We start from the raw sequence: 57,671 nt of genomic DNA, 5'->3' as shown, positions 1-57,671 counted from the left end.
CGTGCGCCACGCGCATCTCCGCATCGCCGGGGAACTCGCGGATCAGCGACCGGCTGATCTGCTCCGGCGACCAACGTAGCGTCAGCTTCCGTTGAACGTAACTGCGCAGCTGCGGATTGCGGACCAGCCTCGTGGCTTTCGGTCGCGGTCGGCGGCTGGCCGCTTTCCGATGCGCCACGTATGGATGGTAGCCGCCCTCTCCAGGAAGCTGATTCCGGCGAATCTCTCGACTGATCGTCGACACCGAGCGACCAAGCTTGGCCGCGACCCGACACAACGAAAGGCCGGCCCTGGTCAGGTCCCGGATCAGCTCACGCTCCTGCAGGGAGAGGAATCGTGGGTGGAGTGCGGCTTCGAGCGAACGCATCGACGCCCGCTGAACAGGATCAACAACGACAGGCACCCTGTCTTTGTAATCGACCACGCGACCATCTGGATAAATGCGTCGCCCGTTCGACTGTCCCAGAGGTATCCCGTGTTCGGGCTGATTCCGACTCGTCCCACCGCTTCGCGGCGCGAGAGCCCGCTGCTCCGCAGCTCCAGGTACTCGTCCTTGCATGGGTGCGCGCTCATGCCGCCGCCGGTGTAGCCGTGACTAGCCAGGCCCGCCTTGCGAACCCATTGCGCGCACGTCGCGGGGTTGAACCCTAGCTCCCTCGCCGCGATCGTCGTACTCCTGGACTCCTTGAAAATGACGAAGAAGGCTTCACGCTCCGCCTGGGTGTACTTCCTCTTCCCCGCACTGCGCCTTAAACGGGACACGGTCCTTGCAACTCCTAGAAACTCCAGATGTTGCAACAACCGCTAGAACCCAAGCTTGAGGATCGCCCCGTCGGTCGCCCAGACCAGGCCCTCCGCCTGGAAACCCGCCTGGCCCACCGTGAACCCGAGGTCCACGACCAGTTCGACATCCTCTGCCGCGGCCTCCCACTCGGCCGGAACCGTCCCGGCGACCCGGAACCACACCGTACCCCACGGACGGCCGACGGCGAACGGCGCGAACTCGGCCGCCGCAGCCTCCGCGAACGGCACCGGCTCATCCGGCGCCTCCCACGCCTCGACGGTCACCGGAACGGCCGCGCGCTCGAGAGCGGGCGTCAGACGCTCGCGCACGAATCGGTCGACCCGCAGCCTGTCTCTGCGAGCTGGTTGTGCTGGTACAAGGAAAACTCCTTCTCGGGGGAGCTCAGCCCTTCACCGCCCCCGCGAGCGCGGACGAGCCGCCGAGCGAGCGGGAGACGATGACATAGAGGGCGATGACGGGAACAGAGTAGATAAGCGAATATGCGGCGAGCTGGCCGTACGCCACCGCGCCGTACTGACCGAAGAAAGTGAAGATACTCACCGCGGCCGGTTGGTTCTCTGGGCTCAGCAGCAGCACGAAGGGCACGAAGAAGTTGCCCCACGCCGCCACGAACACGTAGATGAAGACGACGGCGATGCCGGGGCGCACCAAGGGGACAACGACTGTCCACAGCGTCTTCATACTGGACGCGCCATCCACCCAGGCCGCCTCCTCCAAGGAGATCGGCACCGAGTCGACGAAATTCTTCGTCATCCAGATCGCCATCGGAAGGGACGAGGCCGCCATGAAGAGAATGGTACCGCCCAGCGAGTCGATCAGGTTCAGCGACACGAACAGGCTGTAGACCGGCACCATCATCGCCGTGATCGGCAGACACATCCCGAACAGGATGGCGTAGAGGAACGGCCGGTTGAACCGGTTGCGGTAGCGCGACAGCGGATACGCCGCGAGGACGGCGACGACCACGGTGACGATCGCGCACCCCGCGGAGAGCAGGAGGCTGTTCCACAGCGGCAGGAAAGCCAGCTCGGGCGTGAGCACCTTGTGGAAGTTCTCTATCGTCCACTCTTTCGGCCAGGCGACCGAGAGCGTCGCAGCACCGTCGAAGGAGGCGAGCACGACCCAGACGAGGGGCAGCACGAATACGATGCCGATGAGCAGGAGCAGGACATTGGCCGTCCACTTCAGGGCGATGCCGTTGGGCGAGGACAGTTTCACGAGTCCGCCTCCGTCTTGAGCGCGCGCACGTAGACGATCGCGAAGACCGCGCCGACGAGCAGCAGGATGGTCGCGATCGCCGTGCCGTAGCCGAGTTCGGAGAACTTGAACGCCTCCTGGTAGGCGAGCACCGGCAGGGTCATGCTCTTGTTGCCGGGGCCGCCGCCGGTCATCACGTAGATGAGGGTGAAGACCGAGAGCGTCTGGAGCGTGATGATCATCAGGTTGGTCGAGACGCTGCGGCGGATCATCGGCAGCGTCACGAGGAAGAACCGCTTCGCGCCGTTCGCACCGTCGACCTCGGCCGCCTCGGTGATCTCCGGCGGCACCTCCTGCAACGCCGCCGAGTACACGAGCATCGAGAACGCGGTCCCGCGCCAGGTGTTCGCCAGGATGATCGAGAGCATCGGAAAGGCGAACAGCCACGACGGCCCGGTGATCCCGAACACAGCGAGGATGGCGTTGAGCGTGCCGTGCTGGCTGAAGAACGCGTAGGACGCGAACGCCGCCACGATCTCCGGCAGTACCCACGCTCCCACCACAAAGGTCGAGACGAGCGCGCCGACCCAGCGGCTGCCGGAGCGCATGAGCAGCGCCAGGGCCATCCCCACCACGTTCTGGCCGATGACGGCCGAGCCGAGGAGGAAGACGAGGGTCAGCCAGACCGAGACCGGGAAGTCCGGGCTCTCGAACAGGTCGATGTAGTTCCGCAGCCCCACCCACTCGCTCGACGCAGCCGCGGAGCCGGTGAGCGACATGTTCGTGAACGAACCATAGAAATGAAGAGAGGATGGGCCCGAGCAGGAAGACCACCAGCAGGCCGATGGCAGGCACCAGGGGGACAGTCCGGGCGAGGGAGCGGCGGGCCTGGGCACGCGAACGTTCCTTCGACCGCTCGCGCGGTGGCCGGACCGGACTGGTCCGGCCACGCGCGGCGGCGTCGAGGGTAGAAGCCACGGTTACTGAGCCGCTTTTTGCGTCTTGCCCTCACCGACGATCCCGACGACGGTGTCGTCGTAGACTTTCGCGGCCTCGGACGATGAGGACTGCCCGGTCATCACAGACTCCATCGCCACCTGGATGCCGTTCGAGATCTTCGGATAGTCCGGTGTCGCGGGTCGGAACTTCGTCACGGCGACCAGCGAGGAGAAGAACTCGGACGTCGGGTTGGACTCCTTGTACTTCTGGTCGTCGGCCACATCCTTCCGCACCGGGATGCCGGCCGTGTTGATGTTGTACTCGAGCGACCGTTCTTTGTCGGTAACGAAGGCGATGAACTTCCAGGCCGTGTCCTTCGCCGCGCTCTTCGCGCCCATCGAGAATGTCCAGCCGCCGGAGAGGCTGATCTTGCCCGGGTCCTGCCCGTCCATCGTCGGCATGGGCGTCGTGCCCATCACCTTTGACCAGTCCGCCCACGGCGTCGCGCCTGCCGGCAGCCAGGCGTTCGACGCCCACGAGCCGTCGAGGTTGATCGCCAGCTTGCCCTGCGGCATGAGCTGGTTGTTGATCGTGTTCTGGTAGTTCGTGTCGCTTGCGATCTCGGGGCCCGGGCCGAGACCGCCCTGATAGACCTCCTTGATCACGTCCAGCGCCGCCGTGAACGCCTTGGAGCCGGTGATCCACTTGCCCGATTTGTCGTCGTAGAGCCCCTTCTCGCTCGCACCGTACAGCAGCATCTCGAAGCCCTGCATCGAACTCGCCTCACCAGCGGCCTTGCCGGAGAAGATGTTGAGCGGGATGACGCCCGGGTCTGCCGCCTTGATCTTCTTCGCAGCGCTGAGAACGTCGTCCCAGCTCTTCGGCTCCAACGGCGTCGCGATGCCCGCCTTCTCGAAGATCTGCTTGTTGTACCAGAGCCCGCGGGTGTCGGTCCCGGTTGGGATTCCGTACACCTTGCCGTCGTCGCCCTTGCCGGCGGCCTTCGCGTTGTCGTAGAAGTTCGACCAGTCGGACCATGTGCCAACATAGGAGTCGAGCGGAGCCAGGTAGCCGGCCTGTGCGTCAGCGCGGATGAAAGGTGTCTTCCGACATGACATCCGGCGCTGTCGCAGCGGCGCGGTTCATCAGCGAGAGTTTGGTGTAATAGTCGTTCTCGGCCGCTTTGATCGGCACGAGGGTGACCTTGACACCGGGGTTGGCCTTCTCGAACTCCGTTTTGGCCTTGCCCATGAAGGTGGCCATGATGTCCGATCCAAAATCTTGGAACGCGACCTTGATGGTCTTCCCGTCACCCCCGCCGGAGGAAGGCGAACACCCGGCCAGCACGACAAGCGCTGCGGTGGCGACGACGGCCCCCAGAAAGCTATTCCGCTTCATCGATGCTCCTTTGCATACGGTCTCCCGGCCAGATGCCTCAGACACTCTGTAATTTATAAATCAATTTAATTTAAAGAGCAATGCCCACAATGAAATCGTGACCTCACCCCCAGGTGAGGGGGATGTAAAATTCAAAATTCCATTCTGCTTTCGCCTCACGGCGCGAAGTCGCATCCAGCACCAGGCAGGCTGCGCCGACGGCGGCGACATCGTCGCCCACAGCGCTCGCGACGATGGCCGTGGGATGGGTCAGGGTGTCGATGTGCAACTCGGCGAGCCGCTGCGGCAGCTGGTCGAGGTAGCGGCTCTCCACGCGAGTCCAGAAAGGTCCGCCGAAGACGACGCGGTCGAGGTCGAGCAGCGCGGTCAAGTTTGACAGGTAAAAAGCGGTGCTCCGGATGCTGCGGTCCACGATCTCCACGGCCCGCTCGTCGCCCGCGGCAGCCGCGGCAGCCAGGCATGTGAACAGCGCGTCGACGGTCTCGACATCCAAGGGCGCGTCCTCCCCGGCTACGATCTCCAGTCCGGGCGGAACGGGCAGGATGCCGGCCCACAGTCCCTGCATCACCAGCCGGTACGGCCGGACGGACTCGCCGTAGCAGCCGCGCCGGCCGCACGCGCAGAGCGCGCCGCCGGGGTCCACCAGCGCGTGTCCGACATCGACCGCGTTGTCGGTGAACCCCGTGTAGACCGAACCGCCGAGCACGAATCCAACCCCGACCCCGGTGCCGTAGTACACGAATGCGTAGTCGCCGCTCGCCCCAGCAGGGCCGTGCCAGCGCTCGGCGACAGCGGCGCTCGTGACGTCTTTCGCGAGCAGCACGGGCAGTCCCGTGGCGGCCGTCAGCTCGTCGCGGAGGTGGAAGTCGTTCCAGCCGGGGATGAGCGGCGGGCGAACGACCACACCCGTCTCGGTGTCGATCGGGCCAGGAGTGGCCACACCGACACCGATCGCGCGCCCCGAGTCCACACCCTGGGTCGTCAAGAGGACAGCGATCGCCTCCGCTGCGACCGCCAGCGTCGCGACAGCGTCCCCGTCCGGGGACGACAGGCAACGCAGGTGGTTCACCACCACGCCTTCCAGATCGAGCAGGACACAGGTGATCACGGTGGGATCGAGATGCACGCCGATCGCGTAGGCCCCGGCCGGGTCCAGACGCAGGATGGTGCGCGGCTTCCCGGGGCTGCCCTCGCTGTGCTTCCCGGCCTCGCGGATGACCCCCTGCGCGAGCAACCGGCGCGTCACATTCGTGACGGTCTGCGCGGAGAGGCCCGTCGCCGCTGCGACCTCGACCCGGCTCAGCCCGTCGGCCGAGCGGCGCACAGCGTCGAGCACAACGGTCTCGTTGAACGCGGCGATCGCCGGAAGATTGGCTCCTCTGGGCACCGCACCTCCTTCGTACCGGAGTTCGGGCCAGCCTGGGTATCCCTCGTAGAATACCTACACCGCGGATGGCCTTCGGGATCTCTGTGAGCGGATCAACTAGGGTTCTGGCATGAACCGCCGACTCCTCGCCGCCGTCACGGGAGCCGCCGCGCACGACTACCTGATCTCCACAACCCCGGCCGCCGATTCAACGGTCACCGAACCGATCGGCTCTGTGACGCTGACCTTCAACGCGCCGGCGCTCAACCTGACCGGCGCCGGCGCCCTGCTCACGGTCACCGGGCCGGACGGCGGCTCACAGCACTTCGAGACGGGATGCGCGGCCATCTCCGGCTCGACCATCAGCGCACCGGTCTCCCTCGGCATCGGCGGCCGGTACACCGTCACCTATCAGGCGGTCTCCTCCGATGGCCACACCGTGTCGAACTCCTACGCCTTCGCCTACCAGCCTCCCCCGGGCAGCGCCGCCGCCGCGGGCAGCGCGACGACCCTCTGCGGAGCAACGGCCGCTCTGGCGGGGCCCGAGCCGACTGCGCACGCCACCACCGAGCCCGCACCGGCCGCCACGGACACCGCCTCGACACTGCAGCCGGCGAAGGCGTCCGATGAGAACGCCCTGGGGCTGGTCATCGGGATCGCGATCGCGATCGTCGTGCTGGCGCTCGCGGCCGTCGTCGTTGTGCTGACCGCACACCGGAAAACACCGGCGAGCGACGGCGATGTGGAGGAGGCCGCGGAGGGGGACTCGGGCAGCGGCGAACGGCGCTGACCCACACCCGCACGGCTTCGGCGCCCCTGCAACGACCCAGCGCCACCCCAGCGCTCCCCCAGCCTGGTGGGGCAGGGTGAACCCGTGGAGATCGTGGTGGACGTCGTGCTGCTGGTGCTCGCTGTCCTCGCGATGATCGCCGGCCTGAGCAACGGCGCCATCAAAACGGCCGGGTCGCTGATCGGCCTCGCGTGCGGTCTCGCGCTCGGCCTGGCGCTCGCGCCGGCAGTCGTCGAGTGGATGGCCGCTTCGGGCCTCACCGGCGTCTCACAGCGGTCCATCGTGGCGGCCGTCGTCATCCTGGTGTGCGCCACGGTCATGTACGCGATCGCGACCGCTGCGGCAGCGCTCATCGGCAAGCTGCTCCGCCACGGTCCGGTCCGATGGCTGGACTCGCTGATCGGAGGTGCGCTGGGCGTTCTCACCTGGGCCGTCGCCGTCTGGCTGGTGGCCGGTTTCGCGATGGCGACGAGTCTCGCGACCGTCGTCCAGGCCGCCAGTTCATCGCGCGTGGTCGAGACCCTGAACGGCATCGCTCCGCTCCCGTCTTCGAGCGTGCTCGGCGCGGTGGACGACGCGCTCACCAGCGCCGGGCTGCCGAAGGTCTTCGAGGACGCCGAGCCGATCAAGAACGTGCAGGCCCCCGGCGATTCCGTGCCGGCCGCCGTCGCCAAGTCGCGGAACTCGGTCGTGACCGTCCTGGCCTCGAAACCCGCGTGCGGCATCGACTCGGAGGGCAGCGGCTGGGTCGTTCAGCCCGGCCGCGTCGTCACCAACGCGCATGTGGTCGCGGGCGCGGCCTCGGTGGTGATCCGAGACGGCGACACCATCGACCGCGCGACGCTGCTGGCCTTCGATCCCGAGCGCGACCTCGCAGTGCTGGGCGTCACCGGCCTCAGCGCACCGCCGCTCGACATCGGCCAGGACCTCGGCGCGGGCGAGGCGGCTTACGCCGCCGGTTACCCGGGCGCCGGACCGTTCGCCATCTCGCCGCAGCGCGTGCGCGACCAGCTCATCGCGCGCGGAACGGACATCTACCAGGGCGGCGTCGTCGAGCGTGAGATCTACTCGCTCCGCGGCTCGGTCCGTCCCGGAAACTCCGGCGGGCCCCTGCTCGATTCCGCCGGCGACGTGGTCGGGGTCGTGTTCGCCCGCTCGACCGTGGACCCGGAGACCGGGTACGCCCTCACGCTCGACGAGCTGAGGCCCGTCCTCAGCTCCGTCGGCTCCGTCGCTATCAGCTCAGGGGCCTGCTCGGCGGGCTGATCCCGTCACCGGCCGGCACCGCACTCGTGGCGGTGCTCACCTCGGGCGTCGTGTTCCCGGTGCCCGGCATTGCCCTCGGTCGCGTCGGGGCGATCGTGGCCCGTTCGGCGGTGCCGCTGCCGCGCGCCCTGCTCCTGGTCGTCTTTCCGGCCGCGGCCCTCAGCCAGCAGCGGCGACCGGCGGAGTGAGGAGGTGCTCGGCGTCGACGAGCAAGGACTCGATCGCGCGGACGGCCGCTGTGTCCCGCGAACACAGCGCCCGGGAGAAGCCGAGCACGCGCTCACGCGAGAGCAGCCCCTGCGCAGCCGGGTCGAGCGAGAGGTAGCGGATCAGGCGGAGATGAACGGTCTCGACGGTTTCGGCGAGCACCTGGTTGCGGAGGTAGAGAAGCACGACGCCCATCATCCGCTGGAAGGTCTCGACCGAGGAGACGGTGAGATCCCGTTCCAGCCGGCCCGCAAGCAGGCTCAGTTCCAGCTCGGCATCGTCGCCGGCGGTCTCCAGAGCTTCTGCCACCGCGTCCGGGTAGATCCGGCGGAGAACGGCGATGGCGCCGGCGATCTCGGCATCGACCATCGGCGCCACAACCGTGAAACGGTTGGGTGCGGTCTTGATGAGGCCGACGACGGCGAGACGGCTGAGCGCCTCGCGGACCGGCGTGCGGGAGACCCGTAGCCACGCGGTGAGCTCGGCGTCCTTGAGCCGCTCCCCCGGCGCGAACGAGCCGTTCATGATGCGCTCCAGCAGCATCTCGAAGACATCGTTGCGCAGCAAGCGGCGGTCGGTCGTCAGAGCAGGCATCGCCGCGGTGAGTGTCGGGTAGTCGTCGAGTGTCATGGGTATTTCTTTCGCACAGCCGAGAATCGTCACCAGATCGAGATCTGAACCAATCTGATCCTAGAAAGTTCGTGGTCTAATATATGTTTAGTTTACCAGGAGGGTCCTCTCCATCACAACCCGCATCGTTCCGAGGAGGAAACGAAATGCCGATGCCCACCGACCATGTCGCCCGGATCTCTCTCTCGGAGGAAGCGTACGTCCGCATCGAGGCAGCCATCATGGATGGCACGCTGGAGCCGGGCGAGCGTCTGCGCGAACCCGACCTCGTCGAGTGGCTCGGCATCTCCCGGACCCCCATCCGTCACGCACTCGACCGGCCCGCGGAACAGGGCCTCGTGGAGATGGAGCGCAACCGCTACACCAAGGTCGCACGGTTCGACATCGAGGGGGTCCTCGCGGCAGTCGAGGTCGCGGGCGATCTGTGGGCCGGCGCGGCGCTCCGCGGCGGCCCGGAGTGGGACGACGACGCTGACGCGCTCATCGCCGACATGGAGGCGAACCTGGTGGAGGCCGAGGAGACCGAGGACCTGCTCACCTTCGCCACTGTGTTCGAGCACCTGGTCGTCGCGTTCGCGCGCGTCGAGGGGAACGAGGTGCGGCTGCGCGCGCTCACGGTCGTCATCCCACAGGTGCGCCGCGTGGCCCGCAAGCTCCGGGGCAGCCTGGACCCGAACGCGCTGAGGGAGTTCACGTCGAAGCTGCGCGCGGCCACCACCGCCCGCGATGGCCGCGCCGCCAGGATGCTGATCGAAGACTATGTGACCCGGCTGAGCGGTATGCTGCACACCCTCTGACCGGACAGCCGGTAGGGGCTGTCACGGTGACTTAATCCGTGACAGCCCGGATGCCGGCCGACCGGGCGGTTCCCTACGCTGAAGGAAGACTCGGCCAGGGGGACCGATCCGGGGGATCACAAAGGGAGAGGGCCGGAGCGGGTGGGAACACCGCTCCGGCCCTCTCGACGCCCAGGCGCTCTCTCTGGGAGAACCGCGTTTCTTTCCGGGAGAGCATAAATGGTATGGTGTTTTTTGGGGTCTCAGAATGTTAGTGAATGGGCTTGATATCCGCGGATTTATGCGGAAGTGATGGTCTTTGAGGGGTGTAACTGCAAGGGTAGGGTTTGCGGTTTCATGTGGGGAGTTAGCGAGGATGGTGGGGAGCGATGCCGAAGAAGCGGTCGCCGGGTGAGGGCGGTCTCCACTATGACAGGGCGAAGGGCCTGTGGCGTGGAAGGTATGACGACGGCTTCCACCCTGATGGTCGCCGCCGGCAGCGTGAGGTGTCGGCGCGGACGCAAACTGTCGCGCGTGAGAGGCTGAAGCAGAAGCTTGCGGAGATCGCGGAGTACGGTACGACCTTGGGTCGCACGGTGACTGTTGCGGCATGGGCTGAGCATTATATCGAGACCGATTGTTGGATGAGGCTGAAGCCGAACTCACTCGCGACCACAGAGTCTCTGATGCGGAACTGGATCGTTCCCCTCCTCGGCCGCCGGCGCATCTCGGAGCTGAAACCCTCGGATGTTCGCCTGGTGCATAAGGCCGTCTTCGATGCTGGCCTCGCGACAGGCACCGCCCGCAAGGCACACGAGATTCTCAGCGGCATGCTCAGCGCCGCAAAGGCCGACGGGCTTGTGACACGCAACGTCGTGGACGACGTGAAGCCTCCGGAGGTCATCGCGAAGAACCCTCGCGGCAGCCTCAGCACCGAGCAGGCGCTCGCCGTGCTCGCCGCATCCGCGAACGTGGAGGGCACCCGCTGGTGGGTGGCGGTGCTCGACGGCATCCGTCAGTCCGAACGACTCGGAGCCCTGATCGAGGGCCTGGACCTTGATGCGGGGACTCTGCGCGTGGACTGGCAGCTTGAGGAGCTGCGCTCCGAGCACGGATGCGAGCCGCTCGCCGAGGGACAGTGGTCGTGCCTGACCAAGCGCGGCTCGTCATTCCCCCAACGCCGGTTCAAGGTGAAATCGTCCCTGGAGTACATCCACCTGTATGGGAGGCTGGCTCTGATCCGACCGAAGTTGGGAAAATCGCGCACTGTTCCTCTCATCCCGCCCGTGGTCGCGGTCCTACACGAATACCTTGAGGCGACGAAAGACCGCCCGAACCCCTACGGCCTGCTATGGCGGCACGAAGACGGCCGCCCCTACCTCCCGCACGAGGATCAGCAGCTGTGGCGCGACTTGCTGTTCCGAGCTGGTGTCATCAACCAGGAACAGACGAAACCACCGAAAGACCGAACACCCGGGACACCCGGTATCCCGACCACACACTGGGCGCGACACACCACCGCGACCGCGCTAATGGAACTCGGCGTTGACGCGAAAATCGTGGGAGAGATCGTCGGCCACGTCGACGAGAAAACCACCCGCCGCTACCAACACGTCTCCTCCCCCACCGCCCGCGACGCAATGGAACGCCTAAGCTCCCACTTCAAAGACGCACTCCACACGCCCACAGGTTGACGACCCGACCACCAAACAACACAAGCCAACCTGCTCAACATCGGGTGGTGATGGTCACAACGGTATCGATGTTGACGGTGTAGCAAGGCGATCGGCGACAGCTGCAGTGAGGACGTTTTTGCTTCCAGTATCCGCTTTGGTCGAACAGGCTAGTCTGACTGGTTGGAGTCCAGCTCAACCCAGTCCCTAAGTACCAACGGAAGCCAAGGTTTACCTTCGAGTCGCTCTGCTTATGCCTCCGTAAACCAGTTGGCTTCTGATATCTCGGTCTCGTCAAGAGTCAGGGCGGCCGCCGGGTCGGTCATAGAACATTCATAGACCAAGGCGAGTACATTCACGACGTCGCCAGACTCGTATGTTGTAGTCGTAAGCGGGCCGCAATGAGCGTTCAACAGCCGTCCCACTTCGACCTCAATCGAGAGCTCCTCAAATACCTCACGGGAGAGGCCCAAACGGGGATCTTCTTCTGTCTTCAGCGCGCCGCCGATCGTCCCCCAGAGCTGGTCTCTGGTGTGCCGACCAAGCAAGATTCGACCGGATGCGTCGGTGATGAGCGCGGTCACGTAGGGAATCTGCTGCATCGGCCTATCTGCCTACCACGTGGAGCTTCGCACCGAAACGTGACGGCCGTGGAGGTCCCGCGAAGTGCAAGAAGGTCAGCGCGGTCGCGATAAGGCATAGAGCCAAGTATTGAATAAATAGTTTACTAAGGCTAAAGAGCGAAAGTTCCACCTTGATCCCTTGGAGGATCGGCAGCAGAACGATCCCAATCAGCGCAATGAGAAGCATGATGAGCGCGGCATCAACTCCTAGTTGCTTCTGCGCCAGGAGGCCAGCAGAACTTGGCCCATTGCCCGAGGCGACGAGAAGAAACATCGTGAACAGCAGCGCAGTTGCAAGACCAAGCACGACCAATCCGACGGGGCCACGGATAGCCCAAGTTACTCCCGCGTTGCCGTACCCTCGACTCAGGGCTGTTCCGAGAAGATAGAACGCCGCGAAGATCAGCAACCGCAGGATAAAATTCTCCATATTTTTCCCACCGAGCATCTGATCGACCGCAGCGTAGAACATCGGGATTGCAAGTAGTACCGCGATTGCAATCCCGATCAGAAATCCGAGAATTTTCATATTTCGCTTATTGGGCGTCCAGATGCGAATGCCAATCGCGGCCAGCAAGACCGCCAATGTTGTCCACTGGAACACCGCAAACGCCATATCCATCACTACCCTCCCGTTATCCTATGGATGGACTGGAGCCATGCTAGGGCTTAGCCGAGGAACTCGGTTCGCCGTGCGGCGCGGCCCTCGGCCGATTCTGCCCACTCCTGCTGGGTAGCTCTCTTATGTAGCTCCTCGGCGAGTTCACTCATCGTGAAATCTCCCAATGAGGTTGACGTTGGGTTCTCCTCGGATTCCCCTAGGCCGACGATTGTTCGAAGAGCGTTTTCCTCGGCCTTGGAAAACCAGCGAGGGGTGATGCGGTACACGCCGCCACGTTGACGTCGGCCACTCGCGAGCCGGCGTGCAGGGGTCTCTATCGCCCCGAGTTCCTCGAGGTGCGTGAGGTGCGAAAGCACACCAGGGCTTGTGACACCCAACTCGGTAGCAATTTCCACGCTAGAACCACCATCACGATGGATAAGGAGATAGCGCAGCACGCCCATGCGCAATGGGGTCATCGCGAGAGCCTCAACCAGGCGTTCCGCTCGCGCCGGCAAGTCGCTCGCATCCGAGGGCTGACGCCGAGACACGTATACCAACCCATCCAAGGAAACCTATTTATTCGCCGACTTATGAGATAGAATGCTTTTACTCGGCGAGCGGACAGTCCCTCTTCCACGAAGGAGACTGTGAGCATTCCTGCTCTATAGCCAAGCTACACCGTCACCGATGCGTGAACTACTGGACGAGTGTCGATTCTGCTAATGGGTGGGGCTCTGATGGCGGAGTGGTGCTGGTGATGATTGTAGAAGTGGGGCCAGCCGGGGAGTGCTTCTCGTCGTTCGGCCTCTGAACCATAGAACCGGGCGTAGGCCCAGCCGTCGGCGAGTGTGCGGTGGAAGCGTTCGATCTTCCCGTTGGTCTGTGGTCGGTATGGTCGGGTCTTCTTCGCCCTGATCCCGAGCTCTGTGCAGGCGTCTCGCCAGGCGTAGGACTTGTAGGCGGAGCCGTTGTCCGAGAGGACGAGTTCGACGCTGACATCCCGGTCGGCGAACCAGGCGACAGCACGCCGCAGGACACCGATCGCGGTGTCCGCCTTCTCGTCGGAGCAGATCTCGGCGTAGGCGACGCGGGAGTGGTCGTCGATGATCGTGTAGACGAACACGGTGCCCAACCGTGGCTCGTAGCGGTGGTTCCTGCTCTTCGTGCGGGTGGCGGTCGCTTCCCGGTTGCGTTCGCCCTGGACGCGGCCGACGAATCGTCAGCCGCCGCCGTCGGGGATGTTGCCGAACTTCGTCACGTCGACATGGATCAGCGATCCAGGGTGGTCGTGCTCGTAGCGACGGATCGGCTCGCCCGTGACCCGATCAATGGTGCAGAGCCGGTTGATGCGGCAGCACACCAGGACGGCGTGGACGGTCGAGGCGGGAAGGCCAAGCTCGCCGGCGATCTGCACCGGCCCCAGGCGTCGTCGCCACCTCGCCCGCACGATCCGCTTGAGCACGGGCAACGGCGTCCGCGTTGGCATCGATCGTGGGCGGCTAGACCGGTCGGTCATCCCTCCCGTGCCTTCGGCGCGGAACCTCGCCGCCCATTTCCGCGCGGTAACGGGCGAGACCATAAACATCTTCGCTGCGACGGAGACCAGCCAATGGTCCTCGACGATGAGCCTGGCAAGGCGCAGACGAGCGCGCGGTGTGAGAGCAGCGTTAACGTGGGACACGAAGGCCTCCTGGATCGTGAAGCGGTTGAACTGAACAGCTCCACTTCACAACCGGAGGCCCTCGCCCCTCAACTCCTCACGACCGTATCGCCGAAACAACCCCCCTGGACATCACGCCCTAGCACCCTCAGTGGTGTGCTCCAACAAAGCCGCGAACGTCTCCGCGTTCTCCTACCTCACCATCACCATCCCAGAACTCGGGATCACCCAAACCGACGGCCCTAACGTGTTCGTCCCCTCCGACCAGCAAACCCAACGCGCCCGCGCCGGCACCTGGGCCGAACTACCGGTCACCGCAGGGGACACCTTCACCGTCACCGCGCGCGGCGACGCCTACAACACCGGCACCAACGCCGACAACTACCTCAGCATCGACGCCCTCGCCATCTTCCAATACTGATCGCGATCAACCCGTCACCTGGACGAACTCAATACCCAGCTGCACCCCAAAATTCAGAGACATCGCAGACCGCAGTCCGGGTCTCGCAGCCCTTGTAGAACACATAGACCGGGTGCGGGTTCGTCACCGGGTCATACGGCACATTCGGATTCGCGAGCGAGATCTGGAACCCCGGCTCCCTCGGCGGCGTCACCGACGAGGGAATGATCGGGACAGGGTTCGCCGGCACGTAATGGAACCACGAAGTCGGGCTGAGGCTCCCTTCATACCCCGGATCAAGCACCGGCTCGGGTGTGGATGACGACACCGGGGCCGGGTCAGCATCCGCCTGAGCATGAACATGCCCGGCCGGCGTTTTCGAGACCGGCGTTTTGGGGGCGGGCAGCGGGGCGGCAGCCTGCGGGGCGACCGCGACCGGGGGAGCGGATTGCGCCTTCGGCCTCCCCGCATCCGCGACAGGAGCAAGAGCCGTCACGGGGGCCGGAACGGTGCCCGTGCGGGTGATAGCAGCCCACGACGCGGTGCCGAACAACGCAGCCGCCACAGCGATCGCGACACCACCAAGAACCAGCTCTTGCTTCCTCATACCACAAAAGGTACTCCCGATCATCCTGAATGAATAAGAACACCCGGATTGGAAGGTCCCCATGTTGATCATTGATCACCCCCGCCACCAGGGGGCGCTGATAACAGTCATGGAAATACGACCATGACCCTGCTTGAGGGTGTTGATATCTCCTATATGCAGGGTGACTACACCCCTGCGGGTGAGGATTTCGTGATCATCAACGCTTCCCGCGCCAACATCGGACTCACCGTGGGGTCCTGCTACCGGGCACAGGTCGCAGGCGCCCGTGAAGCTGGGAAGCATGTTGGGCATTACTTCTTCAACGGGAACCTCGACCCAGTGGTGTGTGCGGACTTCTTTATTGCGAACCTGGCCTATGAGGTGGGGGATTCGCTGTGGCTGGATGTCGAGGCGGAACCGTCAACGAACACGGCAGCCTGGGATCCGGCGCAGGCGCTCGCCTTCCTGAACCAGGTGAAGACCCGTCTCGGGGTGGTCCCGGGCGTGTATCTGAACAAGTCGCTCATGGACGGCATGGACTGGTCCGCCGTCGTCGCCGTCGGCGCGCCCTTGTGGATCGCGTCCTACAACCCGCCCCCACCACCCATCCGGTGGTGGCCCACCTGGACGGTATGGCAGTACACCTCTACCCCCATCGACCGTAACAAAGCCCAAACGTCGCTGATCACGGCTTTCACAACCCCAACCCTTTTGGAGGATGACATGAGGATCCAGATGATCAAGACGGGTGATGCCTCCGGCGCGATCGGCACGTTGAACCCGGACGGGACCCTCGACTGGCTGACCGCGGACGAGTTCCAGGCCCTGACCCGCACGGGCCTGGTCGAGCCCGTCCATGCGGAAGGCGACGGGACGGTGTGGGGCATCCTCGCATCCCGCACCGCACGCCTCCGCGCACAACAGGGCGGCGACCCCGTGGCCCTCGCGAAGTCCGTGTCCGCCCTTCTCGTCCCCGCCGTACTGGCCGGCATCCAGGCCAACAGTGGCCTCTCCCTCACCCCTGAACAAGTCCAGGCCGCGTGCGAGACCGCGATCAAAGACGTGTTCGCCCACGCATCCCAGGGATGACCGCGCGATGAGCGATGCCGTCCTTCTCGGGGCGATCGGGTCGATGCAGGCGGTCGCGGTCGCGCTCATCTACGTGATGGGCCGCCGACAGGCCAGAAGCACCGACGCGATCCGTTACGAGGTCACTAACGACCATGACCAGCCCCTCCGCGACGACATGGACGAGAAACACGGCGCGGTCATCCGTGGCATCAACACCGTCGCCGTCACCGTGCGCACGATCATGCGCGACATCGGCGGCATCCGCCACGACATCCGCCAACTCCGATCCGACCTCTCCCACACCGACCAACACATCGACAACCTCGAACACCCCCGCCTTCCCGAAGGAGAATCATGAGCAAGCACCTCACCGCCGAGATCCCGGACATTATTCACACCGGCCAACGGGTCCTCCGCACGATCATCCAGGCAGGGATCCCCGCCTTCCTGACCTTCGCGGTGATCCTCCCGCAGGTCATCGACGCCCTCGGCCTCCCCGTCACCTCGAAGGTCTACCTGTGGCTGGTCGGCCTCGCCGCCGCCATCACCGGGATTGCCGCCGCTCTCACCCGCATCATGGCCATCCCCACCATCAACCGGTGGCTGACAACCATCGGCCTCGGCACCATGAAAAAACCAACACCCAAACCCCCGCCACCACACCCGCCAACCCGACACAGAACCCCGCCACCATCCCACCCACAAACCCCTGACACCCAACACGCTCTGGCCCCGGCTCGCCCCTCAATTGAGGCGGTAGGCCGGGGCGGTTTTGTCATGTGCCGGCGGCCCCTCCGAAGGGGTGTCGCATATGCGACACCCCTTCGGAGGGGCCTTGCATCATCACCGGGAACGATCACCGATCGTTTACGGTGCCGGTTCCCGCTGTACGCCATGCCGATTTTTCTTTGTTTCGTATTTGAAAACATAGACGTAGTGGGCGATGCCAACGCGTGTGGGGTGGAAGGCTTCACCGTTACGGTCTGGCGCGCCGAAGGCGTTGAGACCATTCACCCAATGGGGTGCAGCGCTACAAGCAGTCCGTGCCTGGCTGCGGCTGCTTGCAGGAAGGAGGGTGAAGCCATACTTTTCTGCCTCTCTATTGATGAGAGCGTTCAACTTGTCCTGAACCTGGTGAAGATACACCACATCCTTATCCGTGAAAGGCATGTCGGTTTCCTTCGAATCGCCCGTCCCGGTCGTTGTGAACGCGTAGCAGCCAGCCGCCGGAGTGTTCGCCCGGTCAGGGAACAGATCTGGATAGTCGTAGGCGAACTTCCGCGCTTGCGGCGCACGCGCGCTGATCTGACCATAAAGAGCATCGAGGGCCGGTCCCACAACGTTAGTGATCTTGCGGTCCAATTCGTCGTGACCATTCTTCACGTAATCCTGACGACACGTCTTCGAACCCGTCGCTATAACAGGACCTTTGCCGGATTCGGCAAGGCAAGAAGTAATGATTCCTAAGAAGCCCAGGTCGTTGCCTCCAGCGGAGACAAGAACCATGCCGGTGGAGGGGTTCAATGCGTTAATCTGGGGTGGGATGTGGATCTTTTTGCCATCGCTGTCGGTCGTGTCCTGGCCATTGACCATTTCTCGGGCCGTTGCGCCCTTGCAGGTAACATCAGTGACAGAGTAACCGGCTGCGCTGCCTACCAGACGTCCCACGCTGGAATCGGACTGGCCACACACGGCAGCGGGGCCTCCTACATCCGTGCCAACACCGTAGGCTGCAGTGAAAGAGTCCCCGATACTCACGATATCATGCCCGGATGTCATCACAACACGTTGCCCCGATGACATAGAACCCACACCGACAGCCCTTGGGCTCAAGTTCCCGGCGGGAGCGAACGCGGACGCCGACTGAACGCCGACGAGCGAGAACGTCAGACCCGCTACGACCGAGGTCACGACAGCAAGAGAACGGATTCCTCTCCGCTTCGACCGGTCCCTTCGGCCTAAGGCCAAGAACCACCACCCGAGAAGGGGCATGGCACCAGTGCCGTCTTTTACACGAGCCATATACATCACTTTTATCAGCATGGCCGAACGCTACTCTCCAGTCATACACACCGGCAACACCCCTGCGGTAGGTCTGTGGCTGCGGCGTTTGCAGCGGCCGGTAGGCGAACCATTCGGAGAATGGTGACCCGCTCGGCAGACGGCATCGTGGGTGTTCGGCAGGTAGGCCGTTCTGCTGGTGCTCGCGGTAGAAGCTGGACGAACTCCGCGGCTGTCAGCTGTTTTTCGGTCATCTCCACCGCCAACGCTGAACGTGTTCGCGATCACCTTCGCCGGCCGTGGCCGACTCCCTGGCCTTAACTGAGACTTAGGGTCATCGTCCGTTTCCACCATTTTTTGGGGTAGGCCTCCCCGCAGACCCGCTCATGGGGTTAACCTCTTTCCCCGCCTCCACACAGACCCCCTCATGAGGGGGTCTGTGTGGAGGGAATGCTCGCTCGTATGGTGCGAGGGGTAAATATTGAGGAGGTTTTAAATTTTGGGTGTGTTCTCACAGTCTCGGAGGGTTCGGGTTGTGGCCGGGGTGGCTGGTTTGGTTGTCGAGGGGGTGGTTGCCGGATAGTCTGCTGTGCTGGTTTCACGCGTGGACTCGGCCGTGGGGTCACCGATGCGTGATACCAAGACGGTGGTCGACTCTCGCACCCGCCCGGTTCCCCAGGCTGAGGAGGGGCCGTCGGAAGATGATGGCGGTTTTTCGTTCACCGTGCCAGGCGAGCAGACGAATGACCATGTGAATGTCACCGGGCAACGTATCGGAGAGGTTAGCTGGAAAACCGCGCTACCTGACGCTCACAGAACAATTGTGATTGATCATTCGCCTTTTATTTTTCGGTGCGTTAGGAATAGTTCCGGGATCCATTGCTATAGGATATGTCAGGGACACTTCGGGTCGATACACATTGGTACGTCAGATCGCTTCCAAAGCACCACGGACGGGCTCTCCGCGGTTGCACGCTCGACCTTCACCAGCGCATAACCATCCCGCCCCGCCCACGCAACTTGTGTGGGCGGGGCGGCTTTGTCGTTTTTCGGGTGCAATCCTTGCCCTAAGTGTTGCTTTATATTCGACCACACAGTGGTCGAGAATCACGCAACGCGTTAACGTCGGCCGCCACCGGCTCGCTCAGGGGCAACGTCCCGTATAGTCTTTAGTCTATGAGTATGGCAGGAAACCCTCACCATCGTCGGGCAATCGATCAGCACAGTCAAGGTCGAACAACCTCACCGTAACAGCCACGCCCCCACTCTGCCGACGACGGAACACTTGGTTGGTTATTGTGGCGTTCTTTATTCAATGCGCGGAGGTGGGGGCTCCTCGGCTGATCGGGGTGGAAGAATTCCATGTCGAAACGCGCGGCGAACTCGTCTCGGTTGAGTGCTACTACTTGCGCGAGTTCATCGAACGTGTAGTTGTGATCGGTGAGATGAACCTTGATGAGGGACGACACGACTGTGGGGTGGTCACGCGTGACCTCGATCGGCTCCGATTTCCGCCAGCCTTTCTGTGACATCGACACCATGAGACTCTTGTATCGTGTGTTTTCAATAACTCCGAGGTCATAAGCGCGCCGAATAAGAGCGCTGATCGCAACTCGCCAAACAACCTTGAGTTGAGCCGCGCGCGCAAGAGTGATGCCCTTGAGTTCCGTCCGAATCTCAGCCGCTGGCATCAGGAACTCGGCCGCGAAGGCGTCGGCTTCTCGCTCCGCCTCGTCTGTGTCGACCAGGGCCGAGTGCATGACGAGGTGACCGAGTTCATGGGCGAGCGTGAACCGTTCACGGTCGGAGGGAAGACCTGTGTTGAGAATCATGAGCGCCGGATAAATGCCCACGTTATCGAGACTGATCGCTGCGATCCTCGTCGACTCCAGGTTGCTGCGCACCACGATGATCCCGGCCAGTTCCAACGCAGCGGCCATGTCGCGGATAGGTCCCATCGGCATTCGCCACAGTGCGCGCACGGCACGCGCAACTGCTGCGGGTGTCCCGTACTGCTCGACTTCGAGGCACGGGACGACGTACTGTGTGTCTATTTCGATCGACCGCAGTAGCTTGTCCAGTCGCATCCGAGTCAGATTCACCTGGGCCTGGATCTTCCGAAGAGTGGTCTGGGGAAGAGCCTGCTGCTTCCGGTGATAGAAGGCGACGGAGCCGAAACCGTAAATCGGGTCGGTCCAGTTGAACGCTTCCACGGGGTAGTCGAGCGCTTCGGCAAGTTGTTGAAGCCTAGCCTCATCGATCACAGCCAGACCGTTCTCCACCTTGGAGAGCGTCGGCTGTGGGATGCCAGCCAGCTTCGCGAGCTGAGCGCCGCTGTATCCACGTGATTCGCGCAGAAGAGTCAACATCTGCGGATTCATAGGTTCTATCCTTCGGCTTCCTCGCGGGCAGCAGGCCGCGTGCTGCGAACAGGCGGACCGTGCGGAGCATCCACGCGAACGGGGATGACCGAAGCCGTGCCCTCATCATCGGTGAGGTCGATCTGCCAGATGACACCCCATCGTAGGTGCATGCGATGGCCAAAACATCGAGACCCATGCCGAGTTCATCGGGCAGGTACCCCGCCACGATGTAGGTCGCTGCAACGCCGTCCAGGACGACCTGCTGGAACTCGAACTCAAGCCGCTGCTGCGTCGAGATTCCCGAGGTGCCGAGTTTCCGGCCGCGGAACTTCTTGAAACGCAGGATCAGACGACCGTCATCAAGTGAGACGATCAGCATCTGGCCCTTCCTTACCGCCGGAATCCCCTGGGAATCGAAGTACTCCTCAGCGTAGTAAGTGATCCGGTCGTACACGATGTTGGCCCGAGTGGTGGCACGCGAGATCGCCAACTTCGGAGCATTCAGCACCAACGCGCGCCAGTCAGCCCAACCCTGATTTAGGAAACCTCGAATCGCTTCCAGATGGGGTGCCGGGATCGCCTCAGCGTCCTGCCGGGAGAGGAGTTCATCCAGCATGAGTCCAAGACTTGCCTATAAAATTGTTCCCGTCAACTATTCGCGGACTATTCGGCGTGTTGCGCTGAGGGGTTCGCTGCGAAGAACGCCGACACCCCTCCTGGGACTACCGGGACTGATCGAGACAATTACTACTGCCCTAGGTGTGATGTCCAGGGAGGTTGTTGTCGATTCTGCTAATGGGTGGGGCTCTGATGGCGGAGTGGTGCTGGTGATGATTGTAGAAGTGGGGCCAGCCGGGGAGTGCTTCTCGTCGTTCGGCCTCTGAACCATAGAACTGGGCGTAGGCCCAGCCGTCGGCGAGTGTGCGGTGGAAGCGTTCGATCTTCCCGTTGGTCTGTGGTCGGTATGGTCGGGTCTTCTTCGCCCTGATCCCGAGCTCTGTGCAGGCGTCTCGCCAGGCGTAGGACTTGTAGGCGGAGCCGTTGTCCGAGAGGACGAGTTCGACGCTGACATCCCGGTCGGCGAACCAGGCGACAGCACGCCGCAGGACACCGATCGCGGTGTCCGCCTTCTCGTCGGAGCAGATCTCGGCGTAGGCGACGCGGGAGTGGTCGTCGATGATCGTGTAGACGAACACGGTGCCCAACCGTGGCTCGTAGCGGTGGTTCCTGCTCTTCGTGCGGGTGGCGGTCGCTTCCCGGTTGCGTTCGCCCTGGACGCGGCCGACGAATCGTCAGCCGCCGCCGTCGGGGATGTTGCCGAACTTCGTCACGTCGACATGGATCAGCGATCCAGGGTGGTCGTGCTCGTAGCGACGGATCGGCTCGCCCGTGACCCGATCAATGGTGCAGAGCCGGTTGATGCGGCAGCACACCAGGACGGCGTGGACGGTCGAGGCGGGAAGGCCAAGCTCGCCGGCGATCTGCACCGGCCCCAGGCGTCGTCGCCACCTCGCCCGCACGATCCGCTTGAGCACGGGCAACGGCGTCCGCGTTGGCATCGATCGTGGGCGGCTAGACCGGTCGGTCATCCCTCCCGTGCCTTCGGCGCGGAACCTCGCCGCCCATTTCCGCGCGGTAACGGGCGAGACCATAAACATCTTCGCTGCGACGGAGACCAGCCAATGGTCCTCGACGATGAGCCTGGCAAGGCGCAGACGAGCGCGCGGTGTGAGAGCAGCGTTAACGTGGGACACGAAGGCCTCCTGGATCGTGAAGCGGTTGAACTGAACAGCTCCACTTCACAACCGGAGGCCCTCGCCCCTCAACTCCTCACGACCGTATCGCCGAAACAACCCCCCTGGACATCACACCTAGCGTGTGTCTGACAATAGTCGCGTCCAGATGAGGGCAGCCAAGATGAACCCGACACCACAAGACCCCACCCCACACATTCCTGCCCACACTCTGCCCGCACTCGACGAGTGCTGCCACCTCGGGGAGAGCTTCACTGAGCTATGTGGGTAGTAATGTGGGGACCATACCCATCAATTCCTTGCCAATAAAAGGAACTGAACCACTCACCGTTTCCGGGAGAACGAAAGAGGCCGGGCCCTGTTGCACGGGGCCCGGCCTCCACCGGTGGGTGCCGCCTTATTCGGTCAGCGGCTCCAGGGTCGGGTCGTTGGCGTACGCCTCGGCCGCGTTCTCCTTGGTGACGATGACCGGCTTCAGCAGGTAAGTCGGGACGACCTTGACGCCGTTGTTGTACGATTTGTCGTCGTTCGTCTCGGGCTTCTTGCCCTGCTGCAGGTCGGAGACCATCGCGATGGCCTGCTTGACCAAGTTGCGGGTGTCCTTGTTGATGGTCGAGTACTGTTCGCCCGCCATGATGGACTTGACCGACTCGGCCTCCGAGTCCTGACCGGTGACGACCGGGATCGGCTTGCCAGCGCCCTTCACCGAAGTGATGATGGCGCGGGCCAGGGTGTCGTTCGGCGACAGGACGCCGTCGAGTTCGGTGGACGCGTAGTTGGCCGCCAGCAGGTTGTCCATGCGGGTCTGCGCATTGGCCGGCAGCCAGCCCTGGGTGGCGGTCTGCTTGATGTCGGTCTGCTTGGAGACGACCGTCAGCGTGCCATCGTCGATCTTCGGCTGGAGGATCTTCATAGCGCCGTCGAAGAAGACCTTCGAGTTGGCGTCGTCCGGCGAGCCGGAGAACAGCTCGATGTTGTACTTGGTCTTGTCCGGGAAGCGCTTCTTCATCCCGTCGAGGAGGGCCTGGCCCTGCAACTCGCCGACCTTCTCGTTGTCGTAGGCGACGTAGTAGTCGACATTCGGCGTGTTCAGGATGAGGCGGTCGTAGGCGATGACCGTGGCACCCGCATCGTGAGCCGCCTTCGCCTGCGCGGCGAGCTGACCGCCGTCGACAGCGCCGATGATGATGACCTTGGCGCCGTTGGTGATCATCGACTGGATCTGCGACTGCTGATCGGCGACAGCGCCGGACGCGCCGGCGTACTGCACATCGCCCTTGAAGCCCGCGTCCTTGAGGCCGTTGGTGAACAGGTCGCCGGCGAGCACCCAGTTCTCCGATGTCTTGGTCGGGAGGGCCACACCGATGGTCGCGCCCTTGTCGAAGCCGGACGCCGTGGATGAGCCGGACGAACCATCGCGGCTGGAGCAGCCCGACAGGACGAGCGCAGCAGCAGCGGCAGCGGCCACTGTCGCGAGTGCGATCTTGCGCATTCTTTTCTCTTTCTCTCTGTGGATGTGGTGCAGGGGAAGTGGATCAGTTCGTGAGCGAGCGCGACGACTCTTCGGCGGCGCTGGAGGTCGGGAGGACGGCGGGCTGGTCGATGCCGACAGCGTCCGTCGCAGACTCAGGGCGGCGACCGCCGCCGAAGAGCCGGCCGATGAGCGATGGACCGCCACGGCGGTTCGAGTAGACGTCGACACCGACCGCGATCAGCAGCACGAGGCCCTTGATGACCTGCACCCAGTCGCTCGTGACGCCAAGCAGCTGAAGGCCGTTGTTCAGGACGGCGATCACGAGACCACCGACGATAGAACCGGCGACGGTGCCGATGCCGCCGGAGACCGCGGCACCACCGATGAACACAGCGGCGATCGCGTCGAGCTCCCAGCCGAGGCCGTCCTGCGGGCCGGAGGAGACCGAGCGGGCGACGGCGATCATTCCGGCGAGCGCGGCGAGCACCGACATGTTCATCATCACGAAGAAGTTGACGCGCTTGATCTTCACACCCGACAGTTCCGCAGCGTGCGAGTTGCCACCGACCGCGTAGATGTGCCGGCCGAAGATCGTGCTGCGCGTGACGAACGAGTAGACGATGATCAGGACGCCCAGGATGATGCCGGAGACCGGGAACGAGGTGCCGACGCGACCTCCCGCGAAGAGGAAGGTGAAGTAGACGACCAGGGCGTCCAGCACTATGACCTTGAACGTGCTCACCCAGAGCGGAGCCTTGTCGGAGCCCATTTTGGTCTGCGTACGGCGGGTGCGCATCTCAAGCAGCACGATGACGATGGCGATGATCAGGCCGAGCAGCAGTGTGGAGTTGTTGTAGCCGGTGTCCGGTCCCCACTCGGGGAGGAAACCGCCGCCGATGAAGGTGAAGCCGTCCGGCACCGGGATGGTGTTCGCGCTGCCGATCAGCTGGTTCAGGCCGCGGAAGATCAGCATGCCGGCCAGCGTCACGATGAACGCGGGCACGCCGATGTAAGCCACCCACCAGCCCTGCCACGCGCCGATGGCCACGCCGATGACGAGACCGAGCAGGACGGCGAGAGGCCACGGTACGTGCCACTCGGTCATCGCCTTGGCCACGACGATGCCGACCGCCGCCGCGACCGAGCCCACCGACAGGTCGATGTGCCCGGCGATGATCACCATGACCATGCCGATCGCCAGGATCAGCACGTACGCGTTCTGGTTGACCAGGTTGATGAGGTTGACCGGGTCGAGCGTCTTCCCGTCCGTCAGGATCTGGAACAGGACGACGATGACGACGAGCGCGCCCAGGATGCCGAACTGCCGTCCAGTCGACTGCCCGCCGCCGAACATCTTGCCCAGGTCGCGGATACCGCCCGACTTCTTCTTCGCGGGGATCTGTGTGCTCATGGTTATCGGGTTGCCTTCTTCTTGGCGGATGTCATGCTTTTCAGGAGAGCCTCGGGCGTGGCCTCGAGAATCGGGAGCTCGTCGGTGATCTGTCCCTCGAAGATCGTGTAGATGCGGTCGGAGATTCCGAGCAGCTCGGGAAGCTCGGACGAGATGACGATGACGCCTTTCCCCTGGGCGGCCAGTTGCTGGATGATCGCGTAGATCTCGTATTTAGCGCCGACGTCGATGCCGCGCGTGGGCTCGTCCAGGATCAGGATGTCCGGGTCGGTGAACATCCACTTGGCCAGGACGACCTTCTGCTGGTTGCCGCCGGAGAGGGTCGCGACGCCGCGGTCGACATCCGGTGTCTTGATGCGGAGACTCTTGCGGTACTCCTCCGCGACCGCGTACTCCTTTTGATCGTCGACGACACCGCGCGTGGCGATCTTTTTGAGCTTCGCGGAGACGATCGACTGTTTGATGTCGTCCAGGAGGTTGAGACCGAGAACTTTGCGGTCCTCGCTCACGTAGGCGAGACCGTTGTCGATGGCTTCGGAGACGGTGCGAACCTGAATCTGCTTGCCGTCCTTGTAGAGCTCACCGGAGACGAAGGTGCCGTAGGAGCGGCCGAAGACGCTCATCGCGAGTTCGGTTCGACCGGCGCCCATGAGCCCCGCGAAGCCGACGATCTCGCCGCGGCGGACAGTGAAGCTGGAGTTCTTCACGACCAGGCGCTCGGGGTCCTGGGGATGCTGGACGACCCAGTTGCGGACCTCGAAGAGAACCTCGCCGATGTCGGGGGTGCGGTCCGGGAAGCGGCTCTCGAGCGAGCGGCCGACCATCCCACGGATGATGCGGTCCTCGTCCACGCCGTCCGCTTTCACGTCGAGGGTCTCGATCGCGCGGCCGTCGCGGATGATCGTGATCTGGTCGGCGACTTTCTCGATCTCGTTGAGCTTGTGGCTGATGATGATGGAGCTGACGCCCTTGTGCTTCAGGCCGACGATCAAGTCGAGCAGGTGAGCCGACTCCGCCTCGTTCAGGGCGGCGGTCGGCTCGTCCAGGATGAGCAGTTTGACGTGCTTGTTGAGCGCCTTGGCGATCTCCACGAGTTGCTGCTTGCCGACGCCGATGTTCTTGATCTGCGTGTCGGGGTCGTCGCTCAGTCCGACGCGGGCGAGCAGTTCGACGGCGCGCGATTTGGCCTCACGCCAGTCGATGACGCCGAAGCGGACCGGTTCGTTGCCGAGGAAGATATTCTCGGTGATCGAGAGCTCGGGGATCAGCGCGAGCTCCTGGTGGATGATCACGATGCCCTGCTGCTCCGAGGACTTGATGTTTTTGAACCGCATGATTTCGCTCTGGTAGACGATGTCGCCGCTGTAGGTTCCGAACGGGTAGACGCCGGAGAGGACCTTCATCAGCGTGGATTTGCCCGCACCGTTCTCACCGCAGATCGCGTGGATCTCTTCGGCGCGGACGGTCAGGGAGACATCCTCCAGAGCTTTGACCCCGGGAAATTCCTTGGTGATGGCACGCATCTGCAGGATGACTGCGTTCGACAGCATCGTCGCTCCTCGATGTAATTCGTTCTCGTTCTGCATCTTTACATGCATAGATGCGCTTCAGTAGTAAACGATACATCTGGTCTTATCGTCAAACACGTAGAGACAACGGATCGATAACGACGCCCCTCGCCATGCCTCAGCCGCCCCTCCGCTCGTGCCCAAAAGGAAGGGCCTTCGCAACCGGCGGATTCCAGTGGTTGTTGCAACACGACGATTAGCTGGCGAGTAGTTTAGCGAGGCGCTCGGCTGGGCTGAGCCCGAGCGAGCACCTGCGAGAATATCGACATGCCCATCCTGAACAAAGACATGCAGGTCTGCATCTCTCTCCGGACGTCCCAGCAACATCGGCACACGGTTCCACAATTTCCTGTACGACGAGTTGGGACTCAACATCGTCTACAAGGCGTTCACGACCGACGACCTCGACGGCGCCGTCCGCGGCATCCGCGCGCTCGGCTTCCGCGGCTGCTCGGTCTCCATGCCTTTCAAAGAGGCCATCATTCCCCTGGTCGACATCCTGGAGCCGTCCGCGCTCGAAATCGAGTCGGTCAACACCGTCCTCAACGAGGGCGGCCTGCTCTCGGCCTCCAACACCGACTACGAAGCGGTCGCGCAACTGCTCGCCGAGCACCGTGTGGACACCGCCAAACGCGTGCTCGTCCGCGGCTCGGGCGGCATGGCCAAAGCCGTCGTCGCGGCCTTCCGCGGGAGCGGCTTCGACGATCTGACCGTCTTCGCCCGGAACGAGCAGGCCGGGCTGGCTCTGGCCAGCAGGTACGGCTACCGCTGGGTAGCCGGGGAACCAGCCGCCGAGTTCGATGTCATCGTGAACGTCACACCGCTCGGGATGCGCGGCGCCGACGAAGACGCCGTCGCCTTCGGCGAGGAGCACATCCGGCGCGCCGACACCGTGTTCGACGTGGTCGCTTTCCCCGCGGAGACACCCCTGATCGCAAAGAGCCGCGCCGCCGGCAAGTCGCTGATCACTGGAGCGGAAGTGATCGCGTTGCAGGCGGCGCGGCAATTCGAGCGCTATACCGGCGTCACGTTGACGCCCGATCAGATCGTTCGCGCCTCCGAGTTCTCGCGCGCCGAGTAGCGGCGGCGCAGCAGCAGAGCCACTCCCCCGGCGGTCAGCAGACCGGCCGCGATCAGCATGCTCGGCACGACATCGGAGCCGGTGTCGGCGAGGTTTCCGGTGCGTCCCGCCGCACTCGTGACAGCCGAGTTCTGCGAGTCGCCCGTCGTGGCCGGGGGCTCGATCGTCTCCGGCGCCGGGGGCGTAACGACCTCGGCGGCCGGCGAGACGCGAGCCGTCTCGTTCATCGCATGGTCGAGCGCCGCGACGGAGACCGTGCCAGCGGCGCGTGCGCCGCCCAGCTCGAACGAGTAGTCCGCGTCGCCGTTCGTGTATACGACGCGCTGAAGCAGGTCGTCCCGGCACACAACGAAGACGCGCGTCACACCCGCCGACCCATCGCTCCAGCTCACCACGCTGCCGTTCAGCGCGACACCGGTCGGGGCCTTGAGCCCGGCATTCGCCTTGGTTGGATCGGCCGGCGTCAGGGCGCGCTGAGCGTACATCTCGCCGAAGATCCGCTCGATCGAACGGTTCTTGGCCTCCATGGAGGTCAGAGCGGCCCCGGTGAGGCCCTCGGTCGACCCCGGAACGATGTCGCGGTAGCTGAACAGCACGGAACCGCTGACGTTCTTCAAGGTCTAGTTGAAGAGCAGCTGATTCGGAACCTCGTCCGGGTTGGTCCACGCCACTTCCTTGGGTCCGAAGAGGGTGTACTTGTAGTTCGGCTGACCGATGTAGAGGCGCACGTTCGTGCCCTCGACCGCGTTGTTCCACCAGCGCGCGATCTCACCGTATGGCGCCACGGGCTGGTCGGAGCTCCAGTACACCTGCGGAACGATGTAGTCGAGGATGCCGGCCTTCACCCAGCCGAGGGTGTCCGCGTAGACCTGCTTCGAGTACGTGGACGACGAACTCGTCGGTGTGTCCGAGCCTCGCGAGTCGTTCGCCTTGTGCTCCCAGATCCCGAACGGGCTCACCCCGAACTGGACGGCCTTGCCGGTCTCCTCGTTGTGCTCACCGCGCGTACCAGGCCGCGAACCGTCCGCTCATGGTCGCCCCTATTCGTTAGTGTACTAACGAGTCTAGCGCAGCGCGATCGAGCCCGATCCCAGCTTCCCGAACCCTGCTCATCCCCACGGATGACCCGATCCCCGTCCACAGCCCGATGTCCGGCGACGCGGCCGTCCGATGGACTGGGCATGTCGGCCAGGCGGTGAAGGGGAAAGGGGAAAGACGATGACCACGCTGGATCACAGGCTCGCGCACACAGGGCGGCGCGGAAGCCTCGGGCGCGCGATACGCTCGCAGTCCTGCGGGACAAGACGGTCGGGAACGCCTCTCTGCGGCTGTTCGCAGCACTCATCGTCATCGCGGCCGGCGCCACACTGCTCGTTTCCCCACCGCGATCGCCCTGACTCCGGGCCGGAACGAGTGAAGACCCCCGACTCCTCGGGGGTCTTCACTCGTTCGTGCGCGAGGGGGGACTTGAACCCCCACGCCCTTGCGGGCACTGGCACCTGAAGCCAGCGCGTCTGCCAATTCCGCCACTCGCGCGAACCAGGAGACTGTAGCACGGTGACGTCTCTGACTACGAATCGCGCTCCCTCCCCGCGAGGCATCTTCCATCAATAGCCAGCCGGGATGAGGTGCCTTTCCATCCGTTCCGACTAACATGCATGTAGCTGGCAAGCCGGGAGCGGGAGACTGTGGGCATACTGGACAACTTCGAGCGGGGGCTTGAGCGCGCCGTAAATGGAGCGTTCGCGAAGACATTCCGCTCTGGGCTACAGCCGGTAGAGCTCACCAGCGCGCTCCGCAAAGAGCTGGACACTCGGGCCGCTGTGGTCTCCCGCGATCGGGTGCTGGCACCCAACCGGTTCGTGCTCAGAATGTCGCCCGCCGATCACAAGCGTATGGGCTCGATGGGCATAGCGCTGACCGACGAGCTGATCGCGTTCGCGCAGAAGCACGCCACCGCCCAGCACTACCAGTTTGCCGGGGGGCTCTCGGTCGAACTGCGGGAAGATCCGGACATCGCGGTCGGGATGCTGGAAATTGACTCCGAGAATGTCAAGAGCGAAATCGCCTGGACGCCCGTACTGGATGTGAACGGCCAGCACCACCCGCTGACACACGCCCGCACGGTGGTCGGCCGCGGCAGCGAAGCCGACATCACGGTCGACGACACCAGCATCTCCCGCAAACACGTCATGATCACCTGGGACGGCAACCGCGCCCAGGTGGAGGATCTCGGTTCCACGAACGGCTCGAAATTGAACGGGGAGCCGTTTGGGAAGGCCATCCTCGAGCCCGACTCGGTCATCGCCCTCGGCCGGACCCGGATCGTGTTCCGCGTGCTGCCGCAGGCCGCGCCCGTCAGCGGCGACACGAACCGTGACAACTTCTGGGGGCCGTCGTGATCCCGTCCGAGCTCACCCTCCTCGTGCTCCGGTTCGGCTTTCTGCTGCTGCTCTGGCTGTTCGTCTTCGGCATCGTCTACGCACTGCGCACCGACCTGTTCGGCCAGCGCGTTCGGAAGCTCACCGAGGCGCAGGCGGCGGCGTTCCCCGCTGCGCCGCCCGCCAGGGTGGCCGAACCCACCGCGACGGTTCTGCAACACGCGCCCGTCTCCACTCTTCCCGCCGGCGCCAACATGGCGGGCGGCACGAAAGCGAGCGTTCAGACCGCGCACCGGCTCGTGATCTCCTCGGGCCCACGTGCGGGCACCGAGCTCGCCCTCGGCCGCGATCCGATCACCATCGGCCGCTCGAATGAGTCCGGTCTCGTGATCCGCGACGACTACACCTCGACCCACCACGCCCGCCTGCTGCTGTGGAACGACGAGTGGATGATCCAGGATCTCGACTCCACGAACGGCACATTCCTCGACGGCCGCCGCGTGACCGTCCCGACCCAGGTCCTGCTCGACACCCCGATCAAGATCGGGACGACCACGTTCGAGCTGCGACGGTAGGCCGTGGCTGCGAACAGAGCAGCGGCTGTCTCCCACGTCGGGAAGATCCGCTCGAACAACCAGGATTCCGGCTACGCGGGCCGGGACCTCTTCGTCGTCGCCGATGGGATGGGCGGCCACGCCGGCGGCGATGTCGCCAGCGCGATCGCGATCGGCCGCATCCGCGAGGCCGACAGGGACTACGCGACAGCGTCGGAGGCGGAGTCCGCGCTGCAATCCGCGCTGATCGCCGCGAACTCGCTCCTCGCCGAGACCGTGTTCGAGCACCCCGAGCTGACCGGGATGGGCACGACGGTGAGCGCGATGATCCGTGTCGGCGACCAGGTGGCGCTCGCGCACATCGGCGATTCCCGCATCTACCTCTTCCGCACGGGCAAACTCAAGCAGGTCTCCACCGACCACACATTCGTGCAGCGTCTCGTGGACAGCGGCCGCATCACCGAAGAGGAGGCGATGGTCCATCCTCGCCGTTCCGTTCTGATGCGCGTGCTCGGCGATGTGGACGCCTCTCCCGAGATCGACACCTGGACTCTGGAGACACGACCCGGCGATCGATGGCTGATCTGCTCCGACGGGCTCAGCGGCGTCGTCAAGCACGACGACCTCCAAGCGGCGCTAGCCGCCAAAGACAGCCCGAAGCAGGTGGCCGACAAGCTCCTGAAGCAGAGCCTGGAAGCCGGCGCCCCCGACAACGTCACCGCCGTCGTCCTCGACATCGGCGATGTCTCCCGCGGCGATGTCATAAAGGACCCGGTCATCGTGGGTTCCGCCGCCGCGCCGTTGCAGTTCGGCGAACCCAGACCGGTCACCCGCGCCTCACGGCTGCCCACCCTGCGCATCCACCCCATCCGCCCGGCCACCGGCCCCACCCACTTCGAGTCGGAATCGGAGGGCTACCTCGACGAGCTCATCGAGGAAGACGCCCGCCGCTTCCGCCGGCGGCGGCTGACCTGGAGGATCGGGCTGGCCGCGCTGCTCATCGCCATCGCCGGCGGCGTGCTCGTCAGCTACCAGTGGACCCAGTCTCGCTACTTCGTCGGTGTGTCCTCCTCAGGCAATGTCGCCATCTTCCAGGGCGTGCAGCAGAACCTCGGCCCGATCGTGCTCTCGCACGTCTACAAGGAATCGGATGTTCCCGTCAGCGCCCTCACCGCCTACGACAAGCAGCTCGTGCAGCAGACCATCAACGCCGACAACCTCGCCGCGGCGCAGACCATCGTGGACAGGCTGAGCAATGTCCGGCAATAGCGTGGGCGAGCGTCGCCGGGCAAGATCGGACATCGGTCCGGTCAAACGGTTGCGCCTGCCAGCGAAACAGCGCAACCTGGAACTGTTCCTCCTGATCATCGCCTGCGGAATCAATGCCGCGGCGATCGTGCTGGTCCAGCTCGGCGCACTGGGCCACATCAACCTCACGCTGGTCTACTTCGGTGCCGGCCTGTCCGCGATCGTGATCGGGATGCACATCGCCCTGCGCTTCGTCGCGCCGCAAGCGGACCCGTTCCTTCTCCCGATTGCGTCAGTGCTCACCGGAATCGGCATCGCGGAGATCTACCGCATCGACATCCACTTCAAGGTGACCGGCTGGAACGCGGACGGCATCAAGCAGATCGCCTGGGCCGGGATCGCCATCGTCTGCGCCATCGCGGTCATCGTCGTCATCCGGAACCACCGCGTGCTGCAGCGCTACACGTACATCTTCGGATTCGCCGCGCTGGTGTTGCTCCTTCTGCCCATGCTTCCCGGCATCGGCAAGGAGATCTACGGCGCGCGCGTCTGGATCGGGATCGGGCCGTTCAGTTTCCAGCCCGGCGAGATCGCGAAGCTCTGCCTCGCCGTGTTCTTCGCGTGCTACCTCGTGCAGGCACGCGACTCGCTCTCGGCGGTCGGCAAGAAGGTGCTCGGCATCCGCTTCCCGCGCGCCCGGGACCTCGGCCCCATCCTGATCGTCTGGCTGATGTCGGTGGCAGTCATCGTCTTCCAGCGCGACCTGGGCACCGGTCTGCTGATCTTCGGCCTGTTCCTCGTGATGCTGTACGTTGCGACCTCACGGATCAGCTGGGTCCTCCTCGGCCTGCTGCTCATCGTTGGCGGCGCTTTCGTCGCGAGCCAGGTTCTCGTCTACGTCCACGACCGCTTCGAGAACTGGCTGATCCCTTTCTCGCAGCGCGTGTACCAGGAGGAAGGCGGTTCGTACCAGCTGGTGCAGGGCCTGTTCGGCCTGGCGCACGGTGGCCTCATCGGCACCGGACTCGGCCAGGGCCAGCCGTGGGTCACGCCGGTCGCCCGCAGCGACTACATCATCGCGAGTCTCGGTGAGGAGCTCGGCCTGGCCGGTCTCTTCGCGCTCTTCGCGCTCTACCTCGTCTTCGTCGCCCGCGGTTTGCGCATCGGGTTCGCTGGACAGGACGATTTCGGCAAGCTCCTCGCCGTCGGGCTTTCTTTCACCGTCGCGCTGCAGTGCTTCATCGTGATCGGCGGCGTGACCCGCGTGATCCCACTGACCGGTCTGACCACACCGCTCCTCGCGGCGGGCGGTTCCTCGCTCGTCGCGAACTGGATCATCGTCGCTCTGCTCCTGCGGCTCTCCGACACCGTCCGCAACCAACCCCGACTGGTGGTGAGCTGAGATTAACCGCGAGATCAAACGCGTCAGCACGGTCGTGCTGGCGATGTTCCTCGCCCTGCTGGTGTCGACCTCCATCATCCAGGTGTTCCAGACGGATGCGCTGGCCGCGGACGCACGCAACACCCGCGCACGGAACGACAGCTACGCGGCCCAGCGCGGCGCCATCCTCGTCGCCGGCCAGCCGGTCGCCCAGTCCGTCCCTTCGACCGATATGTACAAATGGCAGCGCGTCTACTCGAACGGCCCGCTCTACTCCGCCGTCACCGGGTTCTACCCGATCAACGGCGAAGCGACCGGGCTCGAAGGCGCTCTGGACGACAAGCTGAGCGGCACCTCGAACTCGCAGTTCTTCGACCGCATCAATGCCATTCTCACCGGCAAGAACCCTCAGGGCGCCAGTGTGGAGACGACGATCGACCCGGTGGCGCAACAGGCCGCGTGGAATGCGCTCGGCGACCAGCGGGGCGCCGTCGTGCTCCTGGATCCGAAGACCGGCCGCATCCTCGCGATGGTCTCGAAGCCGAACTATGACCCCAACACGCTCGCCGGTCATGACACCGAAGCCGTCAACGCCACCTACCAGCACCTGCTCGAAGCCTCCGGCGATCCGCTCATCAACCGGACCATCGGCGGCAACCTCAACCCACCGGGCTCGACGTTCAAACCCGTCATGAGCGCTGCGGCCTTCGGCACCGGCGACTACACCGAGAACAGCCAGCTGCCCAACCTCGCTTCGCTCCAGCTGCCCGGCTCGGCGACGATCGTCAAGAACGACTCGCTCTCCACTTGCGGCCCGGGCGAGACTGTGTCGATCGCGACGGCTCAGATCCTCTCCTGCAACATCCCATTCGCGGAGCTTGGAATGCAGCTGAAGCCGGAGGTCATCAAAGACCAGGCGGACAAGTTCGGCTTCAACCAGCCGCTGAGCATCCCCATCCCGGTGGCGAAGAGTACCTACCCGCTGTATGCCGACCCGGCGCAGCGCGCTCTGGGCTCGTTCGGGCAGATGAACGACCAGGCGACCCCGCTGCAAATGGCGATGGTCTCCGCCGCGGTCGCCAACGGCGGAAAGCTCATGACCCCGAACCTGGTGGACTCGATCCGGTCGGCCGACCTGCAGACGATCGAGAGCTTTCAGGCGAGGGAGTTCTCCGAGCCGATGAGTCAGCCGACCGCTGACACGATCAAGCAAATGATGGTGGACGGCGTTGATCGCGGTGTGGCAAGCAATGCAAGAATAGACGGGGTCCAAGTCGGTGGGAAAACGGGAACGGCGCAGAACGGGGCGAGCGACCCGTACACGCTTTGGTTCACCGGATTCGCGCCGGTCGATAACCCTCGATTCGCTGTGGCAGTTGTCGTGGAAAATGGCGGTGGACGTGGTCAGAGCGGCACAGGCAACCAGATTGCCGCGCCGATCGCGAAGAAAGTACTAGAGGCGGTGCTGAATAAATGAGACCCACAGCAGGGCTCACCTTCGGAGGACGTTACGAACTGCAATCGCGGATCGCGATCGGCGGGATGGGCGAGGTCTGGCAGGCCACCGATCTCGTCATCGGGCGCACGGTGGCGATCAAGATCCTCAAAGACGAGTACCTCGGCGACCCGGGCTTCCTCGAACGTTTTCGCGCCGAGGCCCGTCACGCTGCGCTAGTCAACCACGAAGGCATCGCGAACGTCTACGACTACGGCGAAGAAGAGGGCAGCGCCTACCTCGTGATGGAGCTCGTGCCCGGGGAGGCGCTCTCGACCATCCTGGAGCGCGAGCACATCCTCAGCACCGACCGCACGCTCGACATCGTCGCGCAAACCGCCGCCGCACTGCATGCGGCGCACGCCGCCGGTCTCGTTCACCGCGACATCAAGCCGGGCAACCTGCTGATCACGCCGGACGGCCGGGTGAAGATCACCGACTTCGGGATCGCGCGCATCGCCGACCAGGTGCCGCTCACCGCGACCGGTCAGGTGATGGGAACGGTCCAGTACCTCTCGCCCGAGCAGGCGTCGGGCCATCCGGCCTCACCGACTACGGACATCTACTCGCTCGGCATCGTCGCCTACGAATGCCTCGCCGGCCGGCGGCCGTTCACCGGCGAGTCGCAGGTCGCGATCGCGATGGCCCAGATCAACGAGGCTCCGCCGGAGCTGCCCGCCATCGTGGCCGAGCCGGTCCGCAACCTCGTCTTCACCTGCATCGCGAAGAACCCCGCCGACCGCCCCTCTTCCGCCGCGCACCTCGCCCGCGCCGCCCAGGCGCTGCGGAGGGGGGATGTGCGTGCCGCCGCTGCCTCAGTCCCCGCGATCCTCGGCGCAGCCGCCGCGACGGACACCTCGACCGTGCTCATGACCTCGTCCGGCGGCGCGGCGACCCAGGCGACGGCCATCCTGCCTTCCGCCGCCGGTCACAGAGCCGGAGAGCAAACGACAGACGAGGAGGCGGAAGAAAAGAAGCGCAGCCCCTGGACATGGCCGCTCATCGCGCTCATCGCGCTGCTCGCGCTCGTCTTGATCGGCACGATCATCGCACTGCTCGTTCAGCCGAACGACAAAACCCCGGAGACTCCGACCGGCACGGCCCACTCGACCCCGGCCACAACACCGACACCGGTGGCGGTGGCGGCGACCACCCCACCCAGCACGACGGCTCAGATCGCGGAGGGGGATTTCGTCGGCCTGACCGCCGACCAGGCGCGCCAAAGGCTCGACACTCTCGGCATGGTGACCGATGTCCAGACCGGCAGCGCCGCAACCGAAAGCTCGAAAGTGAGCACGGTCTACTCCGTGAACCCGACGGGCCCGGTTCCGAAGGGCACCACGGTCACGGTGAAGGTCTATGGGCCGGTCACCCCGATCCCGACTCCGGGCGACAGCGTCACCGTGCATCCGCCGTCGGGCCAGGGCACGGCCAACTCGCAGATCGTGGTCTCGTTCGGCTCTGCAATCTGCCCCGCCGGACAGAGCCTCACGGGTCGCGCACTCTATGTCAACGGCCAGAAGCAAACGCCAGTGAACGACACCAAATTCACCTGGTCGCCCAGCAACGCCGGGGACTATTCGCTGACGTACACCATCTTCTGCAACCAGGGCGAGTCGGTTGAATCGGCTCAGTCGGCAGCGGTGGACTACAAGGTGCTCCCCGCCACCGGACCGGTCAATCCGCCGTCCTCGCCCTGACCCCCCACACGAGGGAGTTCCCCAGAATCAGCCCGCTAAACTAGCCGGAGCCACCGCCGGAAGGAGTTCGTCTTGAGCATAGATGGCCGCCTGCTCGCAGGCCGATATCAGGTGGGCGAACTCATCGGGCGTGGTGGAATGTCGGACGTCCACCGGGGGACGGACACCCGCCTCGGCCGCACGGTGGCCATCAAGCTCCTCAAGCCGTCGCTGGCAACCGACCCGTCGTTCCGCACACGGTTCCGGCAGGAGGCCCAGGCAGCGGCGCGCATGGCGCACCCGACGATCGTCCGGGTCTTCGACGCCGGCGAGGAGACCGTCCGCGAGACCGACGGCCACGAAGCGCAACTGCCCTTCATGGTCATGGAGTACGTCGACGGCGTGCTCCTGAAAGACCTCATCAAGGCCGGCACGCTCGAGACCGAGGAGACTGTTCGGATCACCGATGGCATTCTCACGGCCCTCGAGTACTCGCATCGCGCCGGCGTGGTACACCGCGACATCAAGCCCGGCAACGTGATGATCACCAAGTCCGGGCAGGTCAAAGTCATGGACTTCGGCATTGCCCGCGCGATCAGCGACTCCTCCGCGACAGTCGCCCAGACGACCGCCGTGCTCGGAACCGCGAGCTATTTCTCGCCCGAGCAAGCCAAGGGCGAGTCCGTGGACGCACGCACCGACCTCTACTCGACCGGTGTCGTCCTGTTCGAGATGCTGACCGGTCGACCGCCGTTCCGCGGCGATACCCCGGTGGCGGTCGCTTACCAGCATGTGAGCGAGACCGCCGTCGCCCCCAGCACGATCAATCCCAAGGTGTCACCGGCGATGGATGACGTGGTGGCACACTCCCTCGCCAAAGATCGCTTCGAGCGTTTCCAGACAGTCGCGGAGTTCCGCACCCACCTCGAAGAGGCCGCCGCCGGCCGTGTCCCGCGCCGAAAAGGGGCCGAAAAATTCTCCAAGACGCTGTTCGGCGCCCCGCCGAGCGAGGTCTCCGGCCCGGAGGCGGCATTCCGCCAGCTGGCGGAGGACCAGACGATCACCAGGACGCAGCGCCGTCCCCCGGTCATCTGGATCTGGGCGGGCGTCGCGGTCATGGCAGTGGTCATCGTCGCGGTGCTCGCGTGGGTGCTCCGCCTCGCACCGAGCGTGACCATGCCCGAGACCTCACGCGAGGTGCCGAGCCTCACCGGCCAGACGATCGACGCCGCCACCAAGCAGCTCGAGGGCCTCCGGTTGAAGTGGACACAGACGACCGAGACGAGTTCCATCTATCCCGAGGGCCAGATCATGCGCACAGATCCCGCCCCCGGCATCGTCGTCGCCACCGGCGACACCATCAATCTCTTCGTTTCCTCCGGCAAGAAGACGGTCACCGTGCCCGATGTTCACAACATGACGGTGGATGCTGCGAAAGCCGCCCTCGAAGCGGCCGGGCTCGCTCTCGGTCCGACGACGACCGAGAGCTCAGCAACGATCGGAGCGAACATCGTCCTGTCGTCCACTCCGGCCGCGGGCGGCTCCGCGCACGAGGGTGACTCCATCGCACTCAGGGTCTCCAGCGGCAAAGTGACCCTGACCGATCTCACCGGTCAGTCGATATCAGCAGCGACAGGCGTCTTGCAGCAGCTGGGGCTCACAGCGCAACCGAAGGCCGACCCCAGTTGCCCGCAGGACAAGGGCGCGCCGATGGTGCGCACCCAGTCCGTGACTCCTGGCGACGTTCCTCAGGGCACCACGGTCGAACTGACCTACTGCACCGGAAGCTGAGCGGAGGGCTCAGGACAAAGTGCTGTGTCGTCAGCTGTGCTTGACGCGCGGGTTGAGCGAACGCGCTGTCTCGGCCGCACCAGTGATTCCGGCCACCTCTAGCCAATTGCCCAGCATGCGGTAGCCGCCCTCGGTGAGCACCGACTCCGGGTGGAACTGCACCCCGTAGATCGCCACGTCCCGATGCTGCAAGGCCATGATGACACCGCCCAGCGTGCGCGCCGTGACAACGAGCTCCTCCGGAAGAGTGCCCTCCACGACCGCCAGAGAGTGGTAGCGCGTCGCTGTGAAGGGCTGGGGGACCCCGTCGAAGAGAGTGCTGCTGTCGTGCTCGACCAGCGAGGTCTTGCCGTGCATCAACTCTTCTGCGTTGGTGACGCCGCCGCCGAAGGCCTCCGCGATGGCCTGGTGTCCGAGGCAGACGCCGAGCAGCGGCTGCCCGCTCTCGAAGGCTGCTGTCACAGCCGGAATGGACACACCAGCGTCCACGGGCTTGCCCGGGCCTGGTGAGACCAGCACAGCGTCGTACTCGGCTAGCCGGGCCGTGAGCTCTTCCACAGGGATGTCATCATTCCGGACGACATCCGTCTCGGCCCCGAGCTCAAGCAGGTAGCCATTCAGCGTGTAAACGAAGCTGTCGTAGTTGTCGATGACGAGAACACGAGTCACGACCCCACGGTACCTTCCTGAGGGCCCAGAAGCGAATCCACCCAGGGGAAGACCCAGATCACAAGGCAGAAAAGCGCCGCCGCCACCAGGACGAGCAGAACCAGAACACGCAGCCAGATCGGCCCCGGCAGGATGCGCCAGAGAGCTCCATACATTTTTTCAGCCTCCGTTCACCGCTGCCGCGATCTCAGCCGGAATGTCTTGAGCGGGAGCGAACCTCTCGAACACGTTGTATGCGATCAACCGTTCCCCCGAGTGGAAGGGCGGGTTGCAGGTCGTGATGGTCATCAGGCGCTCCACCGGCTCCACCTCGGGATGCCGCGGAACCGCAGCGATGACCTGGATGGCAGACGGCTGCACATACTCGAAATTGCGGAACACGTACGTGTACCAGCCGTCTTTCGTCTGCACGTAGATCCGGTCGCCAATGTGCAGCTTCGACAGATCGATGAAGGTGTTTCCCCATCCGGAGTCGTGCCCGGCGACGGCGAAGTTTCCGACCTGGCCCGGCATTTGCGTGTCCGCGTAGTGCCCAACGCCGGCCGTGTAGCTGTTGAGCACTCTCTGCACGTCGACGGTCTGGCGGATGCTCCGCTTCCAGTCGGCACCGAGCCTCTGGATGTAGATCACCGCGAACGTCTCGTAGTCCGCCGGCTGTGCCATCACAGGGGGGGTGATGGTTCCGTCCTCCGACGGCGCCGGGGTAGGCGCCGGGGTCGTGAGCGCATCGTTGACCCATTGCTGGCTCTGTTTGGCCGCTGCCGACGTCTGCTGGCCCGCCATGACCAGATTGTTGAACCAGAGCTGCCAGCCGAGGAAGAGCCCCACGAGAACGCCAGCCGTGATCAGCATCTCGCCCACGACCCCGAGGAACGTGATTCGAGGGGCCAGGGGAGTCCTCTCCGACATCGACCTTCTGCTCGCGCGGCCGCCGCGCGGCCGCCGCAGCTCGGGTTCGGGCTCGGTCGGAGTTGTCATATAGCAAATTCTATGACGCCCGGGGGTTTGGAAGCCGGGTATTCCCCGGGAACAGCAACCGATCGGACTAGCAAACCCTAAGACCGGTACCGCTACACTGATGTGCTATGGCACGCAGCAAGTCGAAGACAAAGCCCGACCGCTCCACCCGTCCCGAGCGCAGTTCGCTGGCCTCCGGCGAAGAAGCGCCCAACCCGGTCTGGTTCAAGCCCGTCATGTTCGGCTTCATGCTGCTCGGCCTGGTCTGGATCATCGTCTTCTACATGAGCCAGAACCAGTACCCGGTTCCCGCGCTGGGGCCGTGGAACATCCTCGTCGGTTTCGGAATCGCCTTCATCGGGTTCCTCATGACCACTCGGTGGCGCTAGCCGCCTCCGCTGCCGGTGAGGGCTCGGTCGATCTCGCAGATCGGCCGGGCCCTCACCGGTTCCAGCCAGTTATTCACAGTGCTCATCCACACTGTTAAGAGCCAGGTGTACTCGTTCTCCCCAGTGTTAATAAGCCTATGGAGAGTTACAACCGTGTAATTATCCCCACTGTTAATAAGACTGTGGATAACTTATCCACCTTTGTGGGAACCCGCTCGCTAGAAGAAATGCAGCAGGCTCACCGCGATGAGCAGGGCGCAGAGCAGAGCGGTGAGCGACAGCTGCCACCGCCGACGGCTCGGCTTCGACGTCTCGACGTAGATCAGGCCGAGCAGCAGGCCGCCGATGAATCCGCCGATATGCGCCTGCCAAGAGATGTTGAGACCGGGGATGAAGCCGATCGCCAGGTTGATGGCGACCAGGGTAAGAATCTGCGTCGCGTTACCCCCCAGCCGCCGCTGAATGATGAAGAACGCCCCGAACATCCCGAAGATCGCACCAGAGGCGCCGAGCACCCCCTGACCGGGAGGAGTGATCAGCAGCACAGCCAGCGAACCAGCGAAACCGGCGATGAGGAAGAGCGCGGCGTAGCGCAGCCGGCCGAGCATCGGCTCGAGGGCGATACCGAAGACCCACAGCGTGTACATATTCAGCGCCAAGTGAATGAGGCTCGCGTGTGCGAAGAGCGACGTCAGCATCCGCCACGGCTCGAACGCGATCAGCGGCGACAGCGAACCGGTCGGGTGGGAGTACCCGCCCGCATAGATCAGTGCGCTCTCGATCCGCCCGCCGACGATCGGCGCATTCTGCAAGAGAAAAACCACCACGCAGACGGCGATGATCGCGTAGGTGACGACCGGTGCGCCCGGCGCGGTCACCCGGGTGAGCCAGGCCGGTTTCGTGCGCGGTGCTGTGGAGCGCTGCTGGGCCATGCACTCGGGGCACACGACGCCGACGGCGGCCGGTGTCTGGCACTCCCCGCAGATCGTCCGCTCGCACCGCTGGCAGAGCACATAGCTCACACGACCGGGATGCCGGTAGCAGGTGCTCATCGGCGCACCGACGGGCTGAGACATCGTTCAGCTCCGCCTCTCCGCTCTCAGACCTGCTCGATTTCGACCGATTCGATGACGACGTCATCGAGCGGGCGGTCGCCGGCATCGGTCGGGACCTCGGCGAGCTTGTCCACAACCTTGCGCGAAGCGTCGTCCGCGACCTCGCCGAAGATGGAGTGCTTGCCCTGCAGCCACGTCGTCGGACCGACCGTGATGAAGAACTGCGAACCGTTGGTGCCGCGTCCGCCCGGGCTTCCTGCGTTGGCCATGGCGAGCATGTACGGCTGGGCGAAGTCGAGCTCCGGGTTGATCTCGTCGTCGAACTGGTAGCCCGGGCCGCCGATGCCCTGTCCGATCGGGTCGCCGCCCTGGATCATGAAGCCGGGGATGATGCGGTGGAAGATCACGCCGTCGTAGAGCGGAGTGTTCGTCTTCTCGCCCGTGGCCGGGTGCGTCCACTCGATCTCACCGGTCGCCAGCCCCGCGAAGTTCCTGACCGTCTTTGGAACGTGGTTGCCGAAGAGGTTGACCTTGATGTCTCCGTAGTTAGTGTAGAGCGTGGCGACAGCAGTGTGCTTAGACATGGCACCAATTCTTACACAGAGCCTGTGGAGGACCAGGGTCCGGTCCGGGTCTCTCGGACCATCCCCAGGGCTTTCGATGGCAAGATGGAGTCAGTTCGCCACCGACGCAATGGAGGTCCAGGATGAGCCTGACACGGAAGCGCAAGAAGGAGCTCAAGCGATTGCGCAGAAGCGCCGAGGAGCTGTGGGGTCGTCAGCAAGAGGTCCTTTCGAGCGCGAACGCTCTCGCCAGCGAGGCAAAAAGGCAGGCCGCTCACTACACCCGCGAGGAGATCGCGCCGCGCGTCCGTGACTGCTACGACAGCTACCTGCGTCCCGCGGCGGAGTCTGCCCGCGCGAGCGCCAACCGCTACATCGGAATCGCCCGTGACCGCATCGTGGGCGATGTCATCCCCGCGGTCGGCACCGCGGTCGGCACGGCGCTCTCGGTCGTGGACCACGCCCGAGCGGCCCGCTCGGCCGCTTTCACCGGAGACGTCAGAAGAGCCGGCAGGGAGCTCACCCGCCGTGCTTCGGTCGCGAAGCAGAGATCAGGCCCCGGCGCCGGTGGTGTCATCGCGATCGGCCTCGGTGTGATCACTGCGGCCGGACTCCTCTACGCGGTCTGGCAGACCTTCCGTGCCGACGACGAACTCTGGGTCTCCGACGAGGAGCCCACGACACCGCCCGTCTCCGAGTAAAGCGAACGTCCACGAAGGTCTCGGGCCGAATGAGGCGTCTCCGGGATGTCTGGCGATGTGGATCGTCATCCCGCAGAAGAACCTCGCCTCGCTGTCATGGCATGAACTGTCGTTCCGGTGCTGTGGTTGCTGTGAGGGTGATCAGGAGGGGAGAGCTCTGAGCAACCTGAAGTGGACCCGGCCGGCGGACGGGCGTTGCGCGGCTATCCGCTGGTCAGCCCGGCCATGCTGAGAACAGTGTCGACAAGGTCAACGCGGTGGCTCGGTATCCCGTCGAGCGGAAACCATGCCGCTTCATCGGTGGAGCCGCCGACTTCGTTGGTCAGGGTGCCGCCGACCACTTTGGCCCGGTAGACGATCCGGAGCACGTGGAGGGGTACTGCACGCAGTTGGAACCGCGCCTCAGCCGGGATGACCTTGGAGTCGAGGCCGAGGAGTTCCCCTGCTTCGGCCTCGAAACCGGTCTCCTCTGCGATCTCGCGCACCACAGCGTCCACCGGGTCCTCACCCGGCTCGATTCCGCCACCGGGGAGCGTCCACCCCGATCGGCCGCGCTCGTTCCAGTGGGCGAGCAGAACGCGGTCCCCGTCCACGATGACACCATAGGCAGCGATCCTGATATCCACTCTGGTCACACTACTGCCAGATGTCTGCGAATGGAGACAGGATGGGGACGTGCCCGAACTGCCGGAAGTCACAGCCCTCGCCGCCGACCTTGAGAAACGGCTGAGCGGGCATGTGATAGATCGGCTGAGTGTCGTCGCGTTCGCCGCGCTGAAGACATTCGATCCCTCACCCGATGCTCTTCACAATGCCACGATCACCAGCGTCTCACGTCACGGCAAGTTTCTCGACATCGCGGCGGGCGAACTGCATCTCATCATTCACCTCGCCCGCGCGGGCTGGATCGGCTGGTGTCAGGGTCCGCCGCCAGCACCCACCGGTTGGCCGTCGAAGGGACCGCTGGCGGCCCGCCTGGTGCTGGAGGACGGGAGCGGACTCGACATCACAGAGGCCGGAACCAGGAAAAGCCTGTCCATCTCCGTGGTCCGCGATCCCGCCGAGGTCCCCGGCGTCGCCCGGCTCGGCCCCGATCCACTCGACCCCGCATTCACCCGGGACGTTTTCGCCGCCATTCTCGCCGGACAGGGTCGTGCCCAGATCAAAGGCGTCCTCCGCAACCAGGGCCTCATCGCCGGAATCGGCAACGCCTACTCCGACGAAATCCTCCATGTTGCGAAGATGTCCCCCTTCAAGCCCGCCGCTCTGACCGATGATGAACTCGACCGGCTCTACACCGCCGTCCAATCGACGCTCCGGGAGGCGCTCACCCGCGCCGATGGCCTCGCCGCCTCGGAACTCAAGAGCGAGAAGAAGTCTGGCCTCCGCGTCCACGGGCGAACGGGCCGCCCCTGTCCCATCTGCGGAGACACCGTCCGCGAGGTGATTTTCGCAGACTCCACGCTCCAGTACTGCCCGACCTGTCAGACCAGCGGCAAACCGCTGGCGGATCGCGTACTCTCCCGGCTGCTCAAATAAGGATCCACCAGGAACCGCAACACGATGCTCAGGAATGTCATCTGGCGGTCTCTCACTCGACCCCGGGAAGGAAGTCGCGCCTTCATCCGGAATGGCGTCGAGACCTTCAGACACAACCTCGGCTTTATCTCTGCGAATCGTGATGATGGACTGACCCACCGCAATATCGATGTCATCTCCCTTGTCTGCAAGCGACAGAGGAGGCAGAGGGTCACCTTCATCGAGTGCGCGATAGATGTCATCGAGTGGCTCGCGTATATACCTCTCCAAGAAGACGGCCATCTCTGGCCCTGCCTCGGCCTTGAGATGGTTCCACGCTTCATCGCCAAGATAGGCTTCGCCACCACTGGACTCGAAAGCACGGACCAATTCGTTGAGCTTTGTATTCGGAGTGGGATCAAGAACGATAAAGACCGGAACATATCCCGACCTTTTCACTTCGGAGGGGAATAGCAGTTCTTCGCCCCAGCGGCCCTGGACGCTCGCCGCGATCGTCATTCGCAATTTGATCTCGTATGCGCGTTGCTCTTTGAGGCAGTCGACCTGGCGCCCTCCCTTACCGGATGCCCGTCGCACTGGACTCTTCGCTGCAGAATAGGGGACACCGCCAATTGCTCCTGCAATCACTGGCTCGAAGAGGTATCCCGTTTCTTGCGCAGCTCTGTTATCTAAGTCATAAAGACATTTTCGCCACACGAGCAAGGTCGCCAACGAGTGCGATGTCATCTGACGGTACTGAAGCAGGACTCTCGGGGCGACTTGATCCATCGAAGCGAGCGGCTGACTGGACAGAACACGCTGATATTTTAAGCGTGCCTTGTGGATAGCGGCCGCGCAGGCGATGAAAGTTTCAGCTTCAGGGTTTGCGCGAATGATTCGCTCGAAGAGCTCCCGTGGGTCTTCACCGTCCAATGCGAAGTCCGCCGTGAACTCTGGATCGTATAAGTTCAGCACCCCCGCACGAGGGATGTCAATCACACCCTCAAGCCCAAGTTCGGACGCAGCGATAAAAATCAACCCTCGAACAGCGTCATCCGACAGGGAAACCGCTTGCCCCGACGATGACGTCTGACGCAGCTTGGTGTATGCGGCTGATTGTGCCGTTGTCAAAGCCATGATTCTGTCCTAAAAGAGTGCGAGTGCGGACTTTGCCACCCTGTAACGCTGCTCAACCATTTTGACGACGCTGCTGAGTGCCGGGCTCATCGCTTCAGCATTTGTGCTTCGAAAATCGATGATTCCAGGATCCAGGGAATCCAAAGGCTGTGCCAATGTCGCCTGCACTGCTGAGGCCAGTTCCACAGCGAACTTCGGAGGGATCGCATTGCCGATCATCGTGGCCACATCGGCTTTTGTACCGATGAATGCGAACGCATCGGGGAAATTCTGAAGCGCCGCTTCACGAAGCGTAAGTGTCCGATCTCTTGAGGGATGGACGAACTCTCGCGTTGCAGCGCCTGTGATCGCCTTGGAGAGCTCATCGGCTCGCAATCGGCGCAGACCGATGGGCGCGCCACCACGACGCTCCGTTGGCGTCCCATCGCGAACACGACGGTTTGCTCACGCCGCCCAGCTCCGATGCTGCAGATGTTCGGGAAGATCGCGCATGGTTTTACCCTGACCAAGGGCACGAATTCGAGCCAGCTCAAGCTCACCGGGCTCTCAGGCGACCGACAAGGGATCACCCCGACTCACCGAGACCTTGGCAAGAGCTTCCGCAGCGGTCACAGTGGGAGGGAGACCATGACCCACCCTCCAGACACCGGGAGCGCCTAACGCGCTGTTCGTCGGGAGCATTTGTTGTGGAACGCGCCCGAGGGCAGCGATGACGATCACGCGCTTACGCAGCTGAGGAACGCCGAAGTTAGCCACATTGAGCTTCTCAAGGCGTACGACATAGCCTGCCTCAATGAGCAGATCGACTACGTATTTGCCTTCCGAAGCTGTGAGGAATCCTTCGACATTATCAAAGACGATAGCGGGCGGGCGAACCTCAGCGGCCAACCGTGAATACCGTCTAGCGTATTGCACTCGTCGTCCATAGAGCGTGATCCTGCCGAAGAGAAGCCCTGGCAGGGTGGTCCACCTGCGACGAGATCGGGTTGGGCACCACCGCTGGCAGCAATCAAGTCTGCGGACGAGAGGTCGCGCACATCCACCTCTGCGAAGGTGTGACCCGGAAAATTCGCCCGATACGTCTCAGCCGCAGGCTTCCAGACATCAGAACCCAGGCACACATCGAAGCCTCTGCTCGTCAGCCCATAGGCCAAGCCCCCCGCGCCGGAGAACAGATCGACCGACCGGAGCGGAACCACTGTCTCAGCTGAAAGCGTTGAGACGGTGGTCATGGCTTGAGTCTATCCAGGGGGTCTATCGAAACCCGGCTCTATCCGAGCCATTCCCCAGGATCGCTGACACGATTCGAGGCGGGGAGAAGAAGCGCGACACATCATGCGCGCCCGAAAGAGAACATGTGTGGAGCCTAGGAGATTCGAACTCCTGACATCCTGCTTGCAAAGCAGGCGCTCTACCAACTGAGCTAAGGCCCCGGGAATGGTGAATGGTGGGGATACGAGGACTTGAACCTCGGACCTCTTCGTTATCAGCGAAGCGCTCTAACCGCCTGAGCTATATCCCCGAATGGGCAACAGATAAGAGAATACCCGAACTGCCCGACGGCACGAAATCGCACCGATCAGTTGTTGGTGAAGCCCACGAGGAGCCCGCCGGTGATCTTCACCGACAGGTTGTAGAGGAGGGCGAACACGGCGCCGAGGGCTGTGAGCACGACGACGTCCAGGATAGCCACGACGAATGCAAAGCCCATCATCTGCCCCAGACCGAGAACGGAGCGCAGGTCTCCGCCGCCCGCACCGGAGATGTCCTTCACCAGGCTGTTGACCTGGTCGAAGATCCCCGTACGGTCGAGCACGATCCAGATGAGGAAGGTCCCGACGATGGCGATGATCGCCAGGCAGATCCCGGCGAGGAACGAGAGCTTCACGGTCGACCAGAAATCGATGTAAACGAGTTTGAGCCGGACCTGCTTGGCGGATGCGGGTCGTCGGGACGACTTTTTCGCGAGTTTCTCGGCGACGCTACTGCTCATCTACGGTTTCTTCCTTCCCGCCGTCACCAGCGTCCTCCCCAGTGACCGTTTCAGTTTCGGCAGACGAGTCTGCATCAGTTTCCTGGGAATCGAGGTTGCGTTCGGTGTTTTTCGCCAAAGCGATGATCTTGTCGGTCTCAGCGAAACGCGCAAAGACGACACCCATTGTGTCGCGGCCCTTGGCAGGCACCTCGGCCACGGCAGAGCGTACCACTTTGCCACTGGCAAGAACCACAAGGACCTCGTCGTCTTCCTCCACGATGAGGGCGCCCACCAGGTCTCCCCGGTCATCGCTCAGCTTGGCCACCTTGATGCCGAGTCCGCCGCGGTTCTGAAGGCGGTATTGGTCGGCGGCGGTGCGCTTGGCATAGCCGCCCTCGGTGACCACGAAGACGTAGCCCTCGTCCGAGACGACCGACGCATCCAGCAGACTGTCATCGCCGCGGAAGTGCATCCCGATCACACCGGAAGTCGAGCGCCCCATCGGTCGCATCGCCTCATCGGTCGCGGTGAACCGGATCGACATACCCTTGCGGGAGACAAGCAGAAGATCCGAGTCCTCTTCCACTAGCAGTGCAGAGACGAGTTCGTCCTCGTCGCGCAGCTTGATTGCAATGATGCCACCGGAGCGGTTCGTGTCGTACTCGCGGAGAGCAGTCTTCTTGATCAGCCCATCGCGGGTGGCGAGCACGAGATACTGGGCAACCTCGTAATCGCGGATGTCGAGGATCTCTGCGATCTCCTCATCCGGTTGCAACGCGAGCAGGTTGGCGACGTGCTGACCCTTCGCGTCGCGGCCGGCCTCCTGGACTTCGTACGCTTTCGCGCGGTAGACACGGCCCTTTTTTGTGAAGAAGAGGAGCCAGTGGTGGGTTGTGGTGACGAAGAAGTGGTCGACCACATCCTCACCGCGCAGCTGCGCGCCTTTGACGCCTTTCCCCCCACGGTGCTGGGAGCGGTAGTTGTCGCTCCGCGTGCGCTTGATGTACCCGCCGCGGGTGACGGTGATCACCATCTCCTCTTCGGGGATCAGATCTTCGAGGCTCATGTCGCCGTCGAAGCCGAGCATGATCTCGGTGCGGCGGTCGTCGCCGAAGCGGTCGACGATCTCGGTCAGCTCCTCGCTGACGATGGAGCGCTGACGGGCAGAATCCGCCAAAATCGCCTTGAACTCGGTGATCTGACGCTCGATCTCGTCGTGCTCATCGATGATCTTCTGGCGTTCGAGCGCGGCAAGGCGGCGCAACTGCATCGCCAGGATCGCGTCGGCCTGGATGTCGTCCACCTCCAGCAGCGACTTCAGTCCTTCGCGCGCTTCGTCCACGGTCGCCGACCGGCGGATGAGCGCGATCACTTCGTCCAGCGCATCGAGCGCCTTGAGGTAACCCCGCAGGATGTGCGCCCGCTCTTCCGCCTTGCGCAGCCGGAAGCGGGTGCGGCGGACGATGACCTCGATCTGGTGGTCGACCCATGCCGTGATGAAGCCGTCGAGCGCGAGCGTACGTGGAACGTTGTCCACGATCGCCAGCATGTTCGCGCCGAAATTCTCCTGCAGCTGGGTGTGCTTGTACAGGTTGTTCAGCACGACCTTGGCCACGGCGTCCCGTTTGAGCACAATGACCAGGCGCTGACCAGTGCGGCCGGAGGTCTCGTCGCGGATGTCCGCGATTCCGCCGACACGGCCGTCTTTCACGAGCTCGGCGATCTTGATCGCGAGGTTGTCGGGGTTGACCTGGTAAGGGAGTTCCGTGACGACCAGGCACACCCGGCCCTGAATCTCCTCGATGCTCACGACGGCCCGGATGGTGATGGAGCCGCGGCCGGTGCGGTAGGTGTCTTGGATGCCCTTGACGCCGAGGATCTGCGCGCCGGTCGGGAAATCCGGTCCCTTGATCCGCTTGATCAGCTCCTCCAGGAGCTCCTCGCGGGAGGCTTCCGGGTGGGCCAGGTGCCAGAGCGCGCCCTGGGCAACCTCGCGGAGGTTGTGCGGCGGGATGTTGGTGGCCATGCCGACCGCGATGCCGACCGAGCCGTTGACCAGCAGGTTCGGGAAGCGGCTGGGGAGCACCGAAGGCTCTTGTGTGCGACCGTCGTAGTTGTCCTGGAAATCGACGGTGTCCTCGTCGATGTCCCTGACCATCTCGAGAGCGAGTGGGGCCATCTTGGTCTCGGTGTATCGAGGGGCGGCCGCGCCGTCGTTGCCCGGTGAGCCGAAGTTGCCCTGGCCGAGTGCGAGCGGATAGCGGAGGCTCCACGGCTGCACGAGGCGCACGAGGGCGTCATAGATCGCGGAGTCGCCGTGCGGGTGGAACTGCCCCATTACATCGCCCACGACGCGCGCGCACTTCGAGAATGCCTTGTCGGGCCGATACCCGCCGTCGAACATCGCATAGATCACGCGGCGATGCACCGGCTTCAGTCCGTCTCGGACCTCCGGCAGCGCGCGACCGATGATGACGCTCATGGCGTAGTCGAGGTACGAGCGCTGCATCTCCGATTGCAGGTCGACCTGGTCGATCTTGCCGTGGATGCCGAAAACGGCGCCGGCGTTCTCTTCGTCGGTCACGATGTCGCCTCCCGCGAGTCCCGTCTCATCAGATGCTGATTGGTCAGATGTCAAGGAACCGCACATCCTTCGCGTTCTTCTGGATGAACGAACGGCGGGACTCGACATCCTCGCCCATCAGCGTGGTGAAGATCTCGTCGACCGCGGCCGCGTCGTCGAGCGTCACCTGGAGCAGTGTGCGGGTCTCCGGGTTCATGGTGGTCTCCCAGAGCTCCTTGTAGTCCATCTCACCCAGACCTTTGTATCGTTGCACGCCGTTGTCCTTCGGGATGCGCTTCCCTGCGGCGAGCCCCTCCGCCAGGAAGGCGTCGCGATCGCGATCGGAGTAGACGTACTCGTCATCGGCGTTCGACCATTTGAGGCGGTAGAGCGGCGGCTGGGCGAGATACACATAGCCGAGTTCGATGAGCGGCCGCATGTAGCGGAAGAGCAGCGTGAGCAGCAGGGTCGTGATGTGCTGGCCGTCCACGTCGGCATCGGCCATCAGCACGATCTTGTGATAGCGCGCCTTCTCCGGGTCGAAGTCCTCACCGATGCCGGCGCCGAAGGCAGTGATCATCGCCTGTACTTCGTTGTTCGCGAGCGCGCGGTCGAGGCGGGCCTTCTCCACATTCAGGATCTTGCCACGGAGCGGGAGAATGGCCTGCGTCTCCGGGTTTCTTCCCTGCACAGCGGAACCGCCGGCCGAATCGCCCTCGACGATGAAGATCTCCGAAAGTGTCGGGTCCTTGGACTGACAATCCTTGAGCTTGCCCGGCATCCCGCCGCTTTCCAGCAGACCTTTGCGCCGGGCGGTCTCGCGGGCCTTGCGAGCGGCGATGCGCGCGGTCGCAGCCTGGAGCGCCTTGCGGATGATCTCTTTGGCCTGGTTCGGGTTGCGGTCGAACCAGTCGGCGAGCTGATCGCCGGCCACTTTCTGCACGAAAGCCTTCGCCTCGGTGTTCCCGAGCTTGGTCTTGGTCTGCCCCTCGAACTGCGGTTCGGAGAGTTTCACCGAGATGACCGCGGTCAAGCCCTCGCGCACATCGTCGCCGGAGAGGTTGTCATCTTTGTCTTTGAGGATGTTCTTCTCGCGGGCATAACGGTTCACGAGTGAGGTCAGCGCGGCGCGGAAGCCTTCTTCGTGTGTGCCGCCCTCGTGGGTGTTGATCGTGTTCGCGTAGGTGAAAACGGACTCGTTGTAGCTCGTCGTCCACTGCATCGCGACTTCGAGAGCGATCTTGCGATCGGTGTCCTCCAACTCGAACGAGATGATCTCGTCATGCACGACCTCCGCCTTCTTCGCCGCGTTGAGGTAGTGAACGTAGTCGGTCAGGCCCTTCTCGTAAAGGAACACCTCGCCTCGCGGTTCGGATTCCTCGTCTGCCTCGCCCTCAGCACTCACCGGGCGCTGATCGGCGATCGCGATACGGAGGCCTTTGTTGAGGAACGCCATCTGCTGAAAGCGGGTGCGGAGCGTGTCGTAGTCGAACTCGACAGTCTCGAATGTCTCAGGGCTCGGCCAGAAGACGATGGTCGTGCCGGTCGCTTCCGTCTCCTCCCCCTGTTCGAGCGGCGCCTGCGGAACACCATTGCGGTAGCTCTGCCGCCAGACGTGTCCCTGCCGGCGGACCTCGACGTCCAGCCGCGTCGACAGCGCGTTCACCACTGAGCTGCCGACGCCGTGGAGCCCGCCGGAGACGGCGTAGCCGCCACCGCCGAACTTTCCTCCGGCGTGCAGGATGGTGAGCACGACTTCCACGGTCGACTTCTTCTGCACCGGGTGCTCGTCCACCGGGATTCCGCGCCCATTGTCGAAGACACGGACCGAGCCATCCGGCAGGATCATCACCTCGATGTTGTCGGCGTATCCGGCAAGAGCCTCATCGACGGAGTTGTCGACGATCTCGTAGACCAGATGGTGAAGACCGCGGGGACCGGTGGAACCGATGTACATACCGGGTCGCTTGCGGACGGCTTCGAGACCTTCGAGGACCTGGATCTCATTCGCGCCGTAGTCGTGTTCCGCCTCGGCCCTGTTCGGTTCCATCGTCATATGAAATTAGGCTCCTGACCGCACTCAACAGTGACTGTCCATTCTACCAAGCATGTCGGATGGAAGTTCCCGAAATCGCCCGTCTGACGGGTTTTCTTCGCGCGGACGACTTCTTTTGTGCATTCAGCCGTAAGTGTCGCGCGGACCGCGCCCTGGAATCGACCTGGAGCCGTGATTCCATGAGGGGGCGTGGGGTCCACGAAGATGGATCGTCTGGATATCCGCGTCGGGGAAGCGCTCTGCGGCCTTCCTCAGGAGTTCGATGCGCAGCGTCCCGAGCTGTGTCGCCCAGGCCGTCGTCTCGCAGCGGACGATGAGGACGCCATCGGTGATCCCCTCTGGATACGAGTGCTTGGCGTTCTCCTCGCCGGCGAGCTCCACCCAGCCTGCCATGAGGTCGGATTTGGCGAGCGCGCTTGTCCAGCCCATCTGCGAGGCGAGCGAGTCCACAACGTCCCCGAGACCGCGCGGGTCCCGGCCAGCGCCGAACGGCTTGGGCGCTCCGGAGTCCGCTTCGGCCTCCCGCCTGCGGCGTGAGCGTGAGACGGTTCCGGTGAAAAGCGCTTTCATCCGGAGGTAGACGCTGGAAGCCTCGCTCACGACGGCTCCACGATGGCACCCGCCTCGATGCGGATGGTGTGGGCAGCGAGCTCGGCCGGCACATCCTCGTACACGGCCGCCGTGATGAGCACCTGCTCGTAACCGGCAACGGTGGTTGCGAGCATCCGGCGACGGGCCCAATCGAGCTCGGCGAACACATCGTCCAAGATGAGCACGGGATCCCCTGTCACCGACTCCCGGCGGAGAAGCTCAGCCGACGCCAGTTTGAGCGCGAGAGCGAACGACCAGGACTCACCATGACTCGCATAGCCCTTGGCCGGGAGTCCGTTCAGCTCGAAGAGCACATCGTCGCGGTGCGGCCCGACCAGTGTGAGACCGCGCTCGAGTTCTTTCCAGCGCACACCGGCGAGAGCCTGACGGAACACATCGGTCGTGTCACCAAATGCGGAGGTCATGTCGGCGACCGAATCGTCATCCTCGTCTTCGACGTGTGCGCCGCTGATAGTCAGCTGGGGTAGCAGCCGGGGGTGATGATCGTCTCCGGCGACGGACCGATACGCCGCGACAAGAGGATTGCTCAGTCGAGCCATAAGATCGAGTCGTGCATTGATGAGTTCAGCTCCGAGTGTCAGGAGCCGATCGTCCCAGATGTCGAGGGTACCCAGCTGATCTTCCCGGAAACGGGACGCGCGCGCCGACTTCAGCAGAGTGTTCCGCTGTTTCAGCACCCGTTCGTATTCGGCGATCACCGCTGACAAACGGGGATTCCGCTGGATGAGGAGCTGGTCCAGAAAGCGCCGGCGGACACCGGGTTCCCCACGGACGAGGGCCAGATCCTCCGGCGCGAACAACACGCTCGAAAAGTACCGCGGAAGCTCCCGCGGCTTGATCGCGGCCCGATTGACCTGAGCACGATTGGCCGCTCCGCGGTTCAGCTGCACCTCGACCAGAAGCTCCCGCGCTTCGTGCTGGATGCGCGCCCGGACGACAGCCAACTCGGCCCCTTGGCGGATCATGGCTTGGTCGCTCGACACCCGATGCGATCCGAGAGCGCTCAGGTAACCGAGTGACTCGACCAGGTTGGTCTTTCCCTGGCCATTGCGGCCGACGAACAGATTCGCACCGGCCTCGAAGTGTACCTCCGCAGTGCCATAGTTGCGGAAGTCGGTCAGAGAGAGGTGCGTAACTCGCAAGGAGGGTTAGTCCACAGCCTTCACAGCGTGCCCGCCGAACTGGTTGCGTAGCGCGGCGACGGCCTTCATCGCGGGCGAGTACTCCTGGCGCGAGACGAACCGGGCGAAGATCGACGCGCTGATCGTGGGAACGGGCACAGCGTTGTTCAGAGCCTCTTCGATGGTCCAGCGACCTTCGAACGAATCCTGCACGAAACCCTCGATGTGCTCGAACTCCGGGTCCTCCTCGAGAGCGCGGACCAGAAGGTCGAGGAGCCAGGAGCGCACGACCGTGCCACTCTGCCATGCCTTGAACGTGCCGGTGACGTCCTTGATAATGTCCTTGCGAGTGTCGAGCAGTTCGTATCCCTCGGCGTACGCCTGCATGAGTGCATACTCGATCCCGTTGTGAACCATCTTGGCGTAGTGGCCCGCACCGACCTCCCCGACGTGGACGAATCCCTCATCGCGCGGACCCTCCGGACGCAGAGCATCGAAAACCGGCATGACGCGCTCGACCTGTTCTTTGGAACCGCCGACCATTAGACCATAGCCGTTCTCCAGCCCCCAGATCCCGCCCGAGACCCCGGCATCCATGAAATCCACGCCCTTCGGCGCCAGCAGCGCGGCGTGTGCGAAGTCTTCGGTGAACTTCGAGTTCCCGCCGTCGATGACGAGATCGCCTTTCTCCAGCAGAGGCTCGAGATCAGCGATGACGGAATCGGTGATCTGCCCGGCCGGAACCATCACCCACACCGTGCGGGGCGCGGGCAGTGCGGCGACCATATCAGCCAGTGTAGGGACATCGGAAACCGCCGGGTTTGTGTCGAAGCCGGTGACCTCAATACCTTTCTTCTCCAGGCGGTCTCTCATGTTGTTGCCCATGCGTCCGAGACCGATGAGACCGATGTGCATGATTGTCTTTCTTCTCTCGTGGATGCTGAGCCAGGTCTTATCGCAGGAGCAGGTTGGGCTGGAGTAAATACTTGTAAGAGTCTGCCCCTGCTTGGTCTTTCGAGGTCTGGCTCGTGATGAGAACCGGACCCGGCTTATTGGGGTTCTCGGTCTTGGTGAAGGAGATGCGTACGAACTCCGAATGCACGGCGCCAAGACCGTCGAGCAAGAACTGCGGCTTCAGCGAAACCACCGTCTCCTGCCCTGTGAGAAGAGCGTCGATGCTCTCGGACGCCTGGGCCTGTTCGGAACCAATCGCCTCCAGTGTGAGTCCGTCAGCGGTGAAGGTGTAGCGGAGCGCAGCTTCCCGTTCGAGAACCAATGAGACACGCCGAGTGGCTTCGATCAGCTCGGCGGTGTTCATCACCGCGTGGTTCTCGACCTGGTCGGGGAAGAGCCGGCGGACCGGAGGGAAATTGCCCTTGATCAGGAGCGATGTGACCGTCTTCCTGTCATCCGTGAACGCGATGAGTTCGCGATCGTCGCGATTGGTGATCGCAATCGAGACGGTGCCCGAATGCCCGAGCGTCTTGCCGATCTCGGTGAGCGTCCGTGCCGGAACCAGTGCGGTCTTGGTTTCCCCTAAAGTTGTGCCGTTGTCCCAGTCGATCTCCCGCACAGCCACACGGTAGCGGTCGGTCGCGACAAGCCCAAGGGTGTTGTCGCCCACTTCGAGCTGGACACCGGTGATCACCGGTGTCACGTCATCCCGGGACGCGGCTACGCCGACTTGGGCGACCGCCTCGGCGAATTCTTCTGCTGGCACGAGTCCTGCCTCGCCGCTGACGTCTGGAATGCTCGGGTATTCCTCCACAGGCATGGAAAGCAGCGTGAAATTCGCCGAACCGGCCTTCACGATGATCTTCGACTCTTCTGTCGAGAACTGTACGGGCGCATTCGGGAGCTTGGCCGCGATCTCCGCGAGCAGCCGACCCGAGACCAGGACTCGACCCGTTTCTTCGACTTCGGCCGCGATCTTAGTCTGGGCTGAGACTTCATAGTCGAAGGATGAGAGCTGGAGTCCGTTCTCCGTGGTCTCGATGAGCACTCCGCTGAGGATGGGCAAAGTCGTGCGCTGCGGGAGAAGTTTCACAGCGAAGGACACAGCTTCGCTGAACACATCCCGGTTGGCTTGGAACTTCACAAACTCTCCCTGCTGGCGAAGCGGATACGAACGACACAAATCCTAGCCCCTGGGCTCAGGCCAGAGCATTGTGATTCTCTCGGGCCTTGAGGTTATCGCCTTGCCCTAAGAGAAGGGTTAACGATTAATGTTCTTAACCGCTGTGGAAACTGTGGATAACTGCCGAGATCCCAGGCCAGCACAGGGAACAACAAGGATGTGAGGTGTGGATGGGCTGGGGAATCCGCCTGTTCACACTGCGGCGACCCCCGAGTCCCCGAGACACTCTCCTCACAGCTCCCCCGAATCCGTCCCCATTAATCCGACGACTTTCCGGAACTTCTCCACAAGTTATCCACAGATGTTAATAACGAGCTGTCCCCACTCTGTGGATGGATCTGTGGATAAATCGACCCGGCTCACCAGTGTGTCGGCCGCGGCGCAGTTACTGGTTCTCTTAGCGGTGGTTCTGCTTGATCCGGCTGGTGAGTTCGGTCACTTGGTTGTAGATCGAGCGCCGCTCTTTCATGAGTTCGCTGATCTTCTTGTTCGCGTACATCACCGTTGTGTGGTCCCGTCCCCCGAAGAGCTGACCGATCTTGGGAAGCGACAGGTTGGTCAGCTCGCGGCACAGATACATCGCGATCTGCCGCGCCGTCGCGACCGCCTGCGAACGGCTGGAACCGTACAGATCGTCCACGGTGAGCTTGAAGTACTCCGCAGTGTTGGTGATGATGTCGGTCGGTGCGATCACATTGTCGTCGTCGAGCGTGATCAGGTCCTTGAGGACCGTCTGCACGAGAGGCATGTCGACGGGCGTCCGGTTCAGGCTCGCGAACGCGGTGACGCGGATGAGCGTCCCCTCCAGCTCCCGGATGTTGCTTGAGATCTTCGAGGCCATGAACTCCAGGATGTCGTCCGGAACCTGGATCTTCTCGCTCTGGGCCTTTTTCCGCAGGATCGCGATGCGCGTCTCGAGGTCTGGAACCTGGACATCGGTGATCAGCCCCCACTCGAATCGAGACCGCATCCTGTCCTCGAACCCCGTCAGGTGCTTCGGGGGCAGATCACTCGTGATCACGACCTGCTTGTTGTGATCGTGCAGTGTGTTGAAAGTGTGGAAGAACGCTTCCTGCGTCTCTACCGCCCGTTGCAGGAACTGGATGTCATCGATCAGCAAGATGTCGATGTTGCGGTATCGAGCCTGAAAAGACGATCCCCGGTTGTTGGCGATCGAGTTGATGAAGTCGTTTGTGAACTCCTCACTCGACACATACCGGACGCGGATTCCTGGGTAAAGGCTCATCGCGTAGTGACCGATCGCGTGGAGGAGGTGGGTTTTGCCGAGGCCCGAGTCTCCGTAGATGAACAGTGGGTTATACGCCTTCGCCGGCGCCTCCGCTACGGCCACGGCAGCGGCGTGGGCGAAGCGGTTCGACTGCCCGATGACGAAGTTGTCGAAGCTGTATTTGGAGTTGAGACGGGTGTCTCCATTGCGGGGTGGCGCGGTGATCTCGGCCGGTGGTGCGACGGTGAAGGTCGCTACGTCCAGATAGGGCGCCGGCGTTGGCTCGGGTTCCCCGACCGTGGAGAGCGATTCCTGCTGGATCTCCGGGTTGACGACGATCGCGAAAGTCGTGACGGCGAGAGTGTTGTCGAGTGTACCGATCGCATTGAGGAGGGGGACCCGGCTGCGCTGCTCGATCATCCCGCGCGTGAACTCGTTCGGCACCTCCAGATAGAAGGTGCCGGCCATGATGCCCTTGGGTTCGACCAGACTGAGGAATCCGTGCAGCTGCGGGGTGATGCGGTCATCGGTCTCGAGCTTGTCGAGCACACTCTGCCATGCCACAGAAATGGACTCTTCGCCGTCTGCCATCGTTCCCCGTCTTCATGTCGTGTGGATACCATCACCCCGACGGGAGCGAGAGCCGTCCTCGGAGAACTCGCATCGGGTGAGGCACGGATGCCGCTGATGATTATTCACAGATTTATCCACCGCTGTGTGTGCAAATACCGGAGCGATCTCCGCCCTTTTTGGGTTGGGCTGGGGATAACTTCTGTCCTCACGGTAACTTGTCCACAGGTTCAGGATCAAATTCG

At 63.6% G+C, this 57,671-nt stretch carries 54 protein-coding genes, 3 tRNA genes and 5 pseudogenes (1 of these 62 running past the window's edge); 19 read left to right on the top strand and 43 right to left on the bottom strand.

Features of this window, described 5'->3' with window-relative positions:
• From LXX_RS00285 to LXX_RS00260, 8 genes and pseudogenes are all read right to left on the bottom strand, one after another.
• Positions 1-367 carry the beginning of an IS30 family transposase gene (locus tag LXX_RS00285; RefSeq protein WP_223227743.1) on the bottom strand. Its footprint begins 653 nt before the window's first position, so the window shows 367 of its 1,020 coding nt (coding positions 1-367); it begins with the start codon at positions 365-367; the stop codon falls past the left edge of the window.
• On the bottom strand, positions 307-762 hold the full coding sequence (locus LXX_RS16405) for a transposase (RefSeq protein WP_223227607.1): 456 nt from the start codon (positions 760-762) through the stop codon (positions 307-309). Before LXX_RS16405 ends, LXX_RS00285 begins: the two co-directional genes overlap by 61 nt.
• Positions 763-804: 42 nt before the next feature.
• A complete protein-coding gene (locus tag LXX_RS00280) occupies positions 805-1,113 on the bottom strand; it encodes a hypothetical protein (RefSeq protein WP_041766818.1) in 309 nt (102 codons plus the stop codon).
• Positions 1,114-1,186: 73 nt separating this feature from the next.
• The gene (locus LXX_RS00275; RefSeq protein WP_011185156.1) at positions 1,187-2,023 is read right to left on the bottom strand and encodes a carbohydrate ABC transporter permease; all 837 of its coding nucleotides are present in this window, start codon (positions 2,021-2,023) and stop codon (positions 1,187-1,189) included.
• A pseudogene (locus LXX_RS00270) lies at positions 2,020-2,980 on the bottom strand (carbohydrate ABC transporter permease). The gene LXX_RS00275 and the pseudogene LXX_RS00270 overlap by 4 nt, the downstream one beginning before the upstream one ends.
• A 2-nt stretch (positions 2,981-2,982) precedes the next feature.
• Positions 2,983-4,059 carry an extracellular solute-binding protein gene (locus LXX_RS00265; RefSeq protein WP_370558457.1) on the bottom strand — a complete coding sequence of 359 codons (1,077 nt, stop codon included), beginning with the start codon at positions 4,057-4,059 and terminating at the stop codon, positions 2,983-2,985.
• Positions 4,025-4,339, bottom strand: coding sequence for an extracellular solute-binding protein (locus tag LXX_RS16400; RefSeq protein WP_370558456.1), 315 nt, complete (start codon positions 4,337-4,339; stop codon positions 4,025-4,027). The genes LXX_RS00265 and LXX_RS16400 overlap by 35 nt, the downstream gene beginning before the upstream one ends.
• Before the next feature lie 103 nt (positions 4,340-4,442).
• Positions 4,443-5,726, bottom strand: a complete 1,284-nt coding sequence (locus LXX_RS00260; RefSeq protein WP_011185154.1) for an ROK family protein — start codon at positions 5,724-5,726, stop codon at positions 4,443-4,445.
• Positions 5,727-5,835: 109 nt separating this feature from the next.
• On the opposite strand from LXX_RS00260, the gene LXX_RS00255 reads away from it, so the two are divergent.
• From LXX_RS00255 to LXX_RS13895, 3 genes are all read left to right on the top strand, one after another.
• A complete protein-coding gene (locus LXX_RS00255; RefSeq protein ID WP_041766815.1) occupies positions 5,836-6,495 on the top strand; it encodes a copper resistance CopC family protein in 660 nt (219 codons plus the stop codon).
• A gap of 84 nt (positions 6,496-6,579) precedes the next feature.
• The gene (locus LXX_RS00250; RefSeq protein ID WP_041766813.1) at positions 6,580-7,761 is read left to right on the top strand and encodes a MarP family serine protease; all 1,182 of its coding nucleotides are present in this window, start codon (positions 6,580-6,582) and stop codon (positions 7,759-7,761) included.
• A 26-nt stretch (positions 7,762-7,787) separates the two neighbouring features.
• A complete protein-coding gene (locus LXX_RS13895; protein WP_155806741.1) occupies positions 7,788-7,949 on the top strand; it encodes a hypothetical protein in 162 nt (53 codons plus the stop codon).
• Here LXX_RS13895 and LXX_RS00245 read toward each other — a convergent pair.
• Positions 7,921-8,598 (bottom strand): GntR family transcriptional regulator, encoded by a 678-nt coding sequence (locus tag LXX_RS00245; RefSeq protein WP_050737791.1) that lies wholly within the window; start codon positions 8,596-8,598, stop codon positions 7,921-7,923. The two genes, LXX_RS13895 and LXX_RS00245, sit on opposite strands and share 29 nt — an antisense overlap.
• A gap of 146 nt (positions 8,599-8,744) precedes the next feature.
• Between LXX_RS00245 and LXX_RS12440 the strand changes: the two genes are divergently transcribed.
• Both LXX_RS12440 and LXX_RS00235 read left to right on the top strand, forming a co-directional pair.
• Positions 8,745-9,395: a GntR family transcriptional regulator gene (locus LXX_RS12440; RefSeq protein ID WP_050737790.1), complete on the top strand. Its 651-nt coding sequence runs from the start codon at positions 8,745-8,747 to the stop codon at positions 9,393-9,395.
• A 368-nt stretch (positions 9,396-9,763) separates the two neighbouring features.
• Complete coding sequence (locus LXX_RS00235; protein WP_011185149.1) at positions 9,764-11,068, top strand: tyrosine-type recombinase/integrase; 1,305 nt, start codon at positions 9,764-9,766, stop codon at positions 11,066-11,068.
• 230 nt (positions 11,069-11,298) lie between these two features.
• On the opposite strand, the gene LXX_RS00230 is transcribed toward LXX_RS00235, so the two are convergent.
• From LXX_RS00230 to LXX_RS13070, 4 genes and pseudogenes are all read right to left on the bottom strand, one after another.
• A complete protein-coding gene (locus LXX_RS00230) occupies positions 11,299-11,649 on the bottom strand; it encodes an NUDIX domain-containing protein (RefSeq protein ID WP_011185148.1) in 351 nt (116 codons plus the stop codon).
• Positions 11,650-11,653: 4 nt separating this feature from the next.
• Positions 11,654-12,295: a hypothetical protein gene (locus tag LXX_RS00225; protein ID WP_041766808.1), complete on the bottom strand. Its 642-nt coding sequence runs from the start codon at positions 12,293-12,295 to the stop codon at positions 11,654-11,656.
• A gap of 44 nt (positions 12,296-12,339) precedes the next feature.
• The gene (locus LXX_RS13075; protein ID WP_081423024.1) at positions 12,340-12,750 is read right to left on the bottom strand and encodes a helix-turn-helix domain-containing protein; all 411 of its coding nucleotides are present in this window, start codon (positions 12,748-12,750) and stop codon (positions 12,340-12,342) included.
• Positions 12,751-12,947: 197 nt separating this feature from the next.
• Positions 12,948-13,955: pseudogene (locus LXX_RS13070) on the bottom strand (IS481-like element ISLxx4 family transposase).
• A gap of 130 nt (positions 13,956-14,085) precedes the next feature.
• Between LXX_RS13070 and LXX_RS00210 the strand changes: the two are divergent.
• Entirely contained in the window at positions 14,086-14,355 is a 270-nt protein-coding gene (locus tag LXX_RS00210; protein WP_011185294.1) for a hypothetical protein, read from the top strand.
• Positions 14,356-14,383: 28 nt separating this feature from the next.
• On the opposite strand, the gene LXX_RS00205 is transcribed toward LXX_RS00210, so the two are convergent.
• Positions 14,384-14,941 (bottom strand): hypothetical protein, encoded by a 558-nt coding sequence (locus tag LXX_RS00205; protein WP_041766800.1) that lies wholly within the window; start codon positions 14,939-14,941, stop codon positions 14,384-14,386.
• 123 nt (positions 14,942-15,064) lie between these two features.
• On the opposite strand from LXX_RS00205, the gene LXX_RS00200 reads away from it, so the two are divergent.
• Positions 15,065-16,012: a glycoside hydrolase family 25 protein gene (locus LXX_RS00200; protein ID WP_011185145.1), complete on the top strand. Its 948-nt coding sequence runs from the start codon at positions 15,065-15,067 to the stop codon at positions 16,010-16,012.
• Positions 16,013-16,019: 7 nt separating this feature from the next.
• A complete protein-coding gene (locus LXX_RS00195) occupies positions 16,020-16,352 on the top strand; it encodes a DUF2746 domain-containing protein (RefSeq protein ID WP_011185144.1) in 333 nt (110 codons plus the stop codon).
• A 509-nt stretch (positions 16,353-16,861) separates the two neighbouring features.
• On the opposite strand, the gene LXX_RS13065 is transcribed toward LXX_RS00195, so the two are convergent.
• The 7 genes and pseudogenes from LXX_RS13065 to mmsA all read right to left on the bottom strand — a co-directional run bounded on the left by LXX_RS13065 (position 16,862) and on the right by mmsA (position 26,547).
• Positions 16,862-17,773, bottom strand: coding sequence for an SGNH/GDSL hydrolase family protein (locus LXX_RS13065; protein ID WP_223227785.1), 912 nt, complete (start codon positions 17,771-17,773; stop codon positions 16,862-16,864).
• A 1,448-nt stretch (positions 17,774-19,221) separates the two neighbouring features.
• Positions 19,222-20,364 carry an XRE family transcriptional regulator gene (locus tag LXX_RS00190; RefSeq protein ID WP_223227784.1) on the bottom strand — a complete coding sequence of 381 codons (1,143 nt, stop codon included), beginning with the start codon at positions 20,362-20,364 and terminating at the stop codon, positions 19,222-19,224.
• Positions 20,249-20,974: a hypothetical protein gene (locus LXX_RS14995; protein ID WP_050737788.1), complete on the bottom strand. Its 726-nt coding sequence runs from the start codon at positions 20,972-20,974 to the stop codon at positions 20,249-20,251. Before LXX_RS14995 ends, LXX_RS00190 begins: the two co-directional genes overlap by 116 nt.
• A 139-nt stretch (positions 20,975-21,113) precedes the next feature.
• Positions 21,114-22,112: pseudogene (locus tag LXX_RS00185) on the bottom strand (IS481-like element ISLxx4 family transposase).
• A 397-nt stretch (positions 22,113-22,509) separates the two neighbouring features.
• Entirely contained in the window at positions 22,510-23,604 is a 1,095-nt protein-coding gene (locus LXX_RS00180) for a substrate-binding domain-containing protein (RefSeq protein ID WP_041766797.1), read from the bottom strand.
• A gap of 43 nt (positions 23,605-23,647) precedes the next feature.
• Complete coding sequence (gene mmsB, locus LXX_RS00175) at positions 23,648-24,997, bottom strand: multiple monosaccharide ABC transporter permease (RefSeq protein WP_011185140.1); 1,350 nt, start codon at positions 24,995-24,997, stop codon at positions 23,648-23,650.
• Positions 24,998-24,999: 2 nt separating this feature from the next.
• A complete protein-coding gene (gene mmsA, locus LXX_RS00170) occupies positions 25,000-26,547 on the bottom strand; it encodes a multiple monosaccharide ABC transporter ATP-binding protein (RefSeq protein WP_011185139.1) in 1,548 nt (515 codons plus the stop codon).
• 285 nt (positions 26,548-26,832) lie between these two features.
• Between mmsA and LXX_RS00165 the strand changes: the two are divergent.
• Positions 26,833-27,646: pseudogene (locus LXX_RS00165) on the top strand (shikimate 5-dehydrogenase).
• On the opposite strand, the gene LXX_RS00160 reads toward LXX_RS00165, so the two are convergent.
• The 3 genes and pseudogenes from LXX_RS00160 to LXX_RS00150 form a co-directional block, all read right to left on the bottom strand.
• Positions 27,607-28,263 (bottom strand): LPXTG cell wall anchor domain-containing protein, encoded by a 657-nt coding sequence (locus tag LXX_RS00160; RefSeq protein WP_041766791.1) that lies wholly within the window; start codon positions 28,261-28,263, stop codon positions 27,607-27,609. The pseudogene LXX_RS00165 and the gene LXX_RS00160 sit on opposite strands and share 40 nt — an antisense overlap.
• Positions 28,264-28,266: 3 nt before the next feature.
• A pseudogene (locus LXX_RS00155) lies at positions 28,267-28,608 on the bottom strand (family 10 glycosylhydrolase); the annotation flags it as partial.
• 490 nt (positions 28,609-29,098) lie between these two features.
• A tRNA-Leu gene (locus LXX_RS00150) sits at positions 29,099-29,182 on the bottom strand.
• A gap of 152 nt (positions 29,183-29,334) precedes the next feature.
• Between LXX_RS00150 and LXX_RS00145 the strand changes: the two genes are divergently transcribed.
• The 7 genes from LXX_RS00145 (at position 29,335) to pknB (ending at position 38,175) form a co-directional block, all read left to right on the top strand.
• Positions 29,335-30,048, top strand: a complete 714-nt coding sequence (locus LXX_RS00145) for an FhaA domain-containing protein (RefSeq protein ID WP_011185136.1) — start codon at positions 29,335-29,337, stop codon at positions 30,046-30,048.
• Positions 30,045-30,602: an FHA domain-containing protein FhaB/FipA gene (locus LXX_RS00140; protein ID WP_011185135.1), complete on the top strand. Its 558-nt coding sequence runs from the start codon at positions 30,045-30,047 to the stop codon at positions 30,600-30,602. The genes LXX_RS00145 and LXX_RS00140 overlap by 4 nt, the downstream gene beginning before the upstream one ends.
• Positions 30,603-30,605: 3 nt before the next feature.
• Complete coding sequence (locus LXX_RS00135; RefSeq protein WP_011185134.1) at positions 30,606-31,850, top strand: PP2C family protein-serine/threonine phosphatase; 1,245 nt, start codon at positions 30,606-30,608, stop codon at positions 31,848-31,850.
• Entirely contained in the window at positions 31,837-33,231 is a 1,395-nt protein-coding gene (locus LXX_RS00130) for an FtsW/RodA/SpoVE family cell cycle protein (protein WP_041766789.1), read from the top strand. The genes LXX_RS00135 and LXX_RS00130 overlap by 14 nt, the downstream gene beginning before the upstream one ends.
• A gap of 1 nt (position 33,232) precedes the next feature.
• Positions 33,233-34,687 (top strand): peptidoglycan D,D-transpeptidase FtsI family protein, encoded by a 1,455-nt coding sequence (locus LXX_RS00125; RefSeq protein ID WP_041766782.1) that lies wholly within the window; start codon positions 33,233-33,235, stop codon positions 34,685-34,687.
• Positions 34,684-36,405: a serine/threonine protein kinase gene (locus LXX_RS00120; RefSeq protein ID WP_011185131.1), complete on the top strand. Its 1,722-nt coding sequence runs from the start codon at positions 34,684-34,686 to the stop codon at positions 36,403-36,405. Before LXX_RS00125 ends, LXX_RS00120 begins: the two co-directional genes overlap by 4 nt.
• Positions 36,406-36,477: 72 nt before the next feature.
• A complete protein-coding gene (gene pknB, locus LXX_RS00115) occupies positions 36,478-38,175 on the top strand; it encodes a Stk1 family PASTA domain-containing Ser/Thr kinase (RefSeq protein ID WP_011185130.1) in 1,698 nt (565 codons plus the stop codon).
• Between the two features lie 30 nt (positions 38,176-38,205).
• On the opposite strand, the gene LXX_RS00110 is transcribed toward pknB, so the two are convergent.
• The 3 genes from LXX_RS00110 to LXX_RS00100 are packed head-to-tail and all read right to left on the bottom strand — an operon-like array spanning position 38,206 to position 39,822.
• A complete protein-coding gene (locus tag LXX_RS00110; RefSeq protein ID WP_011185129.1) occupies positions 38,206-38,844 on the bottom strand; it encodes an anthranilate synthase component II in 639 nt (212 codons plus the stop codon).
• Entirely contained in the window at positions 38,841-38,999 is a 159-nt protein-coding gene (locus LXX_RS14685) for a hypothetical protein (RefSeq protein WP_041766776.1), read from the bottom strand. Before LXX_RS14685 ends, LXX_RS00110 begins: the two co-directional genes overlap by 4 nt.
• Before the next feature lie 4 nt (positions 39,000-39,003).
• Entirely contained in the window at positions 39,004-39,822 is an 819-nt protein-coding gene (locus tag LXX_RS00100) for a class E sortase (protein WP_223227668.1), read from the bottom strand.
• Between the two features lie 107 nt (positions 39,823-39,929).
• Here LXX_RS00100 and LXX_RS00095 point away from each other — a divergent pair, with 107 nt between their 5' ends.
• Positions 39,930-40,190, top strand: a complete 261-nt coding sequence (locus tag LXX_RS00095) for a cell division protein CrgA (protein WP_011185127.1) — start codon at positions 39,930-39,932, stop codon at positions 40,188-40,190.
• Between the two features lie 218 nt (positions 40,191-40,408).
• Here the strand turns inward: LXX_RS00095 and LXX_RS00090 are convergent, their stop codons facing one another.
• Together LXX_RS00090 and LXX_RS00085 are read right to left on the bottom strand one after the other, a co-directional pair.
• Positions 40,409-41,266 carry a rhomboid family intramembrane serine protease gene (locus tag LXX_RS00090; RefSeq protein WP_011185126.1) on the bottom strand — a complete coding sequence of 286 codons (858 nt, stop codon included), beginning with the start codon at positions 41,264-41,266 and terminating at the stop codon, positions 40,409-40,411.
• A 23-nt stretch (positions 41,267-41,289) separates the two neighbouring features.
• Positions 41,290-41,829: a peptidylprolyl isomerase gene (locus LXX_RS00085; protein WP_011185125.1), complete on the bottom strand. Its 540-nt coding sequence runs from the start codon at positions 41,827-41,829 to the stop codon at positions 41,290-41,292.
• A gap of 122 nt (positions 41,830-41,951) precedes the next feature.
• On the opposite strand from LXX_RS00085, the gene LXX_RS00080 reads away from it, so the two are divergent.
• Complete coding sequence (locus tag LXX_RS00080; protein ID WP_041766772.1) at positions 41,952-42,509, top strand: hypothetical protein; 558 nt, start codon at positions 41,952-41,954, stop codon at positions 42,507-42,509.
• A 203-nt stretch (positions 42,510-42,712) separates the two neighbouring features.
• Here the strand turns inward: LXX_RS00080 and LXX_RS00075 are convergent, their stop codons facing one another.
• Positions 42,713-43,135 carry an NUDIX hydrolase gene (locus LXX_RS00075; protein ID WP_176714829.1) on the bottom strand — a complete coding sequence of 141 codons (423 nt, stop codon included), beginning with the start codon at positions 43,133-43,135 and terminating at the stop codon, positions 42,713-42,715.
• Positions 43,136-43,184: 49 nt separating this feature from the next.
• Between LXX_RS00075 and LXX_RS00070 the strand changes: the two genes are divergently transcribed.
• Positions 43,185-44,048: an Fpg/Nei family DNA glycosylase gene (locus LXX_RS00070; RefSeq protein WP_011185122.1), complete on the top strand. Its 864-nt coding sequence runs from the start codon at positions 43,185-43,187 to the stop codon at positions 44,046-44,048.
• Positions 44,049-45,173: 1,125 nt separating this feature from the next.
• Here LXX_RS00070 and LXX_RS13060 read toward each other — a convergent pair.
• The 13 genes from LXX_RS13060 to dnaA form a co-directional block, all read right to left on the bottom strand.
• Positions 45,174-45,539 carry a DNA cytosine methyltransferase gene (locus LXX_RS13060; protein WP_176714828.1) on the bottom strand — a complete coding sequence of 122 codons (366 nt, stop codon included), beginning with the start codon at positions 45,537-45,539 and terminating at the stop codon, positions 45,174-45,176.
• A 171-nt stretch (positions 45,540-45,710) separates the two neighbouring features.
• On the bottom strand, positions 45,711-46,052 hold the full coding sequence (locus tag LXX_RS16020; protein ID WP_176714827.1) for a DNA cytosine methyltransferase: 342 nt from the start codon (positions 46,050-46,052) through the stop codon (positions 45,711-45,713).
• Entirely contained in the window at positions 45,971-46,396 is a 426-nt protein-coding gene (locus LXX_RS16395; RefSeq protein ID WP_081423021.1) for a DNA cytosine methyltransferase, read from the bottom strand. The genes LXX_RS16020 and LXX_RS16395 overlap by 82 nt, the downstream gene beginning before the upstream one ends.
• A gap of 128 nt (positions 46,397-46,524) precedes the next feature.
• A tRNA-Ala gene (locus LXX_RS00050) sits at positions 46,525-46,597 on the bottom strand.
• Positions 46,598-46,609: 12 nt separating this feature from the next.
• Positions 46,610-46,686 (bottom strand) — tRNA-Ile (locus tag LXX_RS00045).
• 57 nt (positions 46,687-46,743) lie between these two features.
• Positions 46,744-47,157, bottom strand: a complete 414-nt coding sequence (locus tag LXX_RS00040) for a DUF3566 domain-containing protein (RefSeq protein WP_011185121.1) — start codon at positions 47,155-47,157, stop codon at positions 46,744-46,746.
• On the bottom strand, positions 47,147-49,723 hold the full coding sequence (gene gyrA, locus LXX_RS00035; protein ID WP_011185120.1) for a DNA gyrase subunit A: 2,577 nt from the start codon (positions 49,721-49,723) through the stop codon (positions 47,147-47,149). The genes LXX_RS00040 and gyrA overlap by 11 nt, the downstream gene beginning before the upstream one ends.
• A gap of 43 nt (positions 49,724-49,766) precedes the next feature.
• Positions 49,767-51,758, bottom strand: coding sequence for a DNA topoisomerase (ATP-hydrolyzing) subunit B (gyrB, locus tag LXX_RS00030; RefSeq protein ID WP_011185119.1), 1,992 nt, complete (start codon positions 51,756-51,758; stop codon positions 49,767-49,769).
• Between the two features lie 123 nt (positions 51,759-51,881).
• The gene (locus LXX_RS00025; RefSeq protein ID WP_011185118.1) at positions 51,882-52,358 is read right to left on the bottom strand and encodes a DUF721 domain-containing protein; all 477 of its coding nucleotides are present in this window, start codon (positions 52,356-52,358) and stop codon (positions 51,882-51,884) included.
• Positions 52,355-53,512, bottom strand: a complete 1,158-nt coding sequence (gene recF, locus LXX_RS00020) for a DNA replication/repair protein RecF (RefSeq protein WP_011185117.1) — start codon at positions 53,510-53,512, stop codon at positions 52,355-52,357. The genes LXX_RS00025 and recF overlap by 4 nt, the downstream gene beginning before the upstream one ends.
• A 6-nt stretch (positions 53,513-53,518) precedes the next feature.
• Positions 53,519-54,406 (bottom strand): phosphogluconate dehydrogenase (NAD(+)-dependent, decarboxylating), encoded by an 888-nt coding sequence (gene gnd, locus LXX_RS00015; RefSeq protein ID WP_011185116.1) that lies wholly within the window; start codon positions 54,404-54,406, stop codon positions 53,519-53,521.
• A 37-nt stretch (positions 54,407-54,443) separates the two neighbouring features.
• Positions 54,444-55,589: a DNA polymerase III subunit beta gene (gene dnaN / locus LXX_RS00010; protein ID WP_011185115.1), complete on the bottom strand. Its 1,146-nt coding sequence runs from the start codon at positions 55,587-55,589 to the stop codon at positions 54,444-54,446.
• Positions 55,590-56,025: 436 nt separating this feature from the next.
• Positions 56,026-57,447 (bottom strand): chromosomal replication initiator protein DnaA, encoded by a 1,422-nt coding sequence (gene dnaA / locus LXX_RS00005; protein ID WP_011185114.1) that lies wholly within the window; start codon positions 57,445-57,447, stop codon positions 56,026-56,028.
• Between the last annotated feature and the right edge of the window lie 224 nt (positions 57,448-57,671).

The organism is Leifsonia xyli subsp. xyli str. CTCB07 (genome assembly GCF_000007665.1).
GTDB lineage: Bacteria > Actinomycetota > Actinomycetes > Actinomycetales > Microbacteriaceae > Leifsonia > Leifsonia xyli_C.
Note: the sequence above shows the minus strand (reverse complement) of the source record. Positions and strands in the feature narration are given on the sequence as shown.

Bases quoted from the DNA above. Each gene is read 5' to 3' on its own strand.
- LXX_RS00265 (WP_370558457.1), bottom strand. From the start codon at position 4,059: ATGTCATGTCGGAAGACACCTTTCATCCGCGCTGACGCACAGGCCGGC.
- LXX_RS16400 (WP_370558456.1), bottom strand. From the start codon at position 4,339: ATGAAGCGGAATAGCTTTCTGGGGGCCGTCGTCGCCACCGCAGCGCTT.
- LXX_RS00255 (WP_041766815.1), top strand. From the start codon at position 5,836: ATGAACCGCCGACTCCTCGCCGCCGTCACGGGAGCCGCCGCGCACGAC.
- LXX_RS00245 (WP_050737791.1), bottom strand. From the start codon at position 8,598: ATGACACTCGACGACTACCCGACACTCACCGCGGCGATGCCTGCTCTG.
- LXX_RS12440 (WP_050737790.1), top strand. From the start codon at position 8,745: ATGCCGATGCCCACCGACCATGTCGCCCGGATCTCTCTCTCGGAGGAA.
- LXX_RS00235 (WP_011185149.1), top strand. From the start codon at position 9,764: ATGCCGAAGAAGCGGTCGCCGGGTGAGGGCGGTCTCCACTATGACAGG.
- LXX_RS00230 (WP_011185148.1), bottom strand. From the start codon at position 11,649: ATGCAGCAGATTCCCTACGTGACCGCGCTCATCACCGACGCATCCGGT.
- LXX_RS13075 (WP_081423024.1), bottom strand. From the start codon at position 12,750: ATGACCCCATTGCGCATGGGCGTGCTGCGCTATCTCCTTATCCATCGT.
- LXX_RS00205 (WP_041766800.1), bottom strand. From the start codon at position 14,941: ATGAGGAAGCAAGAGCTGGTTCTTGGTGGTGTCGCGATCGCTGTGGCG.
- LXX_RS00200 (WP_011185145.1), top strand. From the start codon at position 15,065: ATGACCCTGCTTGAGGGTGTTGATATCTCCTATATGCAGGGTGACTAC.
- LXX_RS00195 (WP_011185144.1), top strand. From the start codon at position 16,020: ATGAGCGATGCCGTCCTTCTCGGGGCGATCGGGTCGATGCAGGCGGTC.
- LXX_RS13065 (WP_223227785.1), bottom strand. From the start codon at position 17,773: ATGACATCCGGGCATGATATCGTGAGTATCGGGGACTCTTTCACTGCA.
- LXX_RS00190 (WP_223227784.1), bottom strand. From the start codon at position 20,364: ATGTTGACTCTTCTGCGCGAATCACGTGGATACAGCGGCGCTCAGCTC.
- LXX_RS14995 (WP_050737788.1), bottom strand. From the start codon at position 20,974: ATGCTGGATGAACTCCTCTCCCGGCAGGACGCTGAGGCGATCCCGGCA.
- LXX_RS00180 (WP_041766797.1), bottom strand. From the start codon at position 23,604: ATGCGCAAGATCGCACTCGCGACAGTGGCCGCTGCCGCTGCTGCTGCG.
- mmsB (WP_011185140.1), bottom strand. From the start codon at position 24,997: ATGAGCACACAGATCCCCGCGAAGAAGAAGTCGGGCGGTATCCGCGAC.
- mmsA (WP_011185139.1), bottom strand. From the start codon at position 26,547: ATGCTGTCGAACGCAGTCATCCTGCAGATGCGTGCCATCACCAAGGAA.
- LXX_RS00130 (WP_041766789.1), top strand. From the start codon at position 31,837: ATGTCCGGCAATAGCGTGGGCGAGCGTCGCCGGGCAAGATCGGACATC.
- LXX_RS00120 (WP_011185131.1), top strand. From the start codon at position 34,684: ATGAGACCCACAGCAGGGCTCACCTTCGGAGGACGTTACGAACTGCAA.
- LXX_RS14685 (WP_041766776.1), bottom strand. From the start codon at position 38,999: ATGTATGGAGCTCTCTGGCGCATCCTGCCGGGGCCGATCTGGCTGCGT.
- LXX_RS00100 (WP_223227668.1), bottom strand. From the start codon at position 39,822: ATGACAACTCCGACCGAGCCCGAACCCGAGCTGCGGCGGCCGCGCGGC.
- LXX_RS00095 (WP_011185127.1), top strand. From the start codon at position 39,930: ATGGCACGCAGCAAGTCGAAGACAAAGCCCGACCGCTCCACCCGTCCC.
- LXX_RS00090 (WP_011185126.1), bottom strand. From the start codon at position 41,266: ATGTCTCAGCCCGTCGGTGCGCCGATGAGCACCTGCTACCGGCATCCC.
- LXX_RS00085 (WP_011185125.1), bottom strand. From the start codon at position 41,829: ATGTCTAAGCACACTGCTGTCGCCACGCTCTACACTAACTACGGAGAC.
- LXX_RS00080 (WP_041766772.1), top strand. From the start codon at position 41,952: ATGAGCCTGACACGGAAGCGCAAGAAGGAGCTCAAGCGATTGCGCAGA.
- LXX_RS16395 (WP_081423021.1), bottom strand. From the start codon at position 46,396: ATGACCACCGTCTCAACGCTTTCAGCTGAGACAGTGGTTCCGCTCCGG.
- LXX_RS00040 (WP_011185121.1), bottom strand. From the start codon at position 47,157: ATGAGCAGTAGCGTCGCCGAGAAACTCGCGAAAAAGTCGTCCCGACGA.
- gyrB (WP_011185119.1), bottom strand. From the start codon at position 51,758: ATGACGATGGAACCGAACAGGGCCGAGGCGGAACACGACTACGGCGCG.
- gnd (WP_011185116.1), bottom strand. From the start codon at position 54,406: ATGCACATCGGTCTCATCGGTCTCGGACGCATGGGCAACAACATGAGA.
- dnaA (WP_011185114.1), bottom strand. From the start codon at position 57,447: ATGGCAGACGGCGAAGAGTCCATTTCTGTGGCATGGCAGAGTGTGCTC.